57 protein-coding genes and 1 pseudogene (2 of these 58 only partly in view) are annotated in these 57,671 nt (G+C 44.4%); 28 read left to right on the top strand and 30 right to left on the bottom strand.

Annotated features, from left to right (window positions below; all coding sequences use genetic code 11):
• From rplC to VXQ92_RS06580, 3 genes are all read right to left on the bottom strand, one after another.
• A protein-coding gene (gene rplC, locus VXQ92_RS06570) for a 50S ribosomal protein L3 (RefSeq protein ID WP_416680891.1) crosses the window boundary here: on the bottom strand, window positions 1-91 show its 5' portion. Its footprint begins 548 nt before the window's first position; 91 of the gene's 639 nt are visible here — the first part of the coding sequence; it begins with the start codon at window positions 89-91; its stop codon lies off the left edge, out of view.
• Window positions 92-151: 60 nt separating this feature from the next.
• Window positions 152-463: a 30S ribosomal protein S10 gene (gene rpsJ / locus VXQ92_RS06575; protein ID WP_000070912.1), complete on the bottom strand. Its 312-nt coding sequence runs from the start codon at window positions 461-463 to the stop codon at window positions 152-154.
• Window positions 464-735: 272 nt separating this feature from the next.
• Entirely contained in the window at window positions 736-1,470 is a 735-nt protein-coding gene (locus VXQ92_RS06580; protein ID WP_416680892.1) for a type 1 glutamine amidotransferase, read from the bottom strand.
• A gap of 163 nt (window positions 1,471-1,633) precedes the next feature.
• Between VXQ92_RS06580 and VXQ92_RS06585 the strand changes: the two genes are divergently transcribed.
• Window positions 1,634-2,836, top strand: a complete 1,203-nt coding sequence (locus tag VXQ92_RS06585) for a PLP-dependent transferase (RefSeq protein ID WP_416680893.1) — start codon at window positions 1,634-1,636, stop codon at window positions 2,834-2,836.
• 39 nt (window positions 2,837-2,875) lie between these two features.
• Here VXQ92_RS06585 and VXQ92_RS06590 read toward each other — a convergent pair whose 3' ends face one another.
• Window positions 2,876-3,046 carry a hypothetical protein gene (locus tag VXQ92_RS06590; protein ID WP_416680894.1) on the bottom strand — a complete coding sequence of 57 codons (171 nt, stop codon included), beginning with the start codon at window positions 3,044-3,046 and terminating at the stop codon, window positions 2,876-2,878.
• Window positions 3,047-3,417: 371 nt separating this feature from the next.
• Between VXQ92_RS06590 and VXQ92_RS06595 the strand changes: the two genes are divergently transcribed.
• From VXQ92_RS06595 to yihA, 3 genes and pseudogenes are all read left to right on the top strand, one after another.
• The gene (locus VXQ92_RS06595; RefSeq protein WP_064094526.1) at window positions 3,418-4,179 is read left to right on the top strand and encodes a globin domain-containing protein; all 762 of its coding nucleotides are present in this window, start codon (window positions 3,418-3,420) and stop codon (window positions 4,177-4,179) included.
• Window positions 4,180-4,276: 97 nt separating this feature from the next.
• Entirely contained in the window at window positions 4,277-4,717 is a 441-nt protein-coding gene (locus VXQ92_RS06600) for an RrF2 family transcriptional regulator (protein ID WP_064094527.1), read from the top strand.
• A gap of 105 nt (window positions 4,718-4,822) precedes the next feature.
• Window positions 4,823-5,599: pseudogene (gene yihA / locus VXQ92_RS06605) on the top strand (ribosome biogenesis GTP-binding protein YihA/YsxC); the annotation flags it as partial.
• 271 nt (window positions 5,600-5,870) lie between these two features.
• On the opposite strand, the gene VXQ92_RS06610 reads toward yihA, so the two are convergent.
• Complete coding sequence (locus VXQ92_RS06610) at window positions 5,871-7,118, bottom strand: dicarboxylate/amino acid:cation symporter (protein WP_416680895.1); 1,248 nt, start codon at window positions 7,116-7,118, stop codon at window positions 5,871-5,873.
• 176 nt (window positions 7,119-7,294) lie between these two features.
• Window positions 7,295-8,167, bottom strand: a complete 873-nt coding sequence (locus VXQ92_RS06615) for an acyl-CoA thioesterase (RefSeq protein ID WP_005094170.1) — start codon at window positions 8,165-8,167, stop codon at window positions 7,295-7,297.
• 285 nt (window positions 8,168-8,452) lie between these two features.
• Here VXQ92_RS06615 and plsB point away from each other — a divergent pair, with 285 nt between their 5' ends.
• A complete protein-coding gene (gene plsB, locus VXQ92_RS06620) occupies window positions 8,453-11,020 on the top strand; it encodes a glycerol-3-phosphate 1-O-acyltransferase PlsB (RefSeq protein WP_416680896.1) in 2,568 nt (855 codons plus the stop codon).
• Window positions 11,021-11,256: 236 nt separating this feature from the next.
• Here plsB and VXQ92_RS06625 read toward each other — a convergent pair whose 3' ends face one another.
• Window positions 11,257-12,072, bottom strand: coding sequence for an NAD(P)H-binding protein (locus VXQ92_RS06625; protein WP_416680897.1), 816 nt, complete (start codon window positions 12,070-12,072; stop codon window positions 11,257-11,259).
• Window positions 12,073-12,105: 33 nt separating this feature from the next.
• Here VXQ92_RS06625 and recG point away from each other — a divergent pair, with 33 nt between their 5' ends.
• Window positions 12,106-14,151, top strand: a complete 2,046-nt coding sequence (gene recG, locus VXQ92_RS06630; RefSeq protein WP_416680898.1) for an ATP-dependent DNA helicase RecG — start codon at window positions 12,106-12,108, stop codon at window positions 14,149-14,151.
• Window positions 14,138-14,773 (top strand): ComF family protein, encoded by a 636-nt coding sequence (locus VXQ92_RS06635; RefSeq protein ID WP_064094534.1) that lies wholly within the window; start codon window positions 14,138-14,140, stop codon window positions 14,771-14,773. Before recG ends, VXQ92_RS06635 begins: the two co-directional genes overlap by 14 nt.
• Window positions 14,774-14,777: 4 nt before the next feature.
• Here the strand turns inward: VXQ92_RS06635 and VXQ92_RS06640 are convergent, their stop codons facing one another.
• The gene (locus VXQ92_RS06640) at window positions 14,778-15,179 is read right to left on the bottom strand and encodes an NUDIX hydrolase (RefSeq protein WP_064094535.1); all 402 of its coding nucleotides are present in this window, start codon (window positions 15,177-15,179) and stop codon (window positions 14,778-14,780) included.
• 32 nt (window positions 15,180-15,211) lie between these two features.
• Window positions 15,212-15,802: a TIGR00730 family Rossman fold protein gene (locus VXQ92_RS06645; RefSeq protein WP_416680953.1), complete on the bottom strand. Its 591-nt coding sequence runs from the start codon at window positions 15,800-15,802 to the stop codon at window positions 15,212-15,214.
• 152 nt (window positions 15,803-15,954) lie between these two features.
• Between VXQ92_RS06645 and VXQ92_RS06650 the strand changes: the two genes are divergently transcribed.
• Window positions 15,955-16,968, top strand: a complete 1,014-nt coding sequence (locus tag VXQ92_RS06650) for a magnesium and cobalt transport protein CorA (protein WP_064094537.1) — start codon at window positions 15,955-15,957, stop codon at window positions 16,966-16,968.
• A gap of 111 nt (window positions 16,969-17,079) precedes the next feature.
• Here VXQ92_RS06650 and VXQ92_RS06655 read toward each other — a convergent pair whose 3' ends face one another.
• From VXQ92_RS06655 to dxs, 8 genes are all read right to left on the bottom strand, one after another.
• Window positions 17,080-17,370 (bottom strand): STAS domain-containing protein, encoded by a 291-nt coding sequence (locus tag VXQ92_RS06655; RefSeq protein WP_416680899.1) that lies wholly within the window; start codon window positions 17,368-17,370, stop codon window positions 17,080-17,082.
• A gap of 15 nt (window positions 17,371-17,385) precedes the next feature.
• The gene (locus VXQ92_RS06660; RefSeq protein WP_416680900.1) at window positions 17,386-18,012 is read right to left on the bottom strand and encodes an MlaC/ttg2D family ABC transporter substrate-binding protein; all 627 of its coding nucleotides are present in this window, start codon (window positions 18,010-18,012) and stop codon (window positions 17,386-17,388) included.
• 18 nt (window positions 18,013-18,030) lie between these two features.
• Entirely contained in the window at window positions 18,031-18,708 is a 678-nt protein-coding gene (locus VXQ92_RS06665; protein ID WP_064094540.1) for an outer membrane lipid asymmetry maintenance protein MlaD, read from the bottom strand.
• Complete coding sequence (mlaE, locus tag VXQ92_RS06670) at window positions 18,708-19,487, bottom strand: lipid asymmetry maintenance ABC transporter permease subunit MlaE (protein ID WP_005248230.1); 780 nt, start codon at window positions 19,485-19,487, stop codon at window positions 18,708-18,710. The genes VXQ92_RS06665 and mlaE overlap by 1 nt, the downstream gene beginning before the upstream one ends.
• Window positions 19,484-20,302, bottom strand: coding sequence for an ABC transporter ATP-binding protein (locus VXQ92_RS06675; RefSeq protein WP_416680901.1), 819 nt, complete (start codon window positions 20,300-20,302; stop codon window positions 19,484-19,486). Before VXQ92_RS06675 ends, mlaE begins: the two co-directional genes overlap by 4 nt.
• Window positions 20,303-20,708: 406 nt before the next feature.
• Window positions 20,709-22,586: a DEAD/DEAH box helicase gene (locus VXQ92_RS06680; protein ID WP_416680902.1), complete on the bottom strand. Its 1,878-nt coding sequence runs from the start codon at window positions 22,584-22,586 to the stop codon at window positions 20,709-20,711.
• A gap of 550 nt (window positions 22,587-23,136) precedes the next feature.
• Window positions 23,137-23,967: an inositol monophosphatase family protein gene (locus VXQ92_RS06685; RefSeq protein WP_034608351.1), complete on the bottom strand. Its 831-nt coding sequence runs from the start codon at window positions 23,965-23,967 to the stop codon at window positions 23,137-23,139.
• Between the two features lie 114 nt (window positions 23,968-24,081).
• Window positions 24,082-25,992 carry a 1-deoxy-D-xylulose-5-phosphate synthase gene (gene dxs, locus VXQ92_RS06690; RefSeq protein WP_416680903.1) on the bottom strand — a complete coding sequence of 637 codons (1,911 nt, stop codon included), beginning with the start codon at window positions 25,990-25,992 and terminating at the stop codon, window positions 24,082-24,084.
• A gap of 309 nt (window positions 25,993-26,301) precedes the next feature.
• On the opposite strand from dxs, the gene ribA reads away from it, so the two are divergent.
• Complete coding sequence (ribA, locus tag VXQ92_RS06695; RefSeq protein WP_064094544.1) at window positions 26,302-26,904, top strand: GTP cyclohydrolase II; 603 nt, start codon at window positions 26,302-26,304, stop codon at window positions 26,902-26,904.
• Between the two features lie 139 nt (window positions 26,905-27,043).
• Here the strand turns inward: ribA and hemN are convergent, their stop codons facing one another.
• Window positions 27,044-28,417 (bottom strand): oxygen-independent coproporphyrinogen III oxidase, encoded by a 1,374-nt coding sequence (hemN, locus tag VXQ92_RS06700; RefSeq protein WP_064095162.1) that lies wholly within the window; start codon window positions 28,415-28,417, stop codon window positions 27,044-27,046.
• A 236-nt stretch (window positions 28,418-28,653) separates the two neighbouring features.
• Between hemN and hemF the strand changes: the two genes are divergently transcribed.
• The 5 genes from hemF to VXQ92_RS06725 all read left to right on the top strand — a co-directional run bounded on the left by hemF (window position 28,654) and on the right by VXQ92_RS06725 (window position 33,620).
• Entirely contained in the window at window positions 28,654-29,610 is a 957-nt protein-coding gene (gene hemF / locus VXQ92_RS06705; protein WP_064094545.1) for an oxygen-dependent coproporphyrinogen oxidase, read from the top strand.
• A gap of 135 nt (window positions 29,611-29,745) precedes the next feature.
• The gene (locus VXQ92_RS06710; protein ID WP_191730974.1) at window positions 29,746-29,952 is read left to right on the top strand and encodes a hypothetical protein; all 207 of its coding nucleotides are present in this window, start codon (window positions 29,746-29,748) and stop codon (window positions 29,950-29,952) included.
• A 99-nt stretch (window positions 29,953-30,051) separates the two neighbouring features.
• Entirely contained in the window at window positions 30,052-30,840 is a 789-nt protein-coding gene (gene aroE / locus VXQ92_RS06715) for a shikimate dehydrogenase (protein WP_064095163.1), read from the top strand.
• Between the two features lie 398 nt (window positions 30,841-31,238).
• On the top strand, window positions 31,239-33,062 hold the full coding sequence (locus VXQ92_RS06720) for an acyl-CoA dehydrogenase C-terminal domain-containing protein (RefSeq protein ID WP_064094547.1): 1,824 nt from the start codon (window positions 31,239-31,241) through the stop codon (window positions 33,060-33,062).
• A 348-nt stretch (window positions 33,063-33,410) separates the two neighbouring features.
• Entirely contained in the window at window positions 33,411-33,620 is a 210-nt protein-coding gene (locus VXQ92_RS06725; protein WP_004281542.1) for a cold-shock protein, read from the top strand.
• 222 nt (window positions 33,621-33,842) lie between these two features.
• Here VXQ92_RS06725 and hemW read toward each other — a convergent pair whose 3' ends face one another.
• Window positions 33,843-34,997 (bottom strand): radical SAM family heme chaperone HemW, encoded by a 1,155-nt coding sequence (gene hemW / locus VXQ92_RS06730; RefSeq protein WP_416680904.1) that lies wholly within the window; start codon window positions 34,995-34,997, stop codon window positions 33,843-33,845.
• A 126-nt stretch (window positions 34,998-35,123) separates the two neighbouring features.
• Between hemW and VXQ92_RS06735 the strand changes: the two genes are divergently transcribed.
• Both VXQ92_RS06735 and VXQ92_RS06740 read left to right on the top strand, forming a co-directional pair.
• Window positions 35,124-35,582, top strand: a complete 459-nt coding sequence (locus tag VXQ92_RS06735) for a DMT family transporter (protein ID WP_416680905.1) — start codon at window positions 35,124-35,126, stop codon at window positions 35,580-35,582.
• A 39-nt stretch (window positions 35,583-35,621) separates the two neighbouring features.
• Window positions 35,622-36,980 (top strand): MATE family efflux transporter, encoded by a 1,359-nt coding sequence (locus VXQ92_RS06740; protein ID WP_416680906.1) that lies wholly within the window; start codon window positions 35,622-35,624, stop codon window positions 36,978-36,980.
• A gap of 202 nt (window positions 36,981-37,182) precedes the next feature.
• Here the strand turns inward: VXQ92_RS06740 and VXQ92_RS06745 are convergent, their stop codons facing one another.
• Window positions 37,183-37,395: a DUF1737 domain-containing protein gene (locus tag VXQ92_RS06745; RefSeq protein ID WP_416680907.1), complete on the bottom strand. Its 213-nt coding sequence runs from the start codon at window positions 37,393-37,395 to the stop codon at window positions 37,183-37,185.
• Window positions 37,396-37,680: 285 nt separating this feature from the next.
• On the opposite strand from VXQ92_RS06745, the gene VXQ92_RS06750 reads away from it, so the two are divergent.
• Complete coding sequence (locus VXQ92_RS06750; protein WP_416680908.1) at window positions 37,681-38,979, top strand: ABC1 kinase family protein; 1,299 nt, start codon at window positions 37,681-37,683, stop codon at window positions 38,977-38,979.
• 96 nt (window positions 38,980-39,075) lie between these two features.
• Window positions 39,076-39,327, top strand: coding sequence for a type B 50S ribosomal protein L31 (locus tag VXQ92_RS06755; protein WP_004732342.1), 252 nt, complete (start codon window positions 39,076-39,078; stop codon window positions 39,325-39,327).
• Between the two features lie 87 nt (window positions 39,328-39,414).
• Here the strand turns inward: VXQ92_RS06755 and crcB are convergent, their stop codons facing one another.
• On the bottom strand, window positions 39,415-39,795 hold the full coding sequence (gene crcB, locus VXQ92_RS06760) for a fluoride efflux transporter CrcB (protein WP_416680909.1): 381 nt from the start codon (window positions 39,793-39,795) through the stop codon (window positions 39,415-39,417).
• Window positions 39,796-39,968: 173 nt separating this feature from the next.
• Between crcB and VXQ92_RS06765 the strand changes: the two genes are divergently transcribed.
• Entirely contained in the window at window positions 39,969-40,301 is a 333-nt protein-coding gene (locus VXQ92_RS06765; protein ID WP_064094553.1) for a HopJ type III effector protein, read from the top strand.
• A gap of 73 nt (window positions 40,302-40,374) precedes the next feature.
• Here VXQ92_RS06765 and VXQ92_RS06770 read toward each other — a convergent pair whose 3' ends face one another.
• Window positions 40,375-40,938 (bottom strand): hypothetical protein, encoded by a 564-nt coding sequence (locus VXQ92_RS06770; RefSeq protein ID WP_191730970.1) that lies wholly within the window; start codon window positions 40,936-40,938, stop codon window positions 40,375-40,377.
• 190 nt (window positions 40,939-41,128) lie between these two features.
• On the opposite strand from VXQ92_RS06770, the gene VXQ92_RS06775 reads away from it, so the two are divergent.
• The gene (locus VXQ92_RS06775; RefSeq protein ID WP_416680910.1) at window positions 41,129-41,758 is read left to right on the top strand and encodes a class I SAM-dependent methyltransferase; all 630 of its coding nucleotides are present in this window, start codon (window positions 41,129-41,131) and stop codon (window positions 41,756-41,758) included.
• Between the two features lie 15 nt (window positions 41,759-41,773).
• Here VXQ92_RS06775 and VXQ92_RS06780 read toward each other — a convergent pair whose 3' ends face one another.
• Both VXQ92_RS06780 and VXQ92_RS06785 read right to left on the bottom strand, forming a co-directional pair.
• Window positions 41,774-42,352, bottom strand: a complete 579-nt coding sequence (locus VXQ92_RS06780) for a hypothetical protein (RefSeq protein WP_416680911.1) — start codon at window positions 42,350-42,352, stop codon at window positions 41,774-41,776.
• A 27-nt stretch (window positions 42,353-42,379) separates the two neighbouring features.
• Window positions 42,380-42,847 (bottom strand): Holliday junction resolvase-like protein, encoded by a 468-nt coding sequence (locus VXQ92_RS06785; RefSeq protein WP_416680912.1) that lies wholly within the window; start codon window positions 42,845-42,847, stop codon window positions 42,380-42,382.
• A gap of 124 nt (window positions 42,848-42,971) precedes the next feature.
• Here VXQ92_RS06785 and VXQ92_RS06790 point away from each other — a divergent pair, with 124 nt between their 5' ends.
• From VXQ92_RS06790 to VXQ92_RS06810, 5 genes are all read left to right on the top strand, one after another.
• On the top strand, window positions 42,972-43,616 hold the full coding sequence (locus tag VXQ92_RS06790; RefSeq protein WP_064094557.1) for a ParA family protein: 645 nt from the start codon (window positions 42,972-42,974) through the stop codon (window positions 43,614-43,616).
• A gap of 127 nt (window positions 43,617-43,743) precedes the next feature.
• Entirely contained in the window at window positions 43,744-44,874 is a 1,131-nt protein-coding gene (locus VXQ92_RS06795) for an AI-2E family transporter (protein ID WP_416680913.1), read from the top strand.
• 122 nt (window positions 44,875-44,996) lie between these two features.
• Window positions 44,997-45,539 (top strand): superoxide dismutase family protein, encoded by a 543-nt coding sequence (gene sodC / locus VXQ92_RS06800; RefSeq protein ID WP_064094559.1) that lies wholly within the window; start codon window positions 44,997-44,999, stop codon window positions 45,537-45,539.
• A gap of 167 nt (window positions 45,540-45,706) precedes the next feature.
• Entirely contained in the window at window positions 45,707-47,851 is a 2,145-nt protein-coding gene (gene yccS, locus VXQ92_RS06805) for a YccS family putative transporter (RefSeq protein WP_064095165.1), read from the top strand.
• A 120-nt stretch (window positions 47,852-47,971) separates the two neighbouring features.
• Window positions 47,972-48,274, top strand: a complete 303-nt coding sequence (locus VXQ92_RS06810) for a DUF3817 domain-containing protein (protein WP_064094560.1) — start codon at window positions 47,972-47,974, stop codon at window positions 48,272-48,274.
• A gap of 215 nt (window positions 48,275-48,489) precedes the next feature.
• Here the strand turns inward: VXQ92_RS06810 and VXQ92_RS06815 are convergent, their stop codons facing one another.
• The 3 genes from VXQ92_RS06815 to VXQ92_RS06825 all read right to left on the bottom strand — a co-directional run bounded on the left by VXQ92_RS06815 (window position 48,490) and on the right by VXQ92_RS06825 (window position 51,842).
• Window positions 48,490-49,719 (bottom strand): MFS transporter, encoded by a 1,230-nt coding sequence (locus VXQ92_RS06815; protein ID WP_064094561.1) that lies wholly within the window; start codon window positions 49,717-49,719, stop codon window positions 48,490-48,492.
• 193 nt (window positions 49,720-49,912) lie between these two features.
• A complete protein-coding gene (locus tag VXQ92_RS06820) occupies window positions 49,913-50,290 on the bottom strand; it encodes a hypothetical protein (RefSeq protein ID WP_064094562.1) in 378 nt (125 codons plus the stop codon).
• Window positions 50,291-50,432: 142 nt separating this feature from the next.
• Entirely contained in the window at window positions 50,433-51,842 is a 1,410-nt protein-coding gene (locus tag VXQ92_RS06825; protein WP_064102426.1) for an FAD-binding oxidoreductase, read from the bottom strand.
• Between the two features lie 354 nt (window positions 51,843-52,196).
• Here VXQ92_RS06825 and serA point away from each other — a divergent pair, with 354 nt between their 5' ends.
• Window positions 52,197-53,429, top strand: a complete 1,233-nt coding sequence (gene serA, locus VXQ92_RS06830) for a phosphoglycerate dehydrogenase (protein ID WP_064094563.1) — start codon at window positions 52,197-52,199, stop codon at window positions 53,427-53,429.
• Between the two features lie 127 nt (window positions 53,430-53,556).
• Window positions 53,557-54,423 (top strand): EamA family transporter, encoded by an 867-nt coding sequence (locus VXQ92_RS06835; RefSeq protein ID WP_416680914.1) that lies wholly within the window; start codon window positions 53,557-53,559, stop codon window positions 54,421-54,423.
• A gap of 55 nt (window positions 54,424-54,478) precedes the next feature.
• On the opposite strand, the gene VXQ92_RS06840 is transcribed toward VXQ92_RS06835, so the two are convergent.
• Complete coding sequence (locus VXQ92_RS06840; protein ID WP_416680915.1) at window positions 54,479-55,636, bottom strand: hypothetical protein; 1,158 nt, start codon at window positions 55,634-55,636, stop codon at window positions 54,479-54,481.
• Window positions 55,637-55,947: 311 nt separating this feature from the next.
• Here VXQ92_RS06840 and VXQ92_RS06845 point away from each other — a divergent pair, with 311 nt between their 5' ends.
• Window positions 55,948-56,826, top strand: coding sequence for an EamA family transporter (locus VXQ92_RS06845; protein WP_064094566.1), 879 nt, complete (start codon window positions 55,948-55,950; stop codon window positions 56,824-56,826).
• A 140-nt stretch (window positions 56,827-56,966) separates the two neighbouring features.
• Here VXQ92_RS06845 and VXQ92_RS06850 read toward each other — a convergent pair whose 3' ends face one another.
• Together VXQ92_RS06850 and VXQ92_RS06855 are read right to left on the bottom strand one after the other, a co-directional pair.
• A complete protein-coding gene (locus VXQ92_RS06850; protein WP_005248295.1) occupies window positions 56,967-57,434 on the bottom strand; it encodes a hemerythrin domain-containing protein in 468 nt (155 codons plus the stop codon).
• Between the two features lie 134 nt (window positions 57,435-57,568).
• A protein-coding gene (locus tag VXQ92_RS06855; protein ID WP_313390847.1) for a sulfite exporter TauE/SafE family protein crosses the window boundary here: on the bottom strand, window positions 57,569-57,671 show its end. The gene runs 662 nt beyond the window's last position; 103 of the gene's 765 nt are visible here — the last part of the coding sequence; its start codon lies off the right edge, out of view; it ends in the stop codon at window positions 57,569-57,571.

The raw sequence follows: 57,671 nt of genomic DNA on the forward strand, positions 1-57,671 counted from the left end.
CAACCTCAATCACTGTAACAGGCACAGAAACACCAGCATCTGTAAAGATACGTGTCATACCGCACTTGCGACCGACTAAACCAATAGCCATGTGCATAAACCTCTAAAAAAGCGGCCTAATTAACTTAGAGTGTTAATTAACCCGAAAGCCTTAACCCAATGCGATCTGAACATCAACACCAGCTGCAAGATCTAACTTCATCAATGCATCTACAGTTTTGTCTGTAGGTTGAACGATGTCGATCAAACGCTTGTAAGTACGGATTTCGTACTGGTCACGCGCGTCTTTGTTTACGTGTGGTGATGTTAAAACGTTAAAACGTTCAATACGTGTAGGCATTGGAATTGGACCACACACTTGTGCGCCAGTACGTTTTGCGGTTTCTACGATTTCTTGAGCTGATTGATCGATCAGACGATGATCAAAAGACTTAAGACGGATACGAATTCTCTGGTTAGACATACCAGTAAACTCCAAGCCAAATATATAAAGAATCACTCTTGACGCATCTCACCCCACTTTAATGTGGGCAAGTGTCAAGAGCAGTGAATTATCACTAAGGTCATGATCGATGCCACGACTGTAACGATAGTTAACTACTTTATTCGCAGTTAACCCCCTTCCTATTGAAGGGTCGCTTATTATAGCCATTGTTTATTGCATAAGCAAATCTCTTTTATGGTTTTATCCAAGTTTTAAATTGATGACTTAAATAATGGCTTATTGATTGAATATCAGGCAGTTTTTGCCAGAACATATTCTATCGCACGGTTTAATATATGATTTCCTTCAATAAATTTCTGTTTTGGGGTTTTTTTTAGCTCAACCAAGTTTTGTACATATCTTCCTGAAAATTGCCCCAGCTCTTCCTCATTTTCCAAAAACAATTCGAGTGTTTCGGGTGTAATTTCTGGATGAAACTGGAAACCTAATACATTTCTGCCCAGTTGATACATCTGATTACGACAGGCTTCATTTTCTGCCAGATGGATTGCACCTTTGGGCAGTTCAAAAGTTTCATTATGCCACTGTAGAATATTGAACTGCTCCGGCAAGCTAAAACACGATTCCGGCAGATTGACTACCCTCTGCACCGTGGTCCACCCCAATTCCTGCTCCGGATTGCGGCTAACGCCTGCACCCAGGGCATTTGCAATCAACTGCCCACCCAGGCACAGGCCAATTGCCGGTTTACCGTGTGAAAGATAGCGACGCAACCAGCGTTTTTCTATTTTTAACCAAGGGAAATTTGCTTCATCATTCACACTCATGGTTCCACCCATAATGATCAGCAAATCCACCTCTTCTACTGCAGGCAATGCCTCGATCTCCAGAGGTGGGTCTATAGGTAAAGCAAAAAATTCAGTCGCGGTAATTTGCGCCTGATGCTGCTTCAAAAACTCATAACAACTACCGAAACCTTCACCAGCAATATGCTGAAAATAATGCACTTTTAAATGCGACTTCATGCTCCTCAACCTATTTTTTTAGCTATATGGCTTTAGCTTTTGCAAAAATGAAGCCAAGTTTTTTCTACCCCTGCTGTTTTTAAACAATTCATAACGTAACTGGCAGTGAGTCACAGATTCTCTTAAGCTAGAGTAATATTTGATTACATTTGAGCGCATTCACGTGAAACAAGACTCTCAAACTCGCCTGATTCATGCACCACGAAAGGCCCCTCAATTAATTTCGAGCATTCAGCCTCCCCTCTATCGTGCATCGACCATAATTTTTAACAATACCGATGCCCTGTTTAATCGCCATTGGAGCGATGAGTATGATTATAGTTATGGCACGCATGGCACACCCACTACGTTTACTCTTGGCGACAATATCGCCCAACTCGAAGGTGGCTTGTATCATCTGCTCGCACCGAGCGGTTTATCTGCGATTAATCTGGTGAATTCCTGTTTTTTAAGCCAGGGGGATGAGGTTTGGGTAGCTGACAACATCTATGGCCCAAACATGGAACATTTACGCAATCTGGAGAAGCGTTATGGAATTACGGTTAAAGTCTATAATCCGATAGAGATTGAAACTTTTCAGCCTACAGATAACGCCAAACTGATCTGGCTCGAGGCTGCCGGCTCAGTGACCCTGGAATTCCCAGATTTGACCGGTTTGGTGAAAAAGGCGCAGGCGCATAATATGGTGACTGTACTGGATAATACCTGGGGTGCAGGTCTGGCTTTTAATGCCTTTGATTTTGGTCATGAACATTTAAGTGTAGATATTACGGTACATGCACTGACCAAATATCCAAGCGGTGGTGGCGACATCCTGATGGGCTCAGTGGTCACACGAGATAAAGTCTTGCATCACCAACTGTTCCGTGCGCATGCCCTTCAAGGCATTAGTGTTTCTGGGGATGATGTGGCTCAGGTACAACGCAGTCTGGCGTCTATGCAACTGCGCTATGAACATCAGTCACAAAGTTGTCTCACTATTTTGGACTGGCTTAAACAGCAAACTGAGCTTATACAGGTATTGCATCCTGCTGATTCTGACAGCGCAGGCCATCCATACTGGAAAGAAATTTGCAGGCAAGCGCATAGTGCCGGTCTGGTCAGTGTAATCTTTGACAGCAAATACACAATACAGGATATCCGGAATTTCTGTGACAGTTTAAGCCTGTTCAAGCTTGGCTTTAGCTGGGGTGGTCCTGTCAGTCTGGTCATGTTATATAACTTAAATGACATGCGCGTGCTGCAACATTCCCACCTAAAAGACGGCTTACTGGTGCGATTCTGTATTGGTCTGGAACACCCGAAAGACTTGATTCAGGATATCCAGCACGCCTTGGAACAAATGAAAAAACTTAAACATGAATAATAGAAAGATCTATGGATAGATCAGCTGTTATTGCTAAAACTATTCCAGATAGGATACCGACGATGTTCTGTAATCATCATTTGCCCAGCGACCTGGCTTGATTGCAGGCACCACCGGTATCGTAAAGCTCCCGTGTTTAAAAGTATTGGCAGAGAGTTTTTTGAATTGGTGTACCCATGCCAGTGCCGATCTGGGATAGATCTGATGCAAAAAAACCACTCCATTCGCCTTCCGATTTCTGCAATGAGCTTGCTAATGCTGGCATCTAAACAACCCAACAAGCTGAAGAACATACAGCCAAGCAAGGTAGAGAAATAACTTTAGATATTATCGGCACGTTGACCACAAGTGCTGCCTATAGTCTGGACAGAAGAAGAACGAAACAGAAAATTATCCAAGGTTTACTTAACCCCCTTTTCAGGCGCACATAACCCTCTATTTTCCGATCATTATCACACTTCTTATGGAATATTTTTATATTCCATAATTTTTATAGGGTTTTATGGAGTGACACTATTGTAAAGCTTTTTTAAAAGATGTAATTTAAATACATCTTTTAAAAACAACTGCAGACAGCTCCCATGAATCCACAACATATTGAACTTGTACAAGCGACTGTTCCTGTTTTACGTGAAAACGGCGTAGCACTTACTACATATTTCTATAACCGCATGCTGAACAACCATCCTGAGTTGAAAAACACCTTCAACATGGATCATCAAAGTACCGGTCGTCAACCACGTGCCCTGGCTGCGGCAGTCTTGGCCTATGCCGAGAACATCACCAACCCGGGTGTTTTGGCCAAAGCCATCGAACGTATTACCACCAAACATGTCAGTCTGGATATTCAGCCAGATCAATATGCGATTGTCGGTGAAAATCTGTTACATTCGATCAGCGAAGTTTTAGATGTACCCATGGACTCCGAGCTGATTGCAGCCTGGAAAGAAGCATATATGCAACTGGCTGACATCCTGATTGGTGTAGAAAAATCCAAATATGCCACTCTAGCTTCTGAAAATGGTGGCTGGGCCGGCTGGCGCGAATTTGAAGTGGCAGCAGTCAATGATACGGATGCAGGTAAAATCTTTACACTCAAAGCTAAAGATGGTGCAGCGATTGCAAGTGCGGACGCAGGTGAACATATTTCAGTACGAGTACAGGTGCCTGAACAGAACATTCGCCAGCCACAGCAGTTCAGCTTTGATCAGGCTCAAAGTGGACAATATCAGATTACTGTGAAAGCTGAAGAAAACCCAACCGCGTTTTCAGTGGCACAAACACTGATTGACCATTATCAGGTGGGTGATATCGTCGAAGTGTCTGCCCCGCTCAAGCTTTAATGTCAAAAACGGTTTAGGCTAACATCAGATCCTGATTAAAAGCTCCATTCGTGGAGCTTTTAGCATTCAATTCTTTCATTTTCTAGCTGTTGAACTTATGCAACTCAATAAATTCACTGACTATGCGCTTCGAATCCTGATGTATGTCGCACAGCCACGTGACTTCCCCTATACCATTGCAGAACTAGCCGAGCGCCTACAGGTTTCGCAAAACCATGCCATGAAAATCGTGCACTTTATGGCAAAACAGGACTGGCTGATTACTACCCGTGGTAAAGGGGGTGGCATACGTTTAAATCCAGCCAGCCTGAACCTTCAACTGGGACAGATTGTGCGGATTCTGCAACACGACAGCAATGTGGTGGAATGCAATAATCCCCCCTGCGTATTACGTCCAACTTGCGGTTTGAAAGGTATTTTAGATACTGCAGTCGATCAGTTTTATCACAGTCTGGATCAATATACGCTTCAAGATGTTGTTCTACCCAAAGATGCACGCTTTAGTTCAAAGTCCCCGATCGGCCTGATTAATCTTTAAAGTCTTTCAGTTCACATCTTATGAGTTATTCTTGCGGCAATGTTCGCTTGCCTGTGCGACTTCCTTTATAATGCTTCTTTGTAGATCATTTATTGAAGTTGAGTTATGCACCACAGCAGAGGAAAATCCAAAAACAGTAAGACAGCTCATGCGCCTAAGCAAAAGATCAGCTACGAGAAAAAAGTTGATTCTGCCATTACTGAATATGCTGTGCGCTCACTCAACTGGCTACGTAAAGCCGAATTTTTAATGAGTGCGCCCAAACTTAGTCTTTGTGTAGAAGATACTGGCTATGAAATTGCTTTTGCTGGTCGCTCGAATGCAGGGAAATCCAGTGCGATTAATGCCCTGACCAACCAGAAACAGTTGGCACGCGCATCCAAAAAACCTGGCCGCACCCAGATGATCAATTTTTTTAGCCTGGGCAATCCAGATCAGCGTCTGGTCGACTTACCCGGTTATGGTTATGCCGCTGTACCTGAAAAAATGAAACTGGTCTGGCAAAAAGAACTGGAAAATTACCTGATTCATCGCCAGAGCTTGCAAGGCCTGGTGCTACTGATGGACATTCGCCATCCACTGCAACACTTTGATGTGATGATGCTGGAATGGGCCTATTCCCGCCAGTTGTTCGTACATGTCTTGTTAACCAAGTCAGATAAACTGAATCGTGGTCCTGCATCCAAAGCCTTGCAGGAAGTCAAAGCGGCATTGAAAAAGATGAAGCTGGATTTCTCGATTCAACTGTTCTCATCAATGAATAAACAGGGTCTGGAAGAACTGGCCAGCGTCATGGGTGGCCGTTTGAACTTTACCTTAGATCAAGCCTCTGAATATGATCTGGACAGCATTCCGGAAGCATCGATTCATGATTTCAATGAATCGGATGAACCCCTCGAAGAACTCGAGCTTAGTGAATCTGATTTGGAGCATATTGCTGAAGTATCAATGCATGCTTTAAATGAAGCTGAAGAGCCGCTTGAACTGCTTGAGCAGGATCCATCTGAGCTTAAAGCAGCAGATGAACTGAATCAGAACAAGCATTCTGCAGATTAACTATCTCATCAGAATTGTCTGGGATCGTTCTTGATTTATTAAAACTTCCCTTATAAAAAGCAGACCAATGGCCTGCTTTTTTTTATTTTTAAATGCTTTAGCAGTCTGCTGCTTGAAGATCGGGTTCACGTGTATATCGATCCACCACGACACTGATCATCATATCACCCTGAACATTCACGACTGTGCGTACAGTATCGAGCAAGCGGTCGATCGGTAACAGAATGGCAATCGCCTCGGCAGGCAAACCGACCGACTGCAAGACCATGATCATGGTCACCATACCGGCACTCGGAATTCCCGGCGCACCCAAGGATGCAATCATCGCTGTGGCACATACCACCAGTTGCTGTCCCAGACTGAGATCCAGCCCCATTAAGTTGGCGATAAACAAGGCTGCTGCCGCTTCATAGAGTGCCGTGCCATCCATATTTAACTGGGTACCCAGCGGAATCACAAAACCTGCAGTCTGGGGCCGTACCCCTAAATTTTCCTGAGCACATTTCATCGACAAGGGCATGGTAGCCGAACTGGAACTGGTGGCAAATGCAGTAATCAGGGCAGCTCTAGTACCCTTAAAGAACGTGATGGGATCCATCTTGCCAAAAACCCACAGCAATAAAGGCAATACCACGATGCCATGGAAAATGGTGGTTCCGGTGACCACGGCCGCAAATTCAGCCAGACGACTGAGTACCGAAATATCCTCAGTCGCGATCAGCTTGGCCAATAAAGCAAAAATACCGAAAGGTGCCAGTTTCATCACCCAGCCAATCATCAACATCATGATTTCAAAAAACTGGTGACTCAACTTGCGCACGGTACGGAATTTATCTCCGCCTGCGACCAGTGCCACACCGACAAACAAGGCAAAGACCACCACTGCCAGGACATTGCCATCTGAAAATGCCTTAAACGGATTGATCAGAGTATTTTGGATAAAATTGGTAAAGAAAGAAGATGGCGTTAAGGTGTCCGGAGTCTGATGCTGCGCCATGGCATCCTGGAACATCAGTACATCAACACCCTTGCCGACATCAAACAGATGTGCACAGGCCAGACCTAAAATGAGTGCCAAAGTCGTTGTGGTCACACAGCACATCAGGGTGATTTTCCAGGTGCGATTCAGTTGTCCGCCTGCCTGTAGATTAGATACCCCGACCACAATCGACGTAAAAATTAGCGGAACCAACAGCATTTTTAATAAGCCGATAAAAACACTGCTGACGATGCCGATGCCGTATAAACTGACATCAAAAAATGAGGTCTGCGGAAATATTGTGAGTAAAAATCCAAACAGCACCCCCAATACGGCGGCAATTAAAATTTGCGTATTTAAGCTCATCTTTTCATGCATTTTAATATAGATCTTAAGCGGCACTATGCCATGCCGATTCTACAGAATCGAGTAATATTTTATAAACGCGTGCCTAGAACAAGATCTCAAATAATGATTGTTCTGCGGATTAAAAACAAAAAAACCGAATCTGGGATTCGGCTTTTTGAGCAAAAATATAAAAATTATTGGGTTTCGATTTCACGTAAGCGGATCAGCCCTTCCTGCGTGGTACTACAGACCAGTTCGCCATTCTGCCACATCCGTCCAAAATTCAGACCACGCGAACTGGCACTCTGGGTGGCATCCATGTCATATAGCATCCATTCATCGGCACGAAATGGCTTATGGAAGTACATGGCATGGTCAATACTGGCACATTGCAGGCTTGGCGAAATATAGCTCAGACCATGTGGACGCAGTGCCGTGGTCATCAAGGTAAAGTCTGAATAGAAAGCGGCAATGGCCTGATGCAAAGAAATCTGATCCACTTCTGCAGCAATTCGGTCATGCGTGCGGATATAGTGCGCATAAGACGGCGCTTCCGGTTGCGGCTGAAACGGATTTTGCGGATTGATCGGGCGAATCTCGACATGACGATCACGGGTGAAGGACGCACGGACATTTTCCGGAATAAACTCAATCATTTGTTTGATCAGTTCTGCTTCATTTTTCAGGCTTTCTGCTGGCGGATATTCCGGCTCTGAAATCTGGTAATTGAGACCTTCTTCCTGATGCGCAAAAGACACCATACACATAAAAATAGTGCGACCATGCTGAATTGCACGTACTTGACGGCTGACAAAGCTCTTGCCGTCACGGATACGATCCACTTCATAAATAATCGGTGCATTGACATCTCCACCAAACAGAAAATAGGCATGTAACGAGTGTGCCGGACGGTCTGTGGTATAAGACGCAGCGCGGAGTGCCTGCCCTAAAACCTGCCCACCAAACACGCGCTTGCCCACCAGATTACGGCTGATTCCCCGAAAAATGTTTTCTTCTAACTTTTCCAAGCTGAGCAGCTCGACCAGTTCCTGTGTTAAGGCATTCATAAGCAACCTACGTAATATTGGAGATATCCCAAAAATGGAAAAACAGATCTAAATAATTAATCTGGAATATTCTGCCACAAAATCAGACCGAAACTCTAAAGATTGCATGACTGTTCTGTCATACTGATGTCATAAGTGACTAGGAAAAGCATCTGCTTTCACGCTAAAATTAGAGCACTTCTGTTGAAGTTGTTAAAAAAAGATATATGGTTTCGCTTTGGAAACCCGCAAAAATAAATCCCCTCAGAAGTCCTGTGGTTTTGGTCAGTAAAATTAGGAGCAGCTATGTCCAAGAATGGCTTTGGTCAAATGTATCGCAAGCTTTCAAGTAAGCTACTTGATCTTGTGGTTACCCCTCATGTTCTTGGGGAAGTACCAAGTGAAGTGACAGCACCTGAACCTGATCAGACTGCAACAGAATCGCGAAAGCTGGTCTGCTACGTTTTACAGAACCATTCGCGTAGTAATGCGCTGGTCGTCGATGCAGAAACCCGCCGTTTAAAGTTGCCAGCTGCGCTCGATCCAATGCAACTGGGCAATAGTAAGGAAAAAGCTTCGCTGCTGTTTTTACAGCATCATGATGAAAATAACCTGCTCAGCTCACCGCCGCATGCGTTTCCGCCGCGCCTGTTACGCCTGATTGAAATCCTGGAACAACATCCTGAACTAGATGTGGAATTGGTACCAGTCACGGTGCTTTGGGGACGTGAACCTGAAAAAGAAGATTCCTGGTTCAAACTGCTATTTACCGATACCTGGTCTACGCCAAGCCGGGTCAAGCAACTGGTCAATATCGGTCTGCATGGCCGTCAGTCTTATTTAGAATTCCATGAACCCCAGTCTTTACGTGCCATGATTGAGCATGCCAAAAAAACGCATCCAAATTCAGCACCAGCGACTTATATTGTTAGCACTTTAAATGATTATCTGGATGGGCAGCGCGAAGTGATTCTCGGGCCGGATCTGTCCGATCGCCGTAATGTCATGCACGGTTTAATCAAATCGCCAGATGTACAGGCTGCGATTCGCAATGACAGTATTCGCAGTAAAATCTCGATGCTGGAATCTGAACGTCGTGCCATTGGTTATCTGAACGAAATCGTTTCCGATTATTCTCATTCGACTGTACGTTTTGCCGACAAAGCCCTGACCCGCTTATGGACCCAGCTTTATGACGGCGTGGAAGTCCATAATTTCAGTACTGTGCGTGAACTGGCCAAGGATTATGAAATTGTCTATACCCCCTGTCACCGCAGTCATATTGACTATCTGTTATTGTCTTATGTGATCTATCGCCGTGGTTTGATGGTGCCGTACATCGCAGCGGGCGACAACCTGAATATGCCTTTTGTGGGCCAGATTTTACGCGGTGGCGGTGCCTTCTTTATCCGTCGTACCTTCCGCGGCAACGCGCTCTATACCACGGTCTTTAAAGAATATCTGTATAGCGTCCTGTCACGTAATACCCCGCTGGAATACTTTATTGAAGGTGGCCGTTCACGTACCGGTCGTTTGCTACCGCCAAAAACCGGGATGCTGGCAATGACCGTGCATGGTCATTTACGTGGCAAGTCCAAACCGATTGTATTTGTACCGACCTATATCGGCTATGAACGCCTAATGGAAGGTGGTACCTATGTCGGTGAAATGAGTGGTAAACCAAAAGAAGCCGAGTCTATTTTTGGTATTTTGAAAACCCTGCGCAAGATTGAACGCATTTTTGGCAAGGTGCACCTGAACTTCGGTAAACCGGTATTTCTGGATGATATCCTGAAACAGCATGGTGCAGAAAATATCAAGATCGAAAAGAACGATGATCCGGTTCCACAAGCGGTTTCTGACGCGGTGAATAGCTCTGCACAGGCTATTCTGGAAAATATTAACAGTGCAGTCGTGATCAATCCGGTATCGTTATTATCTTTAATCTTGCTGGCCACGCCAAAACATACGCTGGATGAAGAAATCTGTATCAAACAGCTGGATACTTATCGCACCTTGCTCACCGCTCTGCCTTATGATGAACGCATGCAGGTTACACCGCTGTCAGGCAAAGAAATAATTGCCTATGCGATGAAGCTGAAACTGATCAAACGGGTGAAGCATGTACTGGGCGATATTATTGCGATTGAAGATAATCAGGCGGTTCTGCTGACCTATTTCCGTAATAATATTGTGCATACTTTTATATTGCCATCCCTGATTGCAGCCCTGACTGAACATAACGGCACCATCCGCCGTCATGATGTGGTCAATATCAGCAGCACCCTATATCCTTTCCTCAAAGCTGAGCTATTTTTAAAATGGCATGAAGATGAGATTCAGGATCAGGTCAATGCCCATATTGATAACCTGATTTCTTCAAAACTGATCACGCAAGATGGCGAAAACCTGATTGCACCTGCACCGAATACTGAAGCGCATCATCAGCTCGAAGTTCTGGCTGCCCCAGTGACCCAAAGTCTGGAGCGTTATTACATGACTTTGGCACTGATTACCCAGCGTGATTCAGGCAATATTTCAACCCGTCAGGTGGAAGAGCTGAGCTATTTAGTTGGTCAGCGTCTGTCTGTACTATACGAGTTCAATTCGCCTGAATTCTTCGATAAAGCCCTGTTCCAGAGCTTCATTAAAGTATTAACCCAGAAAGGTTATCTGTGTACCAATGAAGACAATGCGATTGTCTTTGATGAACAGCTAACCAATGTAGCGAAATATGCCGATCTGGTATTGGACGAAGTGAAATTGCAGATGCTGCATCACATTACCGCCTTTACCGATGAAGAACTTAAAGAAGCCCTGGATGCAGTTGCGGCTGAACAAGCCAAGAAACGTGCGAAGCGGAAAAAGAAGTAAGATTAAATAAAAAAGAGAGGCTAAGGCCTCTCTTTTTTATTTAAGAATTTATAAGAAGTGAAAACTGAGAAGCTAATGCCATTATTTAAATATAGCATTCCCTCTCCTGAGCGAGTTTTAAAGCACGGCTTTTAAAACGAAGCGCAAGTGAGGATTAGGGAGAGGTGGTTCTAGATAAAATCCTCCCCTAACCCTCCTTTGAAAAGGAGGGGGATTCTTCCCTTTTTAAAGGGAGGTTAGAAGGGATTATTTTTCCTCATCAACTCCAAATAATCCTCATAACAGTCCAGATGTTTTAATTCAAATCCCATTTTTTGCATTCGGGTCGCATAAAGCTTTTTACCCGTGACCTGCTCACTTTCCACCTTAAGCAAAGGAAGCCCTATCTGCTGTTGGAACCATTGCAATATTTCATGCAATAATTTTGGATCGTTGTTGGTCACAATATAAGAAGTTTCAGGATGTTCCACGTGAATCATCTGTGATAAGAAACGTGATAAATCTTCAATATGAATCCGATTGGACCAGTGCAGATTCGGATAACTCGTCATCGAGGCAGCCATTTTTTGTAAGCGTTCTACCGATGCTCCATAAATCCCACTTGGACGAATGATCGTACATTGCTCAGGATAAGCAGCGAAATAAGCCTGCTCCATCTGCTGTAAGATTGTGCCCTGAGCATCAATTGGGTAAATTTCAGTTTCGTCATCTACGATTTCACCGGCATCTTGCCCATACACTCGTGTCGATGACACCACCACAATCCGTTTCACCGGATGCTGTTTCAAGGCAGCCACAATAGGTTGAACCGAATCCAGATAAGTCTGCTGATAACCTTCAACCGTACTTTGTTTTGGACTAAGTAATACATAGACCCAGTCAATTGGAGTAACTGCAGTTAAATCCAGTTGATGCACATCCTGAATCAGATGAGTTGCGAATGAATCTGTTTTGGGACTCTGGCTAATTGTGCTAATTTGATGACCTTGCTCAAATAGTTGTTTAGCCACACGTCGGGATGTTTTACCATAACCGATAAATAAAATATGCATTGAGCACCGAATCACAAATCTGGTTGAGGGGACATGGCTGCAGTCCATCAGTTACAAGGCGTTGGCAATGCCGCCGCTGCATTACTCGAAAAACTAAATATCTTCAATACTGATGATTTGCTTTTTCATCTACCACGTGACTATGAAGACCGTAGCACGATCATTCCTATGAATCAATTGAGCGTGGGACGCAGCTATCTGCTGGAAGGCATCGTCAAAGGCGTGGATTTCCCCCCTGGCAAACGCAAATCCATGGCTGTGCTGCTGGATGATGATTTTGGCAAAGTCACTTTACGTTTTTATCATATTTATAAAGGCATTACCGACCGCTGCAAACTGGGTAACCGTTTAAGAATTTTTGGTGAAGTGCGGGTTGGTGCGCGCGGTCTGGAAATGTATCATCCCGAACTGCAAGTCATTACTGAGGACACACCTTTACCTCAAACCCAGCTCACGGCAATTTATCCGGCGACTGAAGGCCTGACCCAGCCAAAAATACGGGATTATATTCAGCAGGCCTTGGCCCAATACAGCGATCATCTGCCTGAACTACTGCCAGCAAAATTTAGCAATGGTTATGCGCTGAAACAGGCACTGGAATATATCCATCACCCGCCAGTCAACGCCAATATGCTGCAACTGGCACAAGGCTCACATCCTGCACAGCAGCGCCTGATCTTTGAAGAACTGGTAGCGCATCAGATCAGTTTATTGACACGTCGGGCCTTTATTCAGCAGGTCGAAGCGCCTTCATTTGCGCCAAGTCAGACCTATGCCAAACGGTTACTGGCCAGTCTGGCTTTTGAAATGACCGGTGCGCAAAAACGTGTATCCAGAGAAATTGCACAGGATTTAAGAACCAATAAACCAATGTTGCGTCTGGTTCAGGGCGATGTCGGTGCGGGTAAAACACTGGTGGCCGGTGTGGCTGCCTGCCATGCACTGGAAGAAGGCTGGCAAGTGGCGTTGATGGCACCGACCGAGATTCTGGCCGAGCAGCATTATCTGAACTTTAAACGCTGGCTTGAGCCTTTGGGCTTAAATGTGGCCTGGCTTTCCGGTAAACAAAAAGGTAAAGCTCGCGCAGCAGCAGAACAGCTGATTCGGGATGGCAGCGCTCATCTGGTCATCGGGACTCATGCCCTGTTTCAGGAAAATGTCGAGTTTGCCAAACTGGGTCTGGTGATTATTGATGAACAGCATCGCTTTGGTGTAGATCAGCGCCTTGCTCTCAGAAATAAAGGGCTAGATGGTATGTCACCGCATCAACTGGTGATGACAGCGACTCCGATTCCACGCACACTGGCCATGTCTGCCTATGGTGATCTGGATACCTCTGTGATTGATGAGCTGCCGCCGGGCCGTACCCCGATTCAGACCGTGACCATTCCATTAGACCGGCGCGAAGAAGTCTTGCAACGGATTGCCAGCAACTGTGCTGAAGGCAAGCAGGCCTACTGGGTGTGTACACTGGTAGAACAGTCCGAAACTTTAGATGCCCAAGCTGCAGAAGCCACTTTCGCTGAAATTCGCGAGCGCTTTCCTGCGCTGAATATCGGACTGGTACATGGCAAGATGAAAGCCGATGAAAAACAGGCGGTAATGCAGCAGTTTAAAAATAATGAATTACAGCTGCTGATTGCTACCACCGTGATTGAAGTCGGCGTCGATGTACCCAATGCCTCCATTATGGTGATTGAAAATGCTGAACGTCTGGGCTTATCTCAACTGCATCAGCTACGTGGTCGGGTCGGTCGTGGCGCCAAAGCCAGCTTCTGTGCCCTACTGTATAAACATCCGCTGTCGCAAAATGGTCAGGAACGTTTAAGAATCATGCGCGAAACCAATGATGGTTTCATGATTGCCGAGAAAGACCTGGAATTGCGTGGCCCAGGTGAACTGCTTGGAACCAAGCAGACTGGCGACATGAATTTCCGTGTGGCCAAACTGGAACGTGATGATCACCTGCTCAATCAGGCACATTATGTGGCCCAGCAGATGCTCAAGGATTATCCTGATCAGGCCGAAGCATTATTGCAACGCTGGCTACCGGAAGCACCGCGCTATGCCTATGTTTAAATTACTGCAACACGGAAAATCCTGGCTCACCCGCTTACAGCCCTGTCAGCTCTGCCTGACCGATTATCAGTCCATTCATTCAGTCTGTGAAGATTGCTGGCGACAATTACCCTGGGCACATCAAACCATTCAACGGCAGGAAATGCAGTTCCAGATTGCCTGCGACTATGCCTATCCGATGGATCGTTTGATTCAACTGTTTAAATATGAACAGAAACTGCATTTGCAAAATTTACTGGCAGGTGCGCTGTTAAGTTTAGACCTGCCTAAAGTCAGTGCGATAGTACCGATGCCGATCTCGAATGAGCGTCTGGCCGAGCGCGGTTATAATCAATCTCTGGTACTGGCCAAACATGTGGCAAAACAGTTGAATGCACCCATCTGGCAACCTGTTCGACGACTAAAACAACACTCGCAAAAGGGCCTAAGCCGGCTGGAGCGAATTGAAGATATCCAGTCACAATTCCAGATCAGCACCATTTCCAAGCTGCGGTATCGTCGGGTGCTGATTATCGATGATGTCGTCACGACTGGCAGCTCGATCCGGGCACTCAGCCAAACACTTGAACAACTGGGTTGTCAAAAAATTTATGCGGCCTGTCTGGCCGGTGCGGGAATCTGAACATTTACGCCTGAGCAAGTAACTGTGACTTCACCCATGGAATGACAATTTCAGTGGTCAAGGGTGCCAGCAAGACCTGCTTTTCGTCCAGATCTATCCATTTCATTTCAGCAATTTCCGCTTCAATTTTTGGTGCCTGATCCAGTCTTACCCAATAGACATAACTCACCAGTTGATGATCAGGCTCATTGGCTGTTGCCGTTTCAAAACGTCCAATGAATTGCTGAATGTGTGCTTGGGCGCCAATTTCTTCCTGAATTTCACGTAACATCGTTGCTTCTGGTGCTTCATTTGGCTCCAGCTTGCCACCAACCTGCATAAAGCAGGACGTTCCTTTCTTGCGAACCACAAGCAGTTGCTGCGCTTCATTTAAAATAATGGCTGCAGCCACTGTAATTATCTTCATCTCTGGTTTATGACTTTATGCTAGGGGGCAGCTTATTTTACAAGATCGGTCTGATCGCTCCTACCCCATTTAGGCTCAGGTGGCTGATAAGTTTCGAATTGACGTAAAATTTTTTCCAGATCATCGCTGACAATTAAAGCATCACTAAAACGTGCCTTGGTAAATCCTTTCTCGGTGGTCATGTAGATAAATTTAAGCAAGTCATCGTAGAAACCATCAACATTTAGAAAAGCACAAGGCTTTTTATGAATTCCCAGTTGCGCCCAGGTCCACTGTTCAAAAATTTCTTCCAGCGTTCCCGCACCACCCGGAATGGCAATAAACCCTTGAGCCAGTTCTGACATTCGGGTTTTACGCTCGTGCATATTCTCCACCACAAATAACTTGGTAATATGCGGATGTGCCAGTTCACGATTCACCAGTTGCCTCGGAATTACCCCAATCACCTTGCCACCGGCGGCCAAAACACTATCAGCGATAATTCCCATCAAGCCAGAACGACCACCACCATATACCAGCGTCTGATGCCTGGCGGCCAAGGTTTGACCCACCTTTTTAGCAATCTGGGCATAAAGAGGATCCGAGCCTAGGGCTGAACCACAAAAAATTGCGATAGAATTCATCATTTCATCCTCTAATTGACGGTATATTGTACGTAATCGCTTCCAGCGCGTTTTTTCCAAAAATAACCACTTAATATCAGTGTTTTTATTCAATTCCTTGTCTAAAATACACCCATTCCAATTCACATACTGCGCCAGGGAGAAAAGACAGCATGCTTGAAGCCTTTTACGCCACAGAGCGCGGTAGCTTAGAAGATATCACGATTAATGGTGATTTCGACTTACATCCAGATTTAGTGTGGCTTGACCTGATTGCACCTTCACAAGAAGAGCAGCAATGGATTCTAGATGCCTATGGACAAAACTTACCGACTTTAAAATCGCTAGAAGATATTTCCTCCAGTGCCCGATTTTACCGTGATGATGACGGAATTTTGCACATCAGCACATATTTCTTAACCAAAAATAAAAACTATCAGGTCGAGAACGAAAATGAAGATGAGTCCAGTATGCTGGCCACGGTACAGACTGTGGCATTTATTCTGCATAAGGATCGTCTGTTTACCTTGCGCGGTGAAAAGCTGGTGGCTTTTCGTGCCTTTCGTGCCCGGGCACGCCGCAATGATTATGACATCGATTATAAAGATCCGACCTGGATTTTATTGGGTCTGCTCGAAGCCAAGCTGGATGAACTGGCCGACATCCTGGAAGATGTCCATAAAGATTTAGAAAAATATTCAACCGAAGTATTGAATAACCGTCATCGTGAGCAAATTCTCGATCTGGATGACATGATTACCCGGCTGGCGCAACTGGAAGATATGCTGGGTAAAGCGCAACTCTGTCTGATCGATTTACGGCGTGTTCTGACCTTCCTGGCGCGTCCACGCGCTTTAGGGAGTCATATTTATGATGCAGATATCCGGGAGCTCAGTGAAGATGTCCGCTCTTTGGTGGAGCATGATGCCTTCCTGTTCCAGAAAGTGCGCTTCCTGCTCGATACTACATCAGGATTCATTAACACCGAACAGAATGATACCATTCGCCGCTTCTCTATTCTGCCAAGTATGCTTGCGCCACCGATGCTGATTGCCAGTATTTATGGGATGAATACCGATGTATTGCCCTTTGCTAAAGGCTCCATGAGTTTCATTATGGTCAGTATTATTTTGATCGGCTTTCTGATCGGACCATTAATTTACTTTAGATGGAAGAAATGGATTTGAGCGGGCTTTAAAGCCCTGCTTTTAAGTCGAAGCTCAAGGAGTACCCCTCATCTGATCCATGCCTATTTGAAGAGCAATAAAAAAGCACCGAAAGGTGCTTTTTTATTGCTTCTACTGAATGATTTTTAGATCATCCTGGAGATGGCTGGCCTGAATGATATTCATCATCTTCGGTGGAACAGCTTTAAACTGCAGGCCTTGTGCTTGAGGCGTCTGACGCAACCAACGCACCAATACTGCCAGAGCCAAGGTACTGCCACTTTCAAGCCCGGCCAGATTAACCACTAGCGGAAACTTGTTCTGTGACTGAATCACACGCAGGCCCTGTAGGTAATAGTCCTGCGCATTAGCATAGTCAATCTTGCCTGACACCTGCAATTCCTGATCCTTGAATACAATCACGGCTCACCTATCTGATTATTTCTTTTCAATTGCGGCTTCTGCATCTGGTTTAAAGTTGGCAATCGCTGTATCTATATTACCGCCATTACGTTTGACTGTCGCAGCAAACTGGTTACGGAACTGCAAACCAAGATCAATACCAGATACGTTGATGTTACGGATTTTCCACTGTGAACCTTTATCCACCAACTGGAACGCTACCGGTATTTTCTCGCCCTTGTTATTGAAATCAATGGTCACCACAGGGTTTTTGCTGTTGCTGGCTTTGTATGGACGCATGCTGTAAGTCTGATTGCTATATTTCGCAAATGCCGAACCATAGTTTTCAATCAGGGTTTCACGGAAATTCTTTTCAAACTGGGCACGCTGTGCTGGAGTACTTTGTTGCACATAAGTGCCCATGACTGTACGCACAAAAGCTTGTGAATCAATATATGGATCCAGATTTTGACGTACAATGGTTTTGACCAAGGCTGGATTACTCTGTAATTTGCTATGATCAGCCTGTAAACGTTTAACCAAATTATCCGCCACTTGTTTAATAAACTCAGGAGGCGTTTGGCTTGGAGCTGCAAACACTGTACCAGCAACCACGGTGGAAAGAATGCTTGCTGCAAGCGTTTGTTTTACTAAAGTCTTCACTGATATCTCCTCAATCTATTATTCAACGAATGCAGGTTCTGCATCGGTCGATCCTGAAACTGTCGCCTGTTCTGGGGCAGCTTCTTGACTATCCGAAGACTTACCGGCACCGCCAGTAATAAACTTCGTGACTAAATCTTCAATTTCCATGGTGCCTTGGGTATTAGCAATCTGATCACCGCGTTGCAAATAGTTCAGACCCCCACCTGGAATAATTTTCAGGTATTTTTCACCCAGCAATCCATTGGTTGCTACCATAATATAAGCATCTTCATCAATATTAGTGATGGATTTCATGTTAGCTAAGAGTTGTTTTTCCATGTCTTTTTGTTGTGCCGGAGTAGCCGCTGTATAGTCTGAACTATAACGCAACTCTTCCAGCGCATTTTGCTGAACCTGCTTTAGCTGTTCGGCATTAAACGAGGTCAACGAGCCATCCAGCGTCATATGTACGGTCGCCAGACGAGTGACAGGATCCAAGGTAATCTGGTCCACCTGTCCTACTTTTACACCACTTAATGCCACTTTGGCGCGCGGCTTGATCCCATTCACGTTTTCAAAAGTTGCCGTCATTTCATAGCTGTCGGAAATATTGTTCCCAACCAGACCACTGACTCGCATTGCCAGGAAAAATAAGGCAATACCAAACAAAATAACAAAAACACCAACGGCCAGCTCACTAGTACGTGATTTCATTAAACACCTCCGAACATGACCGCAGTCAACACAAAGTCAAAGCCTAAAACGCACAGTGAAGAATATACGACTGTACGGGTTGTAGAAGTTGCAATACCTTCCGAGGTCGGGACACAAGCATAACCTTGGTATACCGCAATCCAGGTACAAATTAATGCAAATACAAAACTTTTAATGATGGTGCCATTCAAGACATCTTTGTAGAATTGCACGCTGCTTTCCATGCCGCTCCAATACGCGCCTTCGTCGGCTCCCAGAAAGTCCACACCGACCATCTTACCGCCCATAATGCCGACTGCAGCAAAGATAACCGAAAGCATGGGCAAGCTGAAAATCCCTGCCCAAAGACGCGGCGAAATTACACGCTTTAATGGATCCACCCCGATCATTTCCATACTGGACAGCTGTTCGGTGGCTTTCATCAGACCAATTTCTGCGGTCAAGGCTGAACCGGCACGTCCAGCAAACAGCAAAGCTGCAACCACTGGCGCCAGCTCACGCAGCAAAGTCAGGGCAACTGCTGTTCCCAGCATCGACTCACTGCCAAAGGTCGACAAGATGCTAAACATCTGCAAACCAAGAACGGCTCCAATAAACAGGCCAGACACCACAATAATCAGCAGGGACAACACCCCGACCCGGTACATCTGATAAACAAACAGTTTCACTCCAAGCCATGTCGGCATTGAAAATAAAATCTGCAACAGCATCAGGGTCGCGACCCCAATTCCCTGTACACGTTCAATAACGCGTCTACCTAATGCGGCAATTGCATTCATGAACGTACCTCATCACTTAAATAAGCCCGATGACTAAACTGATAATCCACTGGGCCTTCTACCGAACCGGTCAGGAATTGCTGTACAAAAGCAGACGGATGCGCCTTGAGTTCTGCCGGCGTACCTTCGCCCTGAATTTTGCCCTCTGCCACCACATAAATGTAGTCAGCAATGGATAGGGTTTCTGCGACATCATGCGAAACAATAATCGTGGTCAAGTCCAGTGCTTCACGCAAAGAGCGGATTAAACGGGTCAACACCCCCATCACAATCGGATCCTGCCCAGCAAAGGGTTCATCGTACATGATCAGCTCAGGATCCAGCGCGATTGCCCGGGCCAAAGCTACGCGTCGGTTCATACCGCCAGACAGTTCAGACGGCATCATCTGCTCTGCACCACGCAAACCAACTGATTCCAGTTTTAGTGCCACGATTTCTTTAATCAAATGCTCTGGCAGTTTGGTATGGGCCCGAATTGGAAACGCGACATTTTCATACACGCTCATATCGGTAAACAAAGCACCACTCTGAAATAGCATACCCATCCGTGCACGTGCTGAAAAAAGTTCGGAACGTGACATCGAGGCAATATCTTTGCCATCCAATAAGACCTGCCCATGCTCAGGCGTCAGCTGCCCACCGATCAATCTTAATAAGGTAGTTTTACCAGTTCCGGATGGCCCCATAATGGCGGTAATCTGCCCACGACGAATATTTAAACTCACGTCGTCATAAATCACGCGCTCGCCTCGTTTGAAGCTCAAATTCTTGACTTCAATCAAAGACAGAGTATCTCGCGCTGTTTGATTTTTCATAGCTGAGTTTATTCCTACATTTTTTCAGCATGCATACTATAAAGGAACGAAGTTCAAAATGTTAGCAGTTGAAAAAGGTGGGTGAATATCATAAAAAGATGACAACAATTGATTATTTCGTGTTTTTTATAATAAAAATATGTACTTAGGCTTGAAATGACTAGATTGATTAATTAAAAACACTGTATAAATAATAGATAATATTACATAAAATCAAAGTCAATGCGATATATGGCATATGCACCTCTATCAATTGAGATCAAGCAGCTAAACTTTTCATATTAATAATTATCATAACCCTGACTAAACATGAATTAGTAGACATTTTACGTTAAAAAGCAAAAAACTCAATGCATAAAAAAACCGGTATTTCTACCGGTTTTTTTATCTTCATCTAGCGACTCTATTAGTCGTTAAATTTACGACGTGGACGATCTTCACCACCGAACGAACGTTCACCACGTGGTTTGTCATCAAAGTTGCGACGTACTGGACGATCACCAAAATCACGTTTTGGACGGTCATCACCGAATGAACGCGCTGGACGATCACCGAAACCACCTTCACGACGTGGAGCAGGACGATCACCAAAATCACGTTTTGGACGATCACCATAACCGCCTTCACGAGCTGGCTTGTAATCTACACGGTTGCCACGGTTGTCATCATTAGAGCGAGGACGGTCACCAAAACCACCTTCACGACGTGGCGCTGGACGATCACCGAAGTCACGCTTTGGACGGTCATCAAACGAACGTTGTGGACGGTCGCCAAAACCACCTTCACGACGTGGCGCTGGACGGTCACCAAAGTCACGCTTTGGACGGTCATCAAACGAACGTTGTGGACGATCACCGAAACCGCCTTCACGACGTGGCGCTGGACGATCACCGAAGTCACGACGTGGACGATCTTCGCCAAATGCCGGACGTTCGCCACGTGGTTTGTCATCGAAGCTACGACGTGGACGATCATCACCGCCTTCACGACGTTTGAAGTTGCTTTCGCCTTCAAAACGACGACCACCGCCAAAACCACCACGACCGCCATCACGACGACCGCCGCCATCACGACCACGACCACGACCGCCGCCATCACGACTACCGCGTGCAGGAGGTGGAGATGGCTCAAGACCTTCAATTTCAGATACGTTCAGACGCGCATCAAGGAAGTCTTCCAAAGCACGGATTTTACCGCGTTCACGGTAAGTCGCCAAAGTAATTGCTTTACCAGTACGACCCGCACGACCTGTACGACCGATACGGTGTACATAGTCTTCGTTCTTCATTGGAAGACCGAAGTTGATTACGTGTGAAATAGTTGGTACGTCAAGACCACGTGCCGCAACGTCAGTTGCAACCAAGATCTTCGCACGACCTTCACGAATGCTACGTAAACGACGGTTACGAACCGTTTGTGGCATAGCACCATGAAGCGCTACAACTGATAAACCTGCTTCAGCAAGCTCTTCAGCCAACATATCTGTGTCTTCTTGAGTTGACGCAAATACAACTGCTTGATCAACGTCTTCTTCGTTTAACCAGTGAGTCAGTAATTTTTTCTTGTGTTCGAAACCGTCAGTCCAATGCAAAGTCTGAGTAATATCAGTATTTGTAGAGTGACCTGTTTCGATCGAAATACGCATTGGATCATTCATCATGCGTTCAGCAAGTGTAATGATACGTGGTGCAAACGTCGCAGAGAACATAAGAGTCTGTTTGCGGTTTGCAGCCAACTCACCAATTGCTTCCAAGTCTTCAGAGAAGCCCAGGTCAAGCATACGGTCAGCTTCATCGACGATTAACGCGTCAACTTTATCCAATTTGATTTGACGACGATTCACCAAGTCAAGTAAACGACCTGGAGTTGCAACAACAACTTGCGCGCCTTTTAACTGTTGAATTTGCTTACCAAAAGGCATACCGCCCATGATTGCTGCAATACGAACACCTTTCATATGACGTACAAGCGCAATTGCGTCTTGACACACCTGTTGTGCCAATTCACGAGTCGGTGAAATCACCAAAATATTCGGTTGAGTAACCGCTTTCATACGGTCTTTAAACGGTACTAATGTATCTTGGTTTGCCAACGCATTTAACGTAGGCAGTAAGAATGCAGCAGTTTTACCAGAACCTGTTTGGCTTGATACAAGAAGGTCTTTACCTTCAAGTGCAGCTGGAATCGCTTGTTCTTGTACAGGAGTAGGAGTAGTAAAGCCTAAAGCGTCGAGAGCCTGGGTTAGAGATTCATCGAGGGAAAAATCAGCAAAAGTTTTGCTCATAGAGAGTATTCACCCTGAAATGGGTGCTCCATTTAATAAATAACAATTATGGACATCGGCAAAAAGCGGCACAGCAAATAATGCTGAAAATATTAGGATTCAGCAGCGATCCGAGTAACGACGATGTGGATATAACGCACGCATGATTACGGCCGCAAACCTGAAGGAATCGCTTAAGCGATTGGGGCGCGAAGGATATGTCCTCTCTATGGACAGCACGCGCATACAATGATTAGAAGATAGTGTTCAGGTAAAGAACAGAAATTAAGTGCGTGGCGAAATTATAGCAGAATAATCAACAATGTCATTAAGTTTTAAAACTAATTTGCTCTGTCTATAATTTATATATTAATTTCATACACTTAAATATGAATAAAAAATGTAACAACCGGTATAAAAAGGCAGTTTTCGCCAATTCACTTGATATTTCCAATATTCATATCATGTTAGAAATATACTCTACCTCCCTTCTTAACTATTTTACTGCTCTAAAAAAGGCATCCCGAAGGATGCCTTTTCTGAAAATTAGATATATTTCATCTAAACCCGATTATTTTGCTGCTTCACCCCAAGCAGGAACAACTGCTTGCATTAAAGGTTTAAGCATTTTCATTGAACAAGCCAAAACTTGACCATTTTCCATAGAGTCGCTACCACCACGTGCATCAACTACAGTACCGCCTGCTTCTTTCACGATCAATTCGCCCGCTGCGATATCCCAAGGTTTTAAACCAAGTTCGAAGTAAGCATCAAAACGGCCTGCAGCAACATAGGCTAAATCCAATGCCGCAGAACCTGAACGACGATATTGCGCGCCAGCTTCAGTCACGTTTAACAAACTTTGAAAATGGTTCTTGGCATAAGATACAACTTCGCCATTACGTTTAGCACGGTAAGCGTGACCAACAGCCATAAAGGTATTTTCCAGGCTGTCTTTGACATTCACACGAATACGACGCTGGTTCATCATGGCACCACGACCACGACTGGCAGAGAATAGCTCATCTTTCACCGGGTCATAAATCACCCCGTGTTGAGTAATGCCTTTGTGCTGAACTGCGATAGAGATACAGAAATGCGGGAAACCGTTAATGAAGTTTAAAGTACCATCCAGTGGATCGATCACCCAACACCAATCGGCGTCGTGACCATTACCTTCCTGATAGCCAAACTCTTCACCAAGGAAACTGTGATTTTTATAGCTTTTACGTAGGGTATCGATGGTCAACTGCTCCAAATAACGATCTACACGCGTTACTGGACCATCAATTCCTTTTTCTTCGACTTGTAGATCGAGTTTATGACGATTCTGATGCGCTTTTAAAAGCTCTTGACCAACTAACTGAGCCGCACGCGCAGCCATCACCACCATAGGTTCCATTGAACACCCACTACAAATTTGAAGACACTGATAAAGAATAATGCATAAAAGCCCCGATATCTTAGCAAATATCAGGGCTTTTTTGGGAAAAATGTGTCTAAAATTTTTAAGAACTTATGACAAAACACTTTGCCCTAAGCTGGACCAAGCCTGATTGATCGATTTTTCAATGCCTTGCGCATCTAGGCCAGCCTGTTGCAACATCTGGGTATGGGTCGCTTGCGCCATGAATGTATCATCCAGACCCAGATTCAGGAGTGGTTTAACAATCTGTGCTTCTGCCAGATATTCATTCACTGCACTGCCGGCGCCGCCCATCACTGCATGTTCTTCCACCGTAACAAACAGACTGGTCGTCAATGCCAGATCGTCCAGCATTTGGGTATCTAGCGGTTTGACAAAACGCATGTTGATTACCCGCACACCAATTTCATGTTTCATGGCAAATGCTTCAGCAGCGTCGACTGCAGCCTGTACCCGGCTACCAAATGCCAGCACAGAAATATATTCATCATACTGCCCGTTAAAACTAGCTACGATTTCTGACTGACCGATCGGAATCTCCATCATTTTTTGCTGGATCTCGACGCCCAGTCCATTGCCACGCGGATAACGTACGGCTGCAGGTCCTGGATACAAATACGCAGTATGCAGCATTTGACGGCATTCATTTTCGTCTTTCGGCGCCATAATCACGATATTCGGGATAGTACGCATATAGGCATAATCATATGCACCGGCATGCGTCGGCCCATCTTCACCGACCAGACCGGCACGATCAATACCAAAAGTGACATCCAGATTCTGCAAGGCTACGTCGTGTACCAGCTGGTCATAACCGCGTTGCAGGAAAGTCGAGTAAATTGCAACCACCGGCTTCAAGCCTTCACAAGCCATACCGGCAGCCAAGGTAACTGCATGCTGTTCGGCAATCGCGACATCAAAGAAACGTTCCGGATATTCTTTGGCAAATTTGACCATGCCTGAGCCTTCGCACATCGCAGGTGTGATTGCGAGCAAACGTGCATCTTGTGCCGCTTCATCGCAAAGCCATTGTCCAAATACATCCGAATATTTCGGTGCAGTATTGCTGGCGGCAACAGCATTGAGTTTACTAATCGCGTGATATTTGATTTGATCTGATTCTGCCGGAGCAAAGCCTTTGCCTTTCTTGGTATAGATATGAATCAGGCGGGGGCCTTTACGTTTTTTCAGCGCATTAAAGACATGCACCAGCTGTTTGACATCGTGACCGTCATAAGGACCAAAATAATCAAAGCCAATGGCTTTAAACAGGTTGTCTGCTGCATCGGTTGCTGCACTGTGTAATCGCGAGTTATACAGCCACTCCGGATGCGGCTGTACATAAGCCTCTCCCTCTTCAGTCACGTTGATAAATTCACCACGCTCCCAAATTGCGGCTAAATGCTTGGCAAAACCACCAGTACTGCAAGAAATCGACATATCATTATCGTTCAGCACCACCATCAGATCCGCCTGATGTGCTACCGCATCATTCATGGCTTCAAAAGCCATACCTGCCGTCATGGCACCATCACCAATGATCGACACCACCTCACATGGCTTGTTTTGATAACGGCGCGCTAGAGCCATGCCAAGACCGGCAGAAATCGCAGTAGACGAGTGGCCTACCCCAAAAGTATCAAATTCAGATTCTTCACGTGCCGGAAAGGCTGCCAGACCATCTTTAGCACGAATGGTGGTGAGCTGTTCACGACGACCTGTCAATGCTTTATGCGGATAGGCTTGATGACCGACATCCCAGATCAGGCGGTCATGCGGCGTATTAAAGCAATAATGTAAGGCCACGGTGAGTTCAATTACACCAAGGTTGGCACCAAAATGTCCGCCACTTTGCCCGGCAGCATACAAAATGAATTGACGTAACTCATCTGCCACTTGTTCTAGCTGGCTTTGCTCGAGTGCACGCAGTTGCTCAGGATGATTGATCGCATCAAGCAACGGTGTTACAGGGCGTTGAGTTGGGATTTCTGTATACAGCATATTATGGCAAAGCCTTCTAAAGCCTGGCAAATCTAAAGCTAGGTCAATGGGGAGTACCCGATCATATAGCTGAATTGTAGCAGCTTCAATTCAGCTACGCTTCTAGCGATGCAATATTAAACAATGATCTCGTCGGGGTGAAAAAATCGCAGCCTACGATTATCCTGAATAATCTTACTATTTATCAACTATTATCGTTCGCTTTCTACAAAAAAGAAAATCTAATGCAGAATTTCGACTTTGCAATTCTACCAATGTTCAATCATTACGCTATACTTTAGCTAATTTCAGGATTTAACGGGTTCAGCTGTGCCAATCGAGTTTGTCGCAACGTCAAGATTACCTACCGCTCACGGTGAATTTAAAATTACTGTATTTCAAGACCCTAAGACCGGTGAAGAGCATGTCGCACTGTCTAAAGGACTTGAGGAAGTATCAGATGAACCTGTGGTGGTCCGTGTACATTCTGAATGTTTAACCGGTGATGCCTTTGCTTCACTCAAATGCGACTGTGGCCCGCAATTACAAGCAACTTTAAAACTGATCAATGAATTGGGCCGCGGAGCTATTCTGTATTTGCGTCAGGAAGGGCGTGGTATTGGCCTGACCAATAAAATTCGTGCTTACGCCCTGCAGGATCAAGGCCATGACACCGTAGATGCCAACCTGATGCTGAACCTGCCGGCGGATGCACGCCAATATGATATGTGTAGCATTATGCTGGATCATTTACAGATAAAATCGGTACGTCTCGTGACCAACAACCCTTCAAAAATAGAAGCCTTAAAAGCACAAGGCATTAATGTAGTCGATCGTGTCCCGCTAACAGTAGGCTTAAACCCGTTTAATGAACAATACCTTAAGACCAAGCACGAACGCATGGCACATCTTTATAAAAAGGATGATTTTTAATATTTTTAAACCCTGTCCTACCTTATTTTAACTGAATCCTTCCAAACCTCCCTTTCTTGCGCTTCGACTTAAAGCCATGTTTAAGTCTGGCTCAGGGAGGCTTTCTCTCTCTTTCTTAAAAATGGGGTTTAGGAGGAGATTAAATCGTCATCGAGAAAATCCGACTTTCTGGCATCCGTCGCTTTAAACGTAAATCAAAAGCCATACAAATATTGCGTACAAATGGTTTCCCTTTCTCCAGAATTGTGACTGACGAGTCTGAAAATTCAATTAAACCATCCTGTGCCATTTCCTCAAGCTGTTCCAAAACCTCATCAATTTCAGGAAAAAGCATCTCGGAATTTTCCCATGAGGTGCTAAAGCTGCACATCAAATTTAGAATATGTTGCCGGATGATCAGATCTTCCTGGTTTAAGACATGTCCTTTAAATACCGGAATTTCATTGCGCGCCAGGCATTCATAATATTCTTCAATGGTTTTCACATTCTGCGCAAAGCTGTACCAGCTATCGCTGATTGAAGAAATCCCGAGTCCAATCATCACCTGGGTTTTAGAGGCTGTGTATCCCATAAAGTTGCGATGCAATGTTCCAGCTTGAAAGGACTGGTACATCGCATCTTTTTCTAAGGCAAAATGATCCATGCCGATTTCATGATAACCATGTGCCAGAAGTTTCTTTTTACCCGCTTCATAGCATTCCCGTTTGATCGCATCTTTGGGTACATCGGCATCTTTAAAACCGCGCTGACCATTGCCTTTAATCCAGGGCACATGTGCATAGCTATATAAAGCCAGACGGTCCGGCAAAAGCGAATTGGTTTGCTCAATAGTATTTAAGACATCATCCAGACTCTGAAATGGCAGACCAAACACCAGATCATGAGAAATCGATTCATAGCCAATTTCTCTTGCCCATTCGGTTACCTGTTTAACATTTTCATACGGCTGAATCCGGTGAATCGCCTTTTGCACGGTTTCATTATAATCTTGCACCCCATAACTGACCCGACGAAAACCAAGGTCATACAATCCTTGCAAATGCTCACGCGTGGTATTATTAGGATGGCCTTCAAAACTGAATTCATGTACAGGCGCTACGTCGGCTTTGGCCAGAATGCCTTGAATCAGTTGAGCCAGATGCGCCATTGAAAAAAATGTCGGTGTTCCCCCACCCAAATGAATCTCTTTAATTATGGGCTTTTCTTGTAATAGCTCACAATATAAATCCCATTCTTTCAGCACTGCCTGAATATAAGGCTGTTCAACTTCATGGCGTTTGGTCACACGCTTATGACACCCACAGAAGGTACACAGACTTTCACAAAATGGCAGGTGGATATACAAGCTAATGCCTTCACTTTGATTGGATTCCGCAAAAGACTTTTTTAGCGTTTGCTTCCATTGTTCCAGCGAGAAATTCTGCTCTTCCCAATACGGAACCGTGGGATAACTGGTATAGCGCGGACCGGGAACATTATATTTTTGAATCAGGGAATTGACCTGTACCGACATGACACCCACCTTTACCATCGAAAAATGCTCAAGCCAATGAGCGCTTGCAAGTTATTGTGCTGAGCTTGAAAAAAGAATTCAACCTAGCCCTTTGGTCGGATTTAATGGTGCATTCTGTTTATGAATAGTGGAATGTAAGGTCTGGGCTGATGAATTGCATCACCAAATAGACCTTAATCTTTGACTGATTTTATGCTTTGATGTAATTAGTTTTTTATTTCCCTACGAGGGCTCTGATGCAGCATCCTACATCTACGGATATTCAACGCGTTCGTGAATTTCTCCTCGACTTGCAGGCACGGATTTGTGCGGCACTGGAGCAACAGGAACGTGCTGGCGGCGGTACGGCCGAATTTATTATTGATGACTGGGAGCGTCCAGAAGGTGGTGGCGGCCGTTCACGTGTTCTGCAAAACGGCACAGTCATTGAAAAAGGTGGGGTAATGTTCTCCCACATCAACATTTCCAAACTGCCCGCTTCTGCGACTGAACGCCATCCCAATATTGCCGGTGCCAAAGCGCAAGCAATGGGAGTATCACTAGTCATCCATCCCAAAAACCCGAATGTGCCCACCTCACATGCCAACGTGCGTTTATTTGTCGCAGAGAAAGAAGGTCAGGATCCGATCTGGTGGTTTGGTGGCGGTTTTGACCTGACCCCGTTTTATCCGAATGATGAAGATGTACTGTCTTGGCATCAAACGGCGCATGATCTGTGTGCTCCATTTGGTGCAGAAGTTTATCCTGAACATAAACAATGGTGTGATCACTATTTTTACCTGAAACATCGTGACGAGCAGCGCGGTGTGGGCGGCTTGTTTTTTGATGACCTGAATCAATGGGATTTTGAAACCTGTTTCCAGTATATGCAGGCTGTAGGCAATGGTTATTTGGAAGCCATTCTGCCAATTTTCCAGCGCAATCAGGATAAACCCTATACCGAAGCACAACGCGAATTCCAGTTATACCGTCGTGGTCGTTATGTAGAGTACAATCTGGTTTATGACCGCGGCACCCTGTTTGGTTTACAGACTGGCGGCCGGATTGAATCGATTCTGGTCAGCCTACCCCCGCTTACCGGATGGTCATATCGCCCGGAATGGGATGAAGGCTCACCCGAAAAACGCTTAACAGATTATTACCTAAAACCACACGACTGGTTAACAGAATTAAGATCCCAAGCAATGAAATGATACAAACAGCCCTCAAATGGAGGGCTTTTTTAATGGAAAGTTCCTCTATACTGTCGAATAGAAATATCTGATTTGATCGCAGCACCCTATCGCTACATCGATCAACTTCTATTTGATGTTTAGTGAGAAATAAAAATGCATAATCTTCAATTAAATCTACCTATATTGGCCTTTTGGCTTTTCCTTGCTCTCGCCATCAGTGCGATGAGTACCGCACTTTTGAGTCACAACCTGATTCTGGATGGCGCAGCTATTCTGGTGAGTATTCTGACTGGGGTTGGAGTCGTTTTTAGTATGGCGCTGATATTTGCGGAACATATTATGGAGATTTGCAGTTCCTAACATGCTGACAACCTAGCAGTAATTAAAGATTGCGCAGGCTTTAGTCCCTGCGCTTTTTCACGTATATTGATGGCCATTTCCGCACATGGACATTGTGAAATGAGCAAACAATTTGCCGTGATTGGTAACCCGATTGAACAGTCACGTTCTCCAGAATTGCATCACGCCTTTGCTGCTAAAACTGGAGTCGACCTGAGTTATACCAAGCGTCTGGCTCCACTGGATGGCTTTGAAGCCAATATTCAGGACTTCTTTAGTCAGGGTGGTAGTGGCCTGAATGTTACTGTCCCCTTCAAAGAGCAGGCTTTTATCCAATGTCAGGTGTTGAGTGAACGGGCCAAAATTGCCAAAGCCGTGAATACCCTATGGATGGAAAATGGGGTCCTGCATGGCGACAATACTGATGGTCAGGGCCTAGTCGAGGCGATCCGTGCTTTAGACTGGCCACTGGACAATACAGCTATCTTAATTATTGGCGCAGGCGGTGCCACGCGTGGCGTGATTTATCCCCTTGCGCAAGCGGGTGCGAAAAAAATCGTGATTGCCAATCGCACCTTGGCACGCGCGAAACAGCTGGTTGCTGATATTCAGAATGCCGTACCGCAAATCGAATTACAGGCAATTTCTCTGGATAATCTTAGCGGTGAATTTGATCTGGTGATTAACGCGACTTCTGCAAGCCTCAGCGGTGATACCCTTATTCTACCGGAAACGTTACAGTTTAAGAGGGCCTATGAAATGGCCTATGGTAAACCCTCTTCCTTTCTGGATCAGGCCAAGGCGCGCGGTGTTCCCACGTCAGAAGGCTTTGGAATGCTGGTCGGTCAGGCGATTGAATCTTTTTACATCTGGAATGGCATCAAGCCGGACTTAAAAGAGTTTCTTTAAAAGCCCTATCTATCCAATGAGTTCAGTTCGGGTTGTAACTATAGCCCGCAACTGAATTTCCTCTAACCGTCCAGAAGCTGAGACACCATGGATTGGTTCTAGTGACATTTTAGAAGCCGGCCTGTTTTAACTTAAATTTGAGCACAATTCATACAAAAGTATACTGGACATATCACCTTTTAATTTATTAAAGTCCAATGTGATAACAAGTTTTCAATCTTCCTGCAATATCTATACTAGTCATTAAAATTAACCGAGTTAATTGACTGGAATTAAAAATCGATTCGCTTTTCTGACATTTTTATTCACTGAATTCATCAATGTTTTTTTATCTCCAATGTGAATAATCAAAGAATCGATACAGATAATCCAAAACTATTTCAATCAGGATTAAACGCATGCCAGCATATAAAGCCCCTTTACACGACATTCGCTTCCTTATGAATGAAGTGCTTGACTACCCTGCGCACTACCAGAATTTGTCGAATGGTGAATATGCCGATGCCGACACAGTAGATATGATCTTAGAAGGTGCGGCAGATTTTTGTGAAAATGTACTGTCACCTTTGAACCAAAGCGGTGATGAAGAAGGCTGTCATTTTGAAAATGGCGAAGTAAAAACCCCGAAAGGCTTTAAGGAAGCTTACGAACAGTTCGTACAAGGTGGCTGGCAAGGTCTGTCTTATCCTGAAGAGTTTGGTGGCCAAAACCTGCCCATGTCTTTAAACCTGATCAAATCAGAAATGATGGGTACTGCGAACTGGTCATTCCAGATGTATCCGGGTTTAAGTGTGGGCTGTATCAATACTATTATCCAGTATGGTACCGATGAGCAGAAAAACACGTATCTGCCTCACCTGGTTGCAGGAACTTGGGCGGGCACCATGTGTCTGACTGAACCACAATGTGGTACGGATCTGGGTCAGGTAAAAACCAAGGCAGAGCCGAAAGAAGATGGCACTTATGCGATTTCAGGAACTAAGATTTTTATTTCCGCAGGTGAGCACGACCTCACTGAAAATATCGTACATATCGTACTGGCACGCCTTCCGGATGCACCGCAAGGCACCAAAGGTATTTCCCTGTTTATCGTACCGAAATTTATTGCTGCGGCAGATGGTGGGATCGGTGAGCGTAATCCAGTGAACTGCGGTTCGATTGAACACAAAATGGGGATTCGCGCTTCAGCAACGGCTGTACTGAATTTTGATAATGCGACTGGCTACCTGATTGGTGAACCGAATAAAGGCTTGCATGCCATGTTTACCTTTATGAACACGGCGCGTATTGGTACTGCAATTCAGGGCATCTGCCATGCTGAATTGTCATTCCAGGGTGCTTTACCGTATGCCAAAGAGCGTATGTCAATGCGTGCCCTGTCTGGCAAAAAAGATCCAGAAAAAGTAGCGGATGCAATCATTCATCATGCCGATGTACGCCGCATGCTGTTGACGCAAAAAGCCATTGCTGAAGGTGGCCGTGCCATGATTTATCATGCAGCACAAATTGCCGACAATATGAATGATGCTTTGCTGCGTGGCGATACCGCTGCCTTTGAACAGCATGATGATCATCTTGGTTTCTATACTCCTATCCTGAAAGGCTTCCTGACCGAAATGGGCTATGAAGCATCAAATCATGGTATGCAAGTCTTTGGTGGACATGGCTATATCAAAGAATGGGGCATGGAGCAGATCGTACGTGACTCACGCATTTCTACCCTGTACGAAGGTACTACAGGCGTTCAGGCACTGGATCTGATTGGCCGTAAAGTCCTGTTAACCTCGAAAGGTAAAGTGATTCGTGATTATACTGCTGAAATCCTGAAATTCTGCGGTCAGCATGCACGGAATAAATACATGCGCCGTTTTGCCTGGGATTTAACCAAGCTCTGTGCACAGTGGAATGCCTTAACCGTGCGTATTATGCTGGCAGCACGTAAGGACCGCGACATCGTGTCTTCTGCGTCAGTCGATTTCCTGATGTTCTCCGGTTATGTGATGATGGCCTACTTCTGGGCACAGCAAGCTGCAGTCGCTTCAGCCAAACTGGCATCTGGTGATGGTGCGGAAGTTCCAGAATTCTATAAAGCAAAAATCAAAACTGCTGATTTCTACTTTGAACGTATTCTGCCACGTACCCAAGGTCATGCAGAAGCGATGGTGAATCCGTCTAAAACCATGACGGCACTCGCGCCAGAACACTTTAGCTTCGATTACTAAGCTGTAAGTTGTCTCAAAAAGAGCGTTTCGGCGCTCTTTTTATTGACTCAAATATCTTTCTTTTAGCTTAAAAAACCTTTCTGGATATAAAATATACAAATTTAATTTTATATTTTTCAACATCCTAATAAATTAGCCAAATAAAACGCTTGTATATCTCAAAATAAGCGGTATGATAACCCCAACTAGAAAAATTCTTGTTTTGGTTAGTCTTCTTTTAAGTATCGCAGTTTTAGTCATAAACCTTCGTATTACAGATCAAAAAGCTCCATCCTTTTTATTTTTCAAAGTTACAGTTAGTCATCTGAAATTTTGGCTATAAATTCATACGATTCAATAGGTTATATTATGTCTAATACAGTTAACGGTACAGTAAAATGGTTCAACGAAACTAAAGGTTTCGGTTTCATTCAACAAGAATCAGGTCCAGACGTTTTTGCTCATTTCAGCGAAATCACTGGTTCAGGTTTCAAAACTTTAGTTGAAGGCCAAAAGGTTTCTTTCAGCGTAGCTCAAGGTCAAAAAGGCCCTACAGCTGTAAATATCGTTGCTCTATAATTTAGACGCAAGATATTGAAAAAAAGCACTCCTAGAGTGCTTTTTTTGTGCCTGAGATTCTTAAAGTCTGCTCTTCTCTTTTCCAAGATTACATCGGAGATCTGAAAATAGATAATCTCTAGGCTATAAATAATTCCTGATCTGGGGAAATCTGCGCAATAAAAAAACCCTCATATAGATTTACGAGAGTTTTTCCAAAAATGAGCAGCGAATTAAAATCAGTTAAAGAAATTCTTCCAGCACCGAATTTAAAAAGATATGCCCCTGCTCGGTACATGAAAGCCGGTCTTGATCATCGACCATTAATTTTCTTTCGCGTAAAGAGCTCAGTAACTCATTCAAGCGATCCAGACCTAAACCGGTACGTTCGGCATAGAGTTTGGCTTCCACGCCCTGATTTAAACGTAATGCATTCATCATAAATTCAAAAGGCAGGTCGGCATCTTCAATGCGCTTAAACTGCAGATGTTCGGCAGGTACTTTGGCTAAGTAGTCCTTAGGTAAACGGGTTTTCTGGAACCGATACACGCCATGCGGCTGAGTGACTTTGCCATGTGCTCCGGCACCAATTGCCAGATAGTCACCAAACTGCCAATAATTCAGATTATGCGCTGAAGGCAATTCTTTCCGCCAGGCCGAAACTTCATAGTTGATAAAACCCTGAGATTTTAGGTAGAGCTCACCCTGCTCCTGAATATCTTCCAAGACTTCATCGACAGGCAAAATCGGTTGAGTCCGGAAAAATACCGTATTGGGTTCAATCGTCAACTGATACCAGGAAATATGGGTAGCACCCTGCTCCACTGCCAGTTTTAAATCATGTAAAGCCTGTTCTAAAGTCTGTTCCGGCAAACCATGCATCAAGTCGACATTAATGCGCTGAAAACCTGCTTCACGTGCCAACCCAATGGCAGAGATCGCATCTTCATTACTATGGATCCGTCCCAAATGCTTGAGATGATCGGTATTAAAACTCTGCACCCCAATCGACAGGCGGTTAATACCGGCCTGCAAATAGCCGGCAAACGGATCATGTTCGACCGTGCCGGGATTGGCTTCCAGCGTAATTTCACAGCCTTCGGCAAAGGGAATAATGGCTTTGAGCTGACCAAATAACCATTGATAACCTGGGGCAGAAATCAGTGACGGCGTCCCCCCACCAATAAAGACACTGTGAATCTGCCGGCCTTGGGCAAAATTGACCTGAGTTTTAAAGTCTTCCACCAGTGCTCGTAAATATTCCTGTTCCAATTCTAGTAATAGCTGACCATCCGGAACCGCATGTGAATTGAAGTCACAATAAGGACATTTGCGCACACACCAAGGTATATGAATATATAAGGACAAAGGGACAGCAGCAGGATTCAATTCAGCCAAAGAACTACTCAAAAACGATTACAAGATATAGCGGAATTTTAACATGACTCGGCGGCAACACTGCTAAAATTAAATTTGATCGTGTGATATGTCTAAAAATTTAAATAGAATTAGTCAGTTAAAATTATGAAAATATCTTCTCAACTTATTATTTTACTTCCTTTGGTTTTTGCAATCGGTGTTTTATTGACACTCCAGACTGCAATTAATACACAACTGAAAGAATATTTATATTCTCCTATTCAAGCTGCATTTTTTTCCTTTTTGATTGGTACAATAGTGCTCGCCGTAATCGTACTTTTTCAGTCCAATCCCAGACCCAGTTTACAGGAACTGATGAGTGTTCCCTGGTATTTATGGCTAGGGGGAATCGTGGGTGTATACGCGATTAGTATGAGCATTTATGCAGCGCCCAAACTTGGCTTTCTGGTTCTTAGCGGTCTCATTATTTTTGGTCAGATGGTAATGTCGATGCTGGTCGATCATCTGGGATTATTGGGTAATGAAAAAATGCCGGTTAACTGGCAACGTCTTTTAGGCGGCGTGGTAATTTTTATTGGTGTGCTTCTCACTTTACAACGCTAAACCTTCTATTTAAGCACATGATCACGATGAGTAATTTTTGTGTCGAATGTTTCACCAGTCACAACCTTTGGTTTTGAATTAAAAAAACTTTTCCATCTGATGCTGCCTATTCTGGTAACCCAATTTTCTCAGGCTGGTCTGGGCCTGATTGATACCATTATGGCCGGTCACCTGTCTGCTACCGATCTTGCCGCGATTGCCGTCGGAGTAGGACTCTGGATTCCAGTGATGCTGCTGTTTAGTGGCATTATGATTGCCACGACACCTTTGGTTGCCGAAGCTAACGGCGCACGTACACCTGAAAAAATTGCCACCATTGCACGTCAATCACTTTGGGTCGCCCTGATTCTTGGGGTAATTGCCGGCCTGATTTTACAAGTTTTGCCAGCCCTTTTACCTCTCTTGGGTGTACCGGAAAGCTTGCAGCCTAAAGCCAGTTTATTCCTGCATGCGATTGGTTTTGGTATGCCTGCGGTAACCATGTATGCAGCCTTACGCGGCTACTCAGAAGCGATTGGAAATCCTCGCCCGGTCACCGTGATTAGTTTATTGGCCCTGGTTTTGCTGGTTCCGCTGAACTATATCTTTATGTATGGTATTGGTCCTGTTCCGGCCCTAGGCAGTGCAGGCTGTGGGTTTGCCACAGCGATTTTGCAGTGGTTAATGCTCATGACTCTGGCACTGTATATCTTTAAAAACAGAGCCTATCAGCGTACTCAGCCTTTTACTCACTGGGAAAAAATAAACCCGGAATGGGTGAAGCGTATTCTGCAACTGGGTTTTCCAATTGGATTGGCGATCTTCTTTGAGGTCAGTATTTTCAGTACAGCAGCAATTGTGCTGAGTCCTTTGGGAGAGACCATTGTCGCTGCCCATCAGATTGCTATTTCCGTCACTTCACAACTGTTCATGATTCCCATGTCACTGGCGATTGCCCTGACCATTCGGGTTGGCACCTACTATGGTGAACAGAACTGGCAAGCCATGCGAAAAGTGCAATATCTTGGCCTGATCACTGCCACTATTCTGGCGATCCTGACCATGATTCTGCTTTGGGTTTTCCACAATGAAATTGTGGCACTCTACACTTCAGATCTGATCGTAAGCCAAATTGCGGTGTATCTGATTCTGTTTGCTATTGCCTATCAGCTGATGGATGCCTGGCAGATCAGTGCAGCAGGTTGTCTGCGTGGCATGCAGGATACCAAGGGGCCGATGTGGATTACCATGCTGGCTTACTGGGTCATCGCCTTCCCGGTTGGAGTATATTTATCCCGCTTTACCGAGATGGGCGCCGCCGGTGTTTGGGTTGGCCTGATCGTGGGTTTAAGTGTTGCCTGTGTTTTATTGCTGGCACGACTCTATAGCAATAACAGACGTTTAAGCTTAAAGGTATAAAAACTTAGCGACTTTCAAGCAATCTTAAATATTGGGTAGGTGACATGGATGTCACCGTTGAGCTGTGAAACAGGGAAGTAGCATCAGACCAACGAAACGGTTTTGTTAATTTTGCCATGACAAAAGTAAGAGCTGCCTAAGCGACAGCATAAAAATAAAAGATGAGAGCATCGCCTTGAGCATTGTAATTTCGATGTAGAAGTTAAGAATTAGCTCCCAAAGCCTCCTTCAGTCCTTCTGGAATCTCCGATTCATCCACCACAACTTTGGTCACCACCTGCCCCACAATCACATCCGTACCATTAAAAGTCATGGTGGGTGACCCATATAACTCATAACCTTCATTTAAGGCACGGGTCACCCGCGCACAAAAATGCACATCATCCTTCCCAGTAAAATATCGATAGACTTTCATTGAATTTTCTTCATTACAGCAATCTGTTTATTCTAAGCTTTTAGCCATAAAACAACATTCAGAATTAATACTCAGCCTTATCTAAAACGATGATGGATTCCGGCATATTCTTTTAGTTTAGCCAAGGAGATAAAGATAAATCTTTATCAAATCAAAGATGATGCATTAAACATGGAGAAGCAGAAGGAAATCACAACATAACCTCTACAATTAAATCTAGGCAATTGAACCGTTGTCACCTATGATCAAATACATCCATTCATTATTGGTTTCAAGGAATCTCGCATGGCAAAAACGGCTAGTACACCCGGTCGTCGCTTTATGAAACTTGCCGGAATGACCGCAAGTATTGCAGGTAAAACCCTCTCCAATTCCATTAAAAATTTAACTGCCGATGAAGAGCAGAAAAATACTGCGCGCAGCAAACTATTTCAAGATATTGGGGTACAGATTGCAGATACCTTGGGAGAGATGAAAGGCGCAGTCATGAAAGTCGGCCAGATTGCCTCGCAATATAAAGACGTTTTCCCGCCCGAAGTCGCCAAAGCCATTGCCAAGTTACAACGTCAGGCACCACCCATGCCATTTAAAGAAATTCAGGCACAGGTAGAAAAAGAACTGGGTAAACCCTTAGCACAGCTTTTTCAGCACTTTGATGAACAGCCATTTGCTGCAGCCTCGATTGGTCAGGTACATAAAGCGATCCTGCTAGATGGCCAGCAAGTTGTGGTCAAAGTGCAGTATCCTGGGGTAGATGAAGCCTGCGAAAGCGACCTGAAACAAGTCCGACTGGCACTGCGCATGATGGGCGTGTTAAAGATTGACCGTAAACTTCAGGATCAGCTGTTCAAGGAAATCCAGCAGAGTCTGGACAATGAGCTGAACTATGAAATCGAAGCGCAGAATCTGGAAATCGCCCGGACTTTCCATGAATCTCTGGATAGTAAAATTATAATTCCGAAAGTGTTTCATGAGTACTCTTCACGGCATATTCTGACTTTGAGCCAGGAGCTTGGGGAAAGTATTGAAACCGCTAGCACTTGGCCACTCGAGACCCGAAATGCTTTGGGACGCCGTTTATTCCGTGCCATTGGTCAGGAAATTTTCTATCTGAAACGCTTTCATTGTGATCCGCATCCTGGCAATTTCGCCTTCCGTGAGGATGGTTCTGTGATTGTTTATGATTATGGCGGCGTCAAGACCTTATCGACCGAAGTTATTGAACATTTCAGGGAACTGATTCAAGCTGCGCGCGAAAAGAATATTCCCGTAATCGAACAACAACTGGATGCACTGCATTCTTTGACTGAGACCGGAAAATTCCCGACAGAATTGTATGAACAATGGCTGGAAGTACTCATGCGTCCTTTAGTCACCCACTATGATTTCGCCGAAAACTCAGCGCATCATGATGGTATGGAATTGCTGAAACCTTCCTTAAAATACTGGGATGTGTTTAAACCTTCTCCAGATACCTTAATGGTGAACCGGACGATTTCAGGGCAGTACTGGAACCTGATTCATCTTAAAGTAAATGATGATTTAAGTGATGTATTTGAAGAGCTCGTACCCAGTCGCAGCTAAATAGAGGCGACTGGCTTACGCGTTGTAACCCTAAATTACTTGAAAGCGTAAATGTTACATTATAACATTTGATCAATAATCAAGAGGAATTTAGATATGCGTTCAGATATCCACCCTGAGTATCGTGAAGTGTTATTCCATGATACCAATGCCGATGCCTATTTTGTGATTGGCAGTACCATGAACTCCAGTCAGACTAAAGAATATCAAGGTAAAACATACCCTTATGTAACACTAGATATTTCAAGCGCTTCTCATCCTTTCTATACGGGTGAGCAACGTCAGACCAGTAATGAAGGTCGTGTGGCAAGCTTCAACAAACGTTTTGGCCGCTTTAAACGTGGTTAAAAATGAAAACCGTCGATTATCTCAATCTTCGAATCGTGGTTTATGTCAGGAAATAACCTCCAGTTTCCTGACTTTTTTATGTCCGTTTTAACTGTGCGATAGCATCCATGACGTTAAATAAAAGCCCAGCGCCAGAACTATAATGCCGATGATTAAGCTGGATAATGCATATAATACCACTAGACCCATAGCCCCTTGCTTGAACAACAAAAAACTTTCCAGACCGAAACTGGAAAATGTGGTAAAACCACCGAGAATTCCCACCATTAAAAACAGACGAGCTTCCTGTTGAAGGATTGGATATTTTTGGCTACAGGCAAAAAAAATCCCCGCACATAAACAGCCTAGAATATTGATCCACCAGGTGGGCCAAGGAAACTGCATTTGTGGTTTAAACAGCCAAAGTCCTGCTGCATAACGCAGACTGGCACCGACTGCCCCACCCATTGCCACCCAAAGCCAGCCCATATTTTTTCCTATCTATTTATTGATCAAGTTTATCTTATCCAAATTTTTAAACTCAACATGGATAATTTTCACTATTATCTTGAACGGAAAATCAATTAAATACCATGGAACTTCGCAAGAAAATTGCTATATTTATCGCATCGAATTTTCATGAATGGCACAGGAAAAACAGCATGGCACAGGATTTATTGGCCCAGTTAGCGGCAGGCGAAGCAAAATTTGCAGATGTGATTGCATATATTGACTCGCGCTATACGCATACACCAACTGCATTTAAAAATGGCCAGCAAAATAATACGGCTACAGAAAACCAGGGCAGCGCCAAAGTCTTTTCTTTTGCACAACTCAATGGTCTGGATCAGGCACAGACCTTAAGCCTGTTTGCTGAGCATTATGCTGCTGTACTGGCGACGCCAGAGTCGACCGATCATCAGAATATCCGCCAGTTTATGCTTAATGGGTGGGATGGAATTACCTTTGAAGGTCAGGCCCTAATTGCAAAATAAGTCTTCAACAGATAAAAAAACCGTTCATAGGAACGGTTTTTTTAGGCATCTCAGCAGTATGCTGGATGTCTGTTTAGCTCTTACCAACTTTTTCTATCCACTGAATGGAACTGACGCGGAAAACTTCACAAGCACCATCACCCGTATCGGTCGGGGTTAAAGAAGATGTCCAGACCAGATCTTTGTCACGCACTTCAACCAGCTCCCCTTGCATACGCACCAGATCGCCACGCTTCACCTTTTTGATTGCCTTGGCAATTTCAGGATTGGCGGGAATGATATGCATATTGGACACCATCTGCTTGGCTTGTTCTACCGGTACCGGTACCCGATCCATTTTCCAGTTCAAATAACGATCATATTGATTCACGGTGATATGCCGGGCAATTTCAGGCTCAGCAAATAACCCCCAACTGACTGCATAATCAATCGGAGAGAATTTGGCTTGCGGATCAGAACTATAAACCTTAGAACCCAAAATACGGAAATCACCTTTAAAAGGCTGCAAGACCGAAATTGACTGACCTTTGACCACAGGAGGCAAACCTTTGGCAATATTATGCTCAACAGAACTGTAGCCAGAAATAGGCAGTAACAGGCTGGCGAGCAAAGCATAATGTTTAAAGTGTTTGAACATAATTTTTAATCTAATCCTAATCAAGTTGCTTAAACGTTTTAAGGATATCTTCCTTGATCTTACGTATTTTTTAATGAATAAACAGTTGAACTTGGTAACAAACTGAACAAATTTGGTCAGCTCGGGATATGCCGATTATTTTATTTTCGGTTAAGCTAGAACAAATTCTCATCTCATTAAAATGGCCCGGATGCTGTATAAAATTTATCAACAACATATCTTTCCACATCTTTTAAATCAGGTCATGCAAACCCCGGCTTTGATGGACTTACGCCGCGAATTGCTCTTGGGGGTGTCAAATGAAGTGCTGGAAATTGGTTTCGGTACCGGGCTGAATCTGCCGTTTTATCAACTGGTTGACAAGCTCTATGCGTTGGAACCGAATGCTGATATTTTCAGACTGGCAGAGACGCGGATTCAGCAGGCTGCGTTTCCGGTTGAGCATATTCAAGCCAGCGCAGAAACTTTGCCTTTTGCAGCGAATAGCCTGCAACATGTGGTTTCAACCTGGACACTTTGCAGTATTCCAGATCTCGAACAGAGCTTAAAGGAAATTTATCGGGTGCTACAGCCGGGTGGTACTTTACATGTGGTCGAACATGTGCTGAATCGGCAAAATTTAAAGATCCAGCACCTGCAACATTTACTTACTCCTATTCAAAAGAAAGTCGCAGATGGCTGTCATCTGAACCGCGATATTGAAAATGCCTTGCTGGAAACCGGTTTTGAAATAGAAAGCTTGAATTATATTGATGCGGCAGGTCTACCCAAGATTGGTCAGCATATGCTGTTGGCTCGACTGCGTAAGTCAAGAGGCTAACTCCCTCTGATCTTTTTAGTGATGTTGAATCTGAGTCACTCGCAGTAACTGACAATGGCCGCGATATTTAGAACCTGTACCCACCGTGAATTCTTGTCCAGTCGTACCTGAATGAACGGTAACCAGATCACCACTAAGAGTAATTTTCTGTCCTGGTTTTAACCGGCGAATCTGATCGGCAATTTTTTCAGTGGCAGCAATCAGACTGAAATGCTGCACATGCGTATTGATGAAGTTACGATCCACCTCGCTGATTTGTCCTTCAACCTGATAACAGCGTTTTGCTTCATCAAACTCCAATATTGCCTGCATGGCTGGCAGCGGCTGAGTCAGCAACAGCACATCAATATTGCTGAGATAGGCCAGATCATTAAAACTCCCCACCACAGGACTCGCCTGATGCAGAACCCGACGCTTGGGTTTTACAAAGCGCTGATCATGCACAATATAGGTTTCTGAAATATGCTTGACCGGTTCTACTTTAAAATTTTTAAGTACGCCTTTTTCTTGTAGATGTGGAATAGCGCGGAAAAACTCATTCCAGACCCAAAGTCCAAGCATAAACAGCAGCGCAGTAATCAGTAGTTTTTGCATAATTTTTTATTCTGCATGAGGTTTAGATTAATCCTCAAAATCAATCCGAACAGTTTCAAAACGTACCCGTCCTTCCTGAATCGCTCGGGCAATGGCTTGCTGGCCTTTGGTCAGACGTGCGCCCCCACTTTTAATATCAATCAAGACGACTTCAATATCTTCGGCTGCACCTTCCCCGTCACGAAAATCGGTATAGCCATCAAAGACCACATAATCTACCGGGTCGCCCAGAAACTTAGCATCACTCGGCAGATATTGAAATTCCGGCATGATCGGTGCGAGCTGTTCCGCCATTTTGCCTTTGAGAACGGCACGGCTAGTATTTACACTGCGCTTTTGCGCGGCAATCAGGGATTGCTGATGCTCCAGTTCCAGCTCGGCGATATACTGCTCATATTCGGCCTTGATCCGTCCGTTGCGTGTCTGACTTAAAATAATAGTGGTCAATACCACCCCGATACATGCGCCAATCAGCATGGCCATCCATATGGACATTCAATCTTCCTAATTTACTTGATTTTTATAACATCGCATTCGACTGAAGTTGAGGATATCGGCCATTTGCATACTTGAAAAGAATGATATGCTAGGCTGGAACAGAATAAAATCACCTTGAGTCATGAAAACAATTTTAGTTGCGAATCAGAAAGGCGGTTGTGGTAAAACCATGACAGCCATTAGTTTGGCGTCAGCACTCGCACAAAAGGGTTATACAGTGGCATTGGCCGATGCCGACAACCAGAAATCCACATTGCAATGGCTTAAGCACCGCCCGGCACAGGCGGCACCTATTCAAAGTCTGGACTGGCGCAATAGCAAATCCATTGGTGATGCTCCCAAGCAGATTGAATACCTGATTATTGATGCACCAGGTGCGTTAAGTGACGATCATGCGGAACAGCTGGTCAGTGAAGCACATGCGATTATCATCCCGATCCAGCCTTCTTTTTTTGATATCGATTCAACCCGCCGTTTTCTCAAACATTTACAGGACATTAAACGTATCCGCAAAGGCAAGGTCGAAATTTTGCTTCTGGCCAATCGCACCAAAGCAAATGCAGCCAGCAATCAGGATATACAACAATTTTTTGACAAAATCGACCAACAGCCGGTGGCCTGGATTTCGGAACGCGCCCCTTATAGCCGTTTAGCGATGGAAGGTCTTTCAGTCTTTGATAAACAACAAAAAATTTACCGGGAACTGCAGGATCAATGGCAACCGGTACTAAATGCGATTATTGATGATCCAAGTCAATGGTTTTGAGTCAATAGACTGAATCAGGCTGCAGCTCTTGGAAAATAATCACGCTACTTGGCAATGCAGCATTTTCGATCGCTTTTTTTTCAGTTAATATGCCTGAACACGACCTAAAAATGAGTCATTAAATTCAGTGCAACAATACGCGCCTATATTACAAAAAGTCTTATTATTTGGATTGTTCTTTATCCTGATTTTTTTGAGTTTTCATATACTCAAGTATTTCATCATTCCTGTAGTTTGGGCGGCAATTATTGCCTATATGACTTGGCCCCTGTATCAATCAGTGTTACGTATGTGTGGCAATCGCCCGACACTGAGTGCGACCCTGATGATTCTGGCCGTGATTCTGGTATTCGGTCTTCCGTTTATTTTTGCTATTTTCATGTTGCAGCATGAAGGCCGTAACCTGTATATGGAATTGCAGCGACAGGTCTTTTCCGGTCATCTGAATGTACCTGATTTTATTCGTGGACTTCCGATTGTCGGCAAGGAGATCAGCCGGACCTTAAATGAAATCAATACCGATCCGCAGAGTATCGCGCTGTCGGTATCGACCTGGATTCAAGGTCATCTGAATTATGGCAAAGTGGTACTGAACGAAGTCAGCAAAAATATATTTAAATTATGTTTTGCCATACTTTCGCTGTTTTTCTTCTACCGTGATGGTCAGACCATTTTAAATCAGGTGCGTAAAGCCTTTGAAATGGTGGTCGGACCACGTGTGCATCATTATTTTTCTACTATCTCTGCCACTACCCGAGCGGTGGTCTATGGGGTCGGTTTAACTGCAATTGCCCAGGCTCTGCTGGCAGGTATGAGTTATTTTGTTGCAGGTGTTCCAAATCCGATGGTTTTAACCATTGTGACCTTTATTTTTGCCCTGATTCCTTTCGGTCCACCTCTTGCCTATAGTTCGGTCGCACTGTGGCTGTTTTCGCAAGGACAAACCATTGAAGCTATTGGAGTCATGGTTTGGGGTATCTGTGTGGTCAGTACCGCCGATAACGTCATTCGTCCCCTGGTAATTTCTGGTGCAACGCAGATTCCTTTCCTGCTGATCATGTTTGGAGTGCTGGGCGGTATTGCCAGCTTCGGTCTGGTGGGGGTATTTATTGGCCCGGTGATTCTGGCTGTACTCCTGGCTATCTGGCGTGAATGGTTACATGAAAGTAATATAAATGAACCATTAATGATGCCTAAAGCGACCCTGGCACATGAGATTGATCCGGAAACAAAAGAGACACCACCCAAAGCACCTTGAAGCATATATTTAATCGACTTAAACAAAACAAAACATTTAAGTACTGATTTTATATAGAGCTTCTGGTCTTGCTCTGTTTAAATGATTTCACCAAACAGAATAAAGATCAGGATGCCAGAATCATGTCTTCATTGTTTAAAATTACGACACTTTGCGCATTAAGCGCAGCACTTTTTACCGGTTGTGCCTCAACCTCTCCATCAAACGAAGTGGTCAGAGCAGTGACTTTAAATGCAGTAACTGCTCAAGGTGTAGGCCAAGAGATTGGTACCGTATTACTCAGTGACAGCCCAGCTGGTCTGGTCATTCGCACCAACTTGAAACAGCTTCCTGCAGGTGAGCGCGGTTTCCATATTCATGAAAATGGATCATGTGCACCTGCAATGAAAGATGGCAAGATGGGTGCAGCACTGGCAGCAGGTAGCCATTACAATCCGAATCAGGCACCACATCACGGTACGCCAACAACCGGTCACTTAGGCGATTTACCAGCGTTGAAAGTTAAGACTGATGGAACTGCGCGTGTCACCCTGCTTGCACCACGCCTGAAACTGGCTGATGTTCAGGGTCGTGCCATTATGGTTCATGCTGGTGGGGACAACTATTCCGACACCCCATTACCATTAGGCGGCGGCGGTGAACGTATTGCCTGTGGTGTGATCTAAATACCCTCATGCCAATGACCAAATAGAGAAAACGGGCAATATGCTCGTTTTTTCATGGATTTTTCTTTTATTTTGGCGTCTAAATTGCATTCAGAACTTTGCGTTTTTACTTTCCGGATCCTGTCCCTGTGAATGCTGCCCGACCTGCGACTGCTACTTTTGTTAAAATTATAAAACCTGTCCTGCTGCCCTTTCAGTCCAGTGCGCTGATAACTTATTGCCTGCAGATCCTGCTGGTGTTTTTAGGTACTACTTTCGGTCTGAAATTTCTGGGTTATGAGTTTTTGATCGTTCCAGTAACTTTAGGAGCAATTGCCACGGCACTGACTGATTTTGATGACCGGCTAAGCCTGCGTTTGCGCAACCTGTTACTGGTCATCATTCTGTTTTTTAGTGTTAGCAGCATTCTGGAATTTCTTGCTCCACATAAATTCTGGTTTGCACTGTGGCTATCGCTATCGAGTGCGCTGTTTATTCTAATGGGTGCCTTAGGCCAACGTTATGCCACAATTTCATTTGGCACCATTTTACTGTCAATCTATACCATGTTCGGCTTGGGCGAATATCAGCACTGGTATGAACAGCCGCTTTATTTTGTCATTGGAGCACTATGGTACGGCCTGACGTCTATTCTATTTTTTCTGCTGCGTCCTACCTTGCAGGTTCAGGAAAATCTCGCACAAAGCTTGCAGCACATGTCGGATTTACTGCTGAGTAAAGCCAAACTGTTTGATCCGGACCAGCATCCGAATGTTGAAAACCTGCTCTATGAGTTGTCCCTTAAAAATACTTTAGTCATTCAGAGTTTTAACCGCAGCAAAGATTCGCTATTGACCCGACTCAAAGCATCGCGTGCCAATCGCAATACCATTTACTGGCTGAATCTGTATTTTCTGATGCAGGATATTCATGAACAGGCCACAGCCAATTATCTGCATTATGAACAGATCGAACAGCATTTTAGCCGCACTGACCTGATTTTCCGGATTCAAAAAAATATCCGCTTGCAAGCCCTTGCCTGTCAGCATCTGGCAGGCTGTGTGCTGCGCAATGAAAAATTTTATCTGTCTGCAGATGATGAACTGGCATTAAAACATTTACAGGAATCGATGCAGGACTGGATTGCCCAACACCCACAGAATATTGAAGTTAAAAATTTACAGCTTATTCTGGCCAATCTGCTGAGTGTACATGAGCAGTTACAACACCTGCATGATCAACAGGCACTGTATAAGCCACGCTATCAGCAGCATTTTGATGACCTGAGCCTGTTTGATGATGATATTCGCGATAGCACAGATCTCTGGCTGAAACTCAAACCACACTTGAGTCCGCAATCGGCACTCTTTCGGCATGCGGTGCGGATTGCCATTGTGTTTCTAGTCGGCTATGCCATTTCATTATTGCCCTTTGCGAAAAATGGCTACTGGATTTTACTGACCAGCCTGTTTGTCTGTCAGATCAGTTATTTTGCCACCAAAAGCCGGCTCAAATTGCGGACCCTAGGAACATTATTGGGGGTCATGCTGGGCGTTCCCATTCTGTATTTTGTGCCAAGTGTCGAAGGTCAGTTACTCCTGACAGTAATTTTTGGTGTCGGTTTTTTCTATCTACGTTCCAAAAAATATGCCATGGCCACTCTCATGGCGACCCTGATGGTACTCCTGATTTTTAACCTGAAAGGTGCCGGTTATGCCATTATTTTACCGCGTATTATTGATACCCTCATAGGCTGTCTGATTGCATGGATGGCAGTAAGCTGGATCTGGCCTGACTGGAATTTTCGTAATATTTCTAGCAATATTAAAAAATCATCGCTTGCTACACTGGACTATTTTGCTGCAGTGGTCGAACAATATCAAAACGGTAAAGATAACAGTATTGCTTACCGGACTGCACGGCGTCTGGCCCACAATGCACAGATTGATTTATCCAGCATGATTTCAAGCCTGAGCACCGAACCGAATCCAGATCCGCAACTGGTTAAAAGTGCCTTTCGCTATCTGGTCTATAGCCATAGCCAGCTCAGTTATATTGCAGCATTGGGGAGTCACCGTGAGCAGGTTACTGATACACAAATTCTGGATTTAATGCGTTGGTGCAAGCAAACCTTAACTGGGGTATTGCTGCAACAACAGCCTTTAGATACCTATGACATTGATCATAAACTGGCAGAAATTCAACGCTTAAGTACACAGGAAAACCTCTCAGCACATCTGCTTTTGGTGCTGAAACAGATCAGTTTATTGCTGGAAACCTTACCGGAATTACTAAAATTACGTCATGAATTACTAGGTGCCGAGATTAAATAACCAACTGCTTTACTTGGTTATAACTTATTAAAAATATTGAATATATCTTTATTATTAAGATTCAATATTCAGGTGATATTCGGTACACTCAAAACTAATTTGGTTAAATCAATATGTATTATGAACATCAAAACTTTGCGTCTGGTCGGTTTGCTTGAAGGGATTTCATTCCTGCTGCTGTTATTTATCGCGATGCCAGTGAAATATATGATGGATAATCCGATTCTGGTCAAATATGTCGGTATGGGGCATGGGGTACTGTTTGTGCTATTTCTGGTGGTTTTATTCGCGGTATGTGAAAAACAGAAATGGTCTCTCAGCATGTTTGTGATGGGTTTAATCGCTTCGATTCTGCCTTTCGGTCCATTCCTATTTGATATGAAACTGAAGAAGCTAGAGCTACCGGTAGCGGAAGAAGCTTAATTGCTCCCTCTCTCTAACTCTCTCCCACAGGGAGAGAGGACCTTCAATATCTATCTATTCTTCATTATTAATTCTAAAAACCATTAAATTTAATGAAAATTCCCTCTCCTAAGCAAGTTTTAAAGTACCGCTTTTAAAACGAAGCGCAAGTGAGGGCTAGGGAGAGGTAAATTTCTTAGAAAATAATCTTTAAGCAAAAAATAAATTTTAAAAAATCAAAACTCTCCACGCTCCTGTCTTTCCAGCATTAACTGTTTGAGTTGCATGCGTGGCAAAGTAAACCAGAGTGCAATCAGAATCAAAGAGGCAGCACAGTAGGCCCAGATATCGTAGGTTTCATATGCCATTCTTACTGCTTCAATGACCACAAAAAAGCTGAGCATCAGGATAATAGAAACCGTCGCGGCCACCGTGCCTTTGGACACTTCTGAAGACATCAGTGCAAAACGGTAAAGTACCGAAAAACTTACCCCCTCACCTAGACTGATACAAGTGGTGCCGATAATCAGACAATGAACAAAATACTCTGGAATCAATAAACCCAGCATCAATAAACCGGCACCCAACAGCATCAGTGGCAGACCCAATAATACGGTTTTACCCAGCGGCATTTTATCGATAATTTTCAGCAGAATCAGATTACCTGCAATCAGGCCGCCCAAGACTGGAAACTGCGCCAGACCATATTGCACACTACTGAATCCAAATTGCTCGACCAGAATCACCGGTGACAAGGCAATCCATAACATCAAAGGCAAACTTACCAAAGGCAAGGCTACAGTCATGATCACAAAGCGTTTATTTTTTAGAACCTGTTTAAAGTCATCCAGAATATAGCTGACCGGCTGTCTGGGAATACTGACGTTCAGGTTTGGCATTTTAGCTTTCAGGCCGAACCAGCTCAGAAATGAAAGAAATGCGATCCCGATAAAACCCCAATGCCAGGAGATGTGATCAATCATAAAGGCACCCAGCACTGGTCCTAGCAAGGGTGCCAGCAAAGACACATTGGCCATCAGTGCCATGACTTTGATGGCATCACGTTCTTCAAAGCTTTCCTGAATGGCGGCATAACCTACAGCGGTAATAAAGGACAGGCCAAAGCCCTGTAAAAAGCGCAGAAATAAGAAACTTTCGATATTGGGTGTTAATAAAATAGCCAGACAGCTGATGGTAAAAAATGCCACACCACCAAGCAGTACCGTTTTACGTCCAAGACGATCGGACAAAGGTCCCAGAATCGCTGCGACAAATGCCCCACCCAACAGGAAAAAGGACATGGAGGATGGTGCCCATGAACTACTCACGCCAAAATCACGGGTAATCGCCAGCATGGCCGGCTGAATCAGGTCATTACAGATATAGACGGAGAATTCAAACAAGACCAGTGCCAGCGGGAACATGAGTGTGGCACGGGTCAGTTTTTGGATCTGGATATTTTGCATGGGAGTTTTTATTGTCAGTCTGCCGGATGAAGCAGAATGAGCTTTATCTAAAATAGAAAGCAGGAATTTTAGCAGATGAGATATTCAAACGCTCTGAATAAATATAATTGATCGTAGAGATAATCTTCCAAAACAAAAAAGCGCATCACTTAGATACGCTTTTAACCAAAATCTGTCTAAAGATCAAACACTATTATGGACAGACCGCTTTCTGGAAAGTTTTGGTATTTGCCCCACGCATGCAACGATAGGACCTGTCAGTATTATCCAGCTTCCAGCTCCCGTTTTTACGGCTAAAATAGTAAATGGTCTGGACTGAACGCACTGAATCGTCCTTTAAACGGGTTTCAGTTACTTTGACCTGCCCAATGGTAGGTGTCTCCGCCTTATTGAAGAACTGGCGCAATTCAACCGTCGCCAGTTCCTTACGCAAATCCGGTCTCATTTTCAAAACCTGTTCCAAGGGCGTATCTGAAGAAGACTGTACTTTTGCAATGACCTGTTGCGTGGTGGTACAACCCGACCCCATCACACCGAAAGCTAAAGTTATGACTGCCAATATCCGTAACATATTGTTTAACCCCAAATTGTCATTATTATTCCAACACATCATGCCGAGCTTTTGAATCGAAGACTATTTAGACTCTGTAACTGTATTTACACAGCAATAAAAAAGCGCACCTTTCGATGCGCTTTTTTTTAATTTCGAACAATTAAAGATCGAAAAGTTTACCCGGGTTCATGATGCCCTTTGGATCAAAGACTTTTTTCAGGGCTTTCATATATTCAATCTCTTCCGCAGAACGCGAATATTCAAGATATGGCTTCTTGGTCATACCTACACCATGTTCCGCAGAAATTGAACCGTCATATTTTTTCACGGTATCAAAGACATACTTGTTCACGACCTGACATTTGGCAAAGAATTCATCTTTGCTTAAGTTTTCAGGTTTCAGGATATTCAAGTGCAGGTTACCGTCACCAATATGACCGAACCAGCAGATTTCAAAATCAGGATAGTTCTCGCTCACAATCGCATCGATTTCTTTAATGAATGCAGGAACGTGCGTGATCAGAACTGAAATGTCGTTTTTATATGGAATGAACGGCGCAATAGATTCTGAAATATCTTCGCGTAAACGCCATAAGCTTTCTACTTGATCAAGGCTTTGGCTCATCACGCCGTCCAGTACCCAGCCCTGTTCCATACAGTGCTCGAAGATTTCCATCGCCTTGTCCATAATCGGTTCAAACGGCGCTTCAAACTCAAGCAACACGTAGAATGGACATTCGGTTTCAAATGGACGCTGTACATGGCCATTGGCCAAGACTTTTTGCATCGCCAGTTCACCAAAGAACTCGAATGCGGTTAAATCAATTTTCGCCTGGAAGGCATGCAATAACGGCATGATTGCATCAAAATCAGGTACACCCAGAACCATCACTTGCAGGTCTTGTGGTTGACGCTCTAATTTAATTTCAGCTTCAGTTACTAGACCCAGCGTGCCTTCACCACCGATGAATAAGTGTTGAAGTGCGTAACCGGTTGCATTCTTGATCATGCCCTTGTTCAAGCGAAGGATGTCACCTTTACCGGTTACCACAGTCAGGCCGAGTACCCAGTTACGGGTCATGCCGTATTTAATTACTTTAATGCCGCCAGCATTGGTCCCGATATTTCCGCCGATTTGTGATGAACCTGCTGAAGCAAAGTCAACAGGATAGTACATGCCCTGTTCTTCAGCATAGTTCTGCAACTGTTCAGTCACCACACCTGCCTGCACGCGTACCATACGGTCTGCCGGGAAGAATTCCAGAATCTGGTTCATCTTGTCCATGCTCACCACGATCTCGCCGTTGGCTGCAACTGCACCTGCGGAAAGACCGGTACGGCCACCCGATGGTGTCACTGCAACATTGAACTGGTTGGCCAGTTTTACGATGTCTTGGACCTGTTCCGTTGAGGATGGAAAAACAACGACTGACGGGTTTGGATCAAAGTGCTTGGTATGATCGCGACCCCAATTCTGGAGGCTATCCGTATCGGTTTTAATACGGTTTTCACCCACAATTGCAGTCAATTGGGTCAATAACTCAGGGGTTAAAGCGACTGGAGCATTCATCGTTTGCAGACCTAGCATGATTTAAACAAGAAAGACTTCGCTGGTTCATTTGCACATTTTTTATGCATAAAAACATGGATACAAATCAGGCGAAACATGCTGATTAAAGCACCAAAAATGGGAGCTTAAACAGCATGGCGCAATATTATAAGCTATTTTTTGGCGTTTCCCTGAAAAAATGACAATTTTGATAATATACCTTTGAAAATGATGGTTTAATTCAACCAGTTCTATCATTTTCACTACTATCACTTGCAAAAACAGCTGATATTGTAGCCATCAAGGAAATGTATAACCGCCCCATTCCTGTGCTATCATACCGCGACTAAATTTGGCCTTTGTAGCGGAGCCGTAATGAGCCAACATCTTTCTCTACCTAAAGATAAAATCCGTTTTCTATTGCTAGAAGGCGTTCACCAGAACGCAATCGATACATTGAATGCAGCTGGATATACCAACATCGACTATCGCAAAACAGCGCTCGAAGGCGAAGCACTGAAAGAAGCGATTAAAGATGCACACTTTGTCGGTATTCGTTCCCGTACTCAATTGACTGAAGAAGTATTTGAAGCCGCGAACAAACTGATTGCAGTAGGTTGTTTCTGTATCGGTACCAATCAGGTCAATCTTGATGCTGCAATGCGTCGCGGTATTCCGGTATTTAATGCACCATATTCAAATACACGTTCAGTTGCTGAACTGGTATTGGCAGAAACTATTCTTCTTCTGCGCCGTGTACCTGAAAAATCAACAGATACACATGCAGGTGGCTGGAACAAATCGGCTGTCGGTTCATTCGAAACACGTGGTAAAACTTTAGGTATCGTAGGTTACGGTTCAATCGGTTCACAACTTTCTGTACTGGCTGAAAGTCTGGGCATGAAAGTAATCTATTATGATGCGGTGACCAAATTACCTTTAGGTAATGCACGTCAAGTCGGTTCTATGGGCGAATTACTTGCCAATGCAGACGTGGTTACTCTACACGTTCCGGATCTGCCATCTACCCGTAATTTCTTTGGAAAAGAACAGTTTGCGCAAATGAAAGAAGGTTCAATCTTCCTGAATGCAGCACGTGGTACATGTGTCGTGATTGAAGATCTGGCAGATGCGATCAAGTCTGGACACATTGCGGGTGCGGCCGTAGATGTATTCCCGAAAGAGCCGAAAGCAAATGGTGAAGAATTCGTTTCTCCACTACGTAACCTGCCAAACGTGATTCTGACTCCACACGTGGGGGGGTCTACCATGGAAGCTCAGGCGAACATCGGTCTGGAAGTGGCTGAAAAATTCGTTGCTTACTCTGACAAAGGTATGACCCTTTCTGCGGTGAACTTCCCGGAAATCGCGCTTCCATTGACTGAGGGCAAACACCGTCTTCTTCACATCCACAAAAACATTCCAGGCGTATTGTCCAAGATCAACAACCTGTTTGCCGAACACGGCATCAACATCTCTGGTCAGTCTCTGATGACTAAAGGCGATGTAGGTTACCTGGTCATGGATGTCGATGCGACTGCATCTCAGGAAGCACTGGAAACACTTCACAACGTTGAAGGCACAATTCGCGTACGCGTATTGTTCTAATTCAGATTTAAAAAAAGCCACAGTCTTCGGGCTGTGGCTTTTTTTATTGCTTCAAGGTTTTTAGGTTTAAACCTGATCCAGCGTTTGCTGTGCTCCCGCTCTTCGAGTCATCGAAACAAATTTAGTCATGCCAAATTTTAAAATTGCACCAGTGGTGCAAGCGCCGCTGATCTTGCTAATCGCCATGATCAGTATGCAAAGCAGTGGTTCCTTTGCCAAATATCTGTTCGGTCAGTTTCCCATTCTGACCGTTTCAGCCATGCGCCTGCTCCTCGGCGCATTGATTTTGGCATTGATTTTTAAAATATGGCAAATTAACTTCAAACAGGTGAAATGGTCAGCGATTATCAGCTATGGGCTAGCTCTGGCTGGTATGAATATGCTGTTCTATCTGGCGATTGATCGCCTGCCTCTCGGAATTGCAGTTTCTTTTGAATTTATTGGCCCCTTAAGTGTTGCCCTGTTCCACGCCCGGAAAAAGTTTGACTTTGTCTGGGTTGGAATGGCAATTCTGGGACTGGTGCTGCTGTTTCCTTTTAATCAGGCTACGCAACAGCTTGATCCGATCGGAATTCTATTTGCTTTGGGTGCAGGAGCCTGCTGGGCACTGTATATCGTCGCTGGACAGAAGCCTTCTGGGGTTTCCGGCAATCATACAGTGTGTCTGGGCATGTTTGTCGGCATGCTGGTACTGATGCCAATTGCACTATTTATAGGAATGCCAGCTCATACTTTTGAACCGATGAGCTTGCTGTATTTTGTCGCTTTGGCTGTGCTGGCCAGTGCCCTGCCTTTTACGCTGGAAATGATTGCCCTGCGAAATTTAACTGCCTTGAGTTTTGGGACCTTGATGAGTCTGGAACCTGCAGTTGCAGCGCTTTCCGGTTTCGTATTCCTGGGTGAAACCTTATTATGGACCCAATGGCTGGCACTCGCTACCATTATTAGCGCTTCAATTGGCTGCACGGTCACGACTCAAAGACAAAAAACTTGAATAAAAATAAAGGCGCTAGAGCGCCTTTATTTAAGATAGCTGTATTAAAATGATTTTAACGTGGTGTAGCGTCTTTAATTGCCGTATTCAGTGCATTGGCTGCTGCAACATTGTAGCCATCACAAGCAGAAGCAAGCTGATCATAACTGTATTCTGTCCATTTGATCATTAAAGAGCTTGCATCTTCTGCCTTTAATCTGTCCAAGGCAACCTGTCTTGATTGGGCAATATAATCGTCATGATCAATATGTTCCCCATGTTCCGAGAAGGCACTGTCATAAATTCCTCCCTGATATTCGATCGCACCGAAATATTTGTAATATTGCATGGCAGCATCTTTATATTCTGCTTTTTTATATTTCAAACCAGCCATGGTGCCATCTAGAATAGTTTTTGCCATTTCCTGGACAGAGGCTTGTGCCTGCCATTCAGCCAGAGTGGTATAGCGAGTTTTTTCTACCGGATTAAATTCAATATATTCTTCTTCAGGATGTTCCGCCAGAAGACGGAAACATTTAGATCCATTCGGGAACTTGCGGGCCTTCTGCAAATCAATAAAATTGGTCGCAAAGGCATTATAATACTTGCGGTCAGCTGTAGTGGCGCTATCACTGTTAAACAAGGTTCTGGTCTCAGTATCCTCATACATTTTCACCCCAGCAATATTGGTACGCTCAGTTAATGCTTTGCCTGACAGATCGTACCATGCTATGTGACGATGATTGCTGATGTTGTTCTCCGGTATCGTCACAGGACGGCTCTTGAATTGAGTCGTCGTATTTTCCAGTACTTTTTCCAGCTTGTAACCTAAGGCTGTACGGTTCTGATCTGCAGGGAATACACCTTTTTCTGTGACATAAGTCGGAAAGACCATGTCATCTTCAACATCATATTCAGTATCCACGGCACTGTTATCATCCGCATATAATATGCCGTCAGTAATTTTATTTTTATGACTGGCCAATAGAAGTTTTTTCGACTCCATCTCTGGGGCTTCAGCATTCGGCAGGTTGAACTGGTAGTTATAGAATTCCGAAACCGTGTCTGATGCGCCATCACCCGGAGTTCCAGGATTATTCGGATTATTCGGATTACTAGGATTGGTCGGAGCCGGTGGGCTAGGAGCTGGTGTATTATTATCAGAATTATCAGAGCCTCCACATGCTGCAAGCATACAGCTTAAAATGGCGCAGGAAAGTATTCTTAATTTCATTATTATCTACCTTATTATTTTCATTGTTATTTTAATGCCACCCCGAATCGGGATCTAAGACATTTTAATAAATATAAAAATAAGATCAAATTAAAAATTGATTAATTTGTAATCACACTTCAAGTCGCTTTAATTTTGAAAAGTCAATCCTCATGGATTTGATCAAGCCAAAAACCCGGATGGATTGAGTCCAGATATTACTGAACCCTGAGAAAATATTGCTCTGCCCTACTCATCAAAAATTAACCGTTTTGCTATAATCCCGCTTTCTTCCATGTCCTGATTACACCTTTCTGGTGTAAGTAACTCCCATGCCAAACGCTCAACTCCTTGCTGTGTTGTACATGGTTTTATCCATGACGTCGTACCAGATCAGTGCATCCTTCGCCAAGCAGCTTTTTCTGGTCCTTGACCCTATTACAGTGACCATATTAAGACTCTGTTTTGCAGCAATCATTGTCGGCGTGATGTTTCGTTCCTGGAAAATTATTCAGCGTTTGCCTTTTTTGAAATGGCGGGATTTACTCTGCTATAGTGCCGCTTTAGGCGTAATGAATATCCTGTTCTACATGTCGCTGGGCAAACTCCCCCAAGGGATTGCGGTAGGGCTGGAATTTATTGGTCCGCTCGGCCTGGCTCTTATTTCGATTCAAAACCGCAAAGATTATGTCTGGGTAATGCTGGCAATTCTGGGTATTGTACTGATGGTGCCCTGGGGACAGGCCAATAGCAGTAATTTCGACCTGATCGGCGCCGCCTGTGCTTTAGGTGCGGGTTTATGCTGGGCACTGTATATTTTCTTTGGCCAACGTGTGGTGCAGCAAAATATCGGCATGCATGCACTGACTATTGCGATCAGTATTTCAGCCTTATGCCTGTTACCGATCGGACTGTATAACAATGCTCCTGCCTTGATAGACACCCAGTACTGGGGCAAGGCAATTAGCATTGCTGTACTGGCAACAGCCATTCCTTATGCTCTGGATTTAAAGGCACTTCAGCATTTGAATAAAACCAGCTATGGTACTCTATCCAGCCTGTCTCCGGCTTTGGCTGCACTGGCCGGTTTTGTACTATTAGGCGAAAAAATTACGCTTCTTCAGACCGTGGCACTGATCTGTATCATGCTGGCATCAGTCGGCGTGACGGTACGTGCCGCCCGTCAAGGATCGGCAGAGCGGAATAACTAAAAGGCTTATTGGAATTTGAACAACTGATTAAATATTCTATCCATTCTGTGTTTTTACTTACTTTGAAAGAAAAATATAGAAGGCATAAAAAAGATGGCACTACTGCCATCTTTTTTATTTATTCAACTTGAATTTAAAGCTTAGCTTTGTACCAGCATATCTTTTTTCATGTCTTTATAACGCTGGTATTCATTCTGGTACTGCACTGCCAAAGCGGTCTTCTGCTTTTCATCCAGAATTTTTCCGGCCTGCTGGAAGAAACCATGTTCTTCTTCTTTTAAGTGATGATGCACCTTTTCGGAAAGTTTTTTGGCCATGGCAATCCAGCCCGGATTACTCAATTCAGTTGCGGTCAGTTCCTCGATCATTTCGTCCATTTCATGATGTTCGGCCAAGGCATGGCGGGTAATATTCAGGCCCGAATCGGTCATCATCAAGGGAATATAAAAATAACGGTCTTCCGCAGCTTCATGGGCAAATAATTCATTTTTCAGTTGCTTGAACAGCTCGCGGCGTTCTGGTGTATCCCCGGAAGTCTGTAATAGTTTTTCTGCAAGATCACGCTGAATCTCATGACTCTCTCTTAATGCTTCAAAAATAGTCGTCATTCCGATATTTCTCCGATTGTTTTATTTTTCATATCATTGATTCTAGAAGATTTTCAGAACAGGTTCAGACGCAGTTTATACAGTGATTTGTTAAGAAATTTTAATATCGAGAATGATTTACATCGGGTTTATATCTAAAAAAACATCTGGTATGCCATCCGGCAAATCAGCAGACTGACCAGAATCAGGAATAAAATCCGGATAAAACCACTGCCATATTTAAATGCCAAACGCACC

This window comes from Acinetobacter sp. 228 (genome assembly GCF_048147885.1).

Coding starts and splice junctions, on each gene's coding strand:
- rpsJ (WP_000070912.1), bottom strand. CDS start 463: ATGTCTAACCAGAGAATTCGTATCCGTCTTAAGTCTTTTGATCATCGT.
- VXQ92_RS06580 (WP_416680892.1), bottom strand. CDS start 1,470: ATGAAGTCGCATTTAAAAGTGCATTATTTTCAGCATATTGCTGGTGAA.
- VXQ92_RS06595 (WP_064094526.1), top strand. CDS start 3,418: ATGAATCCACAACATATTGAACTTGTACAAGCGACTGTTCCTGTTTTA.
- VXQ92_RS06600 (WP_064094527.1), top strand. CDS start 4,277: ATGCAACTCAATAAATTCACTGACTATGCGCTTCGAATCCTGATGTAT.
- VXQ92_RS06610 (WP_416680895.1), bottom strand. CDS start 7,118: ATGAGCTTAAATACGCAAATTTTAATTGCCGCCGTATTGGGGGTGCTG.
- VXQ92_RS06615 (WP_005094170.1), bottom strand. CDS start 8,167: ATGAATGCCTTAACACAGGAACTGGTCGAGCTGCTCAGCTTGGAAAAG.
- plsB (WP_416680896.1), top strand. CDS start 8,453: ATGTCCAAGAATGGCTTTGGTCAAATGTATCGCAAGCTTTCAAGTAAG.
- VXQ92_RS06625 (WP_416680897.1), bottom strand. CDS start 12,072: ATGCATATTTTATTTATCGGTTATGGTAAAACATCCCGACGTGTGGCT.
- recG (WP_416680898.1), top strand. CDS start 12,106: ATGGCTGCAGTCCATCAGTTACAAGGCGTTGGCAATGCCGCCGCTGCA.
- VXQ92_RS06635 (WP_064094534.1), top strand. CDS start 14,138: ATGCCTATGTTTAAATTACTGCAACACGGAAAATCCTGGCTCACCCGC.
- VXQ92_RS06640 (WP_064094535.1), bottom strand. CDS start 15,179: ATGAAGATAATTACAGTGGCTGCAGCCATTATTTTAAATGAAGCGCAG.
- VXQ92_RS06645 (WP_416680953.1), bottom strand. CDS start 15,802: ATGAATTCTATCGCAATTTTTTGTGGTTCAGCCCTAGGCTCGGATCCT.
- VXQ92_RS06650 (WP_064094537.1), top strand. CDS start 15,955: ATGCTTGAAGCCTTTTACGCCACAGAGCGCGGTAGCTTAGAAGATATC.
- VXQ92_RS06665 (WP_064094540.1), bottom strand. CDS start 18,708: ATGAAATCACGTACTAGTGAGCTGGCCGTTGGTGTTTTTGTTATTTTG.
- mlaE (WP_005248230.1), bottom strand. CDS start 19,487: ATGAATGCAATTGCCGCATTAGGTAGACGCGTTATTGAACGTGTACAG.
- VXQ92_RS06675 (WP_416680901.1), bottom strand. CDS start 20,302: ATGAAAAATCAAACAGCGCGAGATACTCTGTCTTTGATTGAAGTCAAG.
- VXQ92_RS06680 (WP_416680902.1), bottom strand. CDS start 22,586: ATGAGCAAAACTTTTGCTGATTTTTCCCTCGATGAATCTCTAACCCAG.
- VXQ92_RS06685 (WP_034608351.1), bottom strand. CDS start 23,967: ATGGAACCTATGGTGGTGATGGCTGCGCGTGCGGCTCAGTTAGTTGGT.
- dxs (WP_416680903.1), bottom strand. CDS start 25,992: ATGCTGTATACAGAAATCCCAACTCAACGCCCTGTAACACCGTTGCTT.
- hemN (WP_064095162.1), bottom strand. CDS start 28,417: ATGTCGGTACAGGTCAATTCCCTGATTCAAAAATATAATGTTCCCGGT.
- hemF (WP_064094545.1), top strand. CDS start 28,654: ATGCAGCATCCTACATCTACGGATATTCAACGCGTTCGTGAATTTCTC.
- VXQ92_RS06710 (WP_191730974.1), top strand. CDS start 29,746: ATGCATAATCTTCAATTAAATCTACCTATATTGGCCTTTTGGCTTTTC.
- aroE (WP_064095163.1), top strand. CDS start 30,052: ATGAGCAAACAATTTGCCGTGATTGGTAACCCGATTGAACAGTCACGT.
- VXQ92_RS06720 (WP_064094547.1), top strand. CDS start 31,239: ATGCCAGCATATAAAGCCCCTTTACACGACATTCGCTTCCTTATGAAT.
- VXQ92_RS06725 (WP_004281542.1), top strand. CDS start 33,411: ATGTCTAATACAGTTAACGGTACAGTAAAATGGTTCAACGAAACTAAA.
- VXQ92_RS06735 (WP_416680905.1), top strand. CDS start 35,124: ATGAAAATATCTTCTCAACTTATTATTTTACTTCCTTTGGTTTTTGCA.
- VXQ92_RS06745 (WP_416680907.1), bottom strand. CDS start 37,395: ATGAAAGTCTATCGATATTTTACTGGGAAGGATGATGTGCATTTTTGT.
- VXQ92_RS06750 (WP_416680908.1), top strand. CDS start 37,681: ATGGCAAAAACGGCTAGTACACCCGGTCGTCGCTTTATGAAACTTGCC.
- VXQ92_RS06755 (WP_004732342.1), top strand. CDS start 39,076: ATGCGTTCAGATATCCACCCTGAGTATCGTGAAGTGTTATTCCATGAT.
- crcB (WP_416680909.1), bottom strand. CDS start 39,795: ATGGGCTGGCTTTGGGTGGCAATGGGTGGGGCAGTCGGTGCCAGTCTG.
- VXQ92_RS06765 (WP_064094553.1), top strand. CDS start 39,969: ATGGCACAGGATTTATTGGCCCAGTTAGCGGCAGGCGAAGCAAAATTT.
- VXQ92_RS06770 (WP_191730970.1), bottom strand. CDS start 40,938: ATGTTCAAACACTTTAAACATTATGCTTTGCTCGCCAGCCTGTTACTG.
- VXQ92_RS06775 (WP_416680910.1), top strand. CDS start 41,129: ATGCTGTATAAAATTTATCAACAACATATCTTTCCACATCTTTTAAAT.
- VXQ92_RS06780 (WP_416680911.1), bottom strand. CDS start 42,352: ATGCAAAAACTACTGATTACTGCGCTGCTGTTTATGCTTGGACTTTGG.
- VXQ92_RS06785 (WP_416680912.1), bottom strand. CDS start 42,847: ATGTCCATATGGATGGCCATGCTGATTGGCGCATGTATCGGGGTGGTA.
- VXQ92_RS06790 (WP_064094557.1), top strand. CDS start 42,972: ATGAAAACAATTTTAGTTGCGAATCAGAAAGGCGGTTGTGGTAAAACC.
- sodC (WP_064094559.1), top strand. CDS start 44,997: ATGTCTTCATTGTTTAAAATTACGACACTTTGCGCATTAAGCGCAGCA.
- VXQ92_RS06810 (WP_064094560.1), top strand. CDS start 47,972: ATGAACATCAAAACTTTGCGTCTGGTCGGTTTGCTTGAAGGGATTTCA.
- VXQ92_RS06815 (WP_064094561.1), bottom strand. CDS start 49,719: ATGCAAAATATCCAGATCCAAAAACTGACCCGTGCCACACTCATGTTC.
- VXQ92_RS06820 (WP_064094562.1), bottom strand. CDS start 50,290: ATGTTACGGATATTGGCAGTCATAACTTTAGCTTTCGGTGTGATGGGG.
- VXQ92_RS06825 (WP_064102426.1), bottom strand. CDS start 51,842: ATGAATGCTCCAGTCGCTTTAACCCCTGAGTTATTGACCCAATTGACT.
- serA (WP_064094563.1), top strand. CDS start 52,197: ATGAGCCAACATCTTTCTCTACCTAAAGATAAAATCCGTTTTCTATTG.
- VXQ92_RS06835 (WP_416680914.1), top strand. CDS start 53,557: ATGCCAAATTTTAAAATTGCACCAGTGGTGCAAGCGCCGCTGATCTTG.
- VXQ92_RS06840 (WP_416680915.1), bottom strand. CDS start 55,636: ATGAAATTAAGAATACTTTCCTGCGCCATTTTAAGCTGTATGCTTGCA.
- VXQ92_RS06845 (WP_064094566.1), top strand. CDS start 55,948: ATGCCAAACGCTCAACTCCTTGCTGTGTTGTACATGGTTTTATCCATG.
- VXQ92_RS06850 (WP_005248295.1), bottom strand. CDS start 57,434: ATGACGACTATTTTTGAAGCATTAAGAGAGAGTCATGAGATTCAGCGT.